This is a genomic window from Blautia sp. AF32-4BH (assembly GCF_003460565.1).
Classification (GTDB): Bacteria; Bacillota; Clostridia; order Lachnospirales; family Lachnospiraceae; genus Fusicatenibacter; species Fusicatenibacter saccharivorans.
Window position 1 is genome coordinate 86,187 of the sequence record NZ_QTVL01000007.1, and the last position, 57,671, is coordinate 143,857.

Below are 57,671 nucleotides of genomic sequence, written 5' to 3' on the forward strand. Positions count from 1 at the left end.
GCCATAGTACGTCACCCTTACTTATAGTAGTCCTTTCCTCTGATATTTTCATGGTTGGGCAGTGTTCCTGGGTAAACGGTAGAATACGAGTACCTTGACAAATAGCAGACCGCTTTTGCGGTCTGTTTATTTTCCGCTGGCTTTTTGCGGCTTTCTAATGTTTTCGGGCAACATATCTGACCATGGCAGAAGTTCTGCAAGAAAATCTGTGTTTTTGTCATCTACATGTTTGGGAATCTCCGTAAGCAGATATTCGAAATAATCGAAAGGTTTCAGGTTATTCGCCTTTGCAGTTTCTGCGATACTGTAGATGATCGCTGAACTATTGGCTCCATTGACCGTATCGATCATCTCCCAGTTTTTCTTCCCTATACAGAATCCACGGATCGCACGTTCGCTGGCATTGTTGTCTATTGGAACATCCCCATCTTCCAGAAAAACTTTCAGGTAGCTTTCCTGGTTCAGTGCATATGTAAATGCTTCCCGTATTTTACCGTTCTTTGGAATCTTAGGTTCATTCTGTTTCAGGTACACAAAGAAAGCATCCACCAGTGGTTTTACCACAAGCTGACGCTGCATGAGCCTGTCTTCCGTAGAAAAATCAGACAGTTTTCCCTCTTCCCGGTAAATGGCCTGTATCTGTTTCATGATCAGATGCAGGATTGATTCCTTTCGGTGTGCTTTTGGTATCACTTCCAGTGCATCGTTAAACCTGCGCCTGCAGTGAACCCAGCAGCCTGCAATCTTCAGATTTTCACGCTCCTTTTCCAATGTATGATATACCTGGTACCCATCCGTAACACAGATCCCAGTGTAATCCCTCAGGAATTCCCGGGGATGGGATGCATTACGCGTTTTCTGGTATTCATAAAGGATGATCTGACGATCCCGGTACATAAAGCCGGACCGGTACACCCACATGTAACTCTGGCTGCCGGCAGGACGCCCGTCCTTATTTACAAGTACAGGAGTCTCATCTGCCTGTATCACATGATAATCATACAGAAGTTTATGCAGATAATCATACATGGTTCCCAGATATTCTTCCCCAAGACGGATCATCCAGTTCGCCATGTTCTGTCTGGTAATGGCAAGCCCGTACCTTTCGAATTCTTTTTCAAGACGGTAGAGAGGTACCGCATTTACATACTTGCCATTTATGACTGCCGCAGCAAGGGACGGGGATACAAGGCTTCCATGAAGCAGATTTCTGGGATGGGGTGCCTTTATCATGTGTTCATCCAGTTTACTGGAATAAACGCCGATATGATGTTCCTCTATCACGACACTGGCCGGAATGAACTGATAACATCGGGAAATGGCATCCGGAAGCTGTTTCCATCCGTTTTCACCAAACTCAGCCGTCAGTTCTTCCTCTTTCAGATAGTGATCAATACGTTTTACTGTCAGCCCTGCTATATCAGCCGCTTTTTTCCCTGGCTGTTTTTTCTTTTTGGGTGCTTTCAATTCCAGGTCATCAGGTTCCGGTGCATCCAGGTCGCAGACTGCCTCTGCTTCATTAAAGAATACGATAGTCCCGTCTACTTCCATGAAACGTATCTGTTCAGAATCCGCCATTTTTTCGCTGGATCTGCCAAAACGGTTCTTCTGGAAAAGGACCATCTGTTCCATCATCAGCTGCATCCTGTCATTTAAGGCCTGCGTTTGCCTGGACAATTCTTCCATCTGTCCCTGCATCCCAAGAAAAAGCTCTATCAGCAGATCCTTATCAAACTTATTCAGTTGTTCTTTTGTGTACTTGATCGTCATAACCGGAACTCCTGTCTTTATACTGATTCCGATTATAACAGAATTTTTGTATTTCCGCCAATCCTTCAGATATGGGCTTTCGTCATAATGACGGTGGATAATACATCTGGAAAGCCGTTGTTTTACAGCTTTTCAGATGTATTATCCACAACAGTTTTTCTATTCACACGATAACAAATGGAATGAGAAAAGACTGTTTGTGGATAACCTTTTTCATCCGGTTGATACACATCATTTTTACAGTTTTGGTACTTTTTTATTTTCGGCATTTTGCACAGGCTACATAATGCGGGGTGTCTCTTTCAGCTCAGAGATCGGATGGCGTGCAACGATCTCCAGTCCCTGCATCAGCATACGGTACTGGTCGTCTGTGATCGCCATTGCCTCATCTGCCGAACGGGGCCACCGGAATGCACCATTATCGAGTCTCTTGTACATAAGGAGAAAACCATCGCCTTCCCAGAGCAGTGCTTTGATCCGGTCACATCTTCTTCCACAGAAAAGAAACAGTGTATTTTTGTCGTAAGGATCAAGCTTAAACTGAAAGCGTACGATCGTTGCCAGTCCATCGATCCCACGACGGAGATCCGTAAATCCCATCGCCAGATACACCTTTTTAAATCCGGAAGCATCTGCATCATTCAGCATGGGTAAAAGCCTTTATGAGATGGCAGAGCATTTCCGGTGAAGTACCGGAAAATATCTCAGCTGACAGTCCCCTGGTATTTTTAATACGGATCATTGGCAGAGTTCCTGCCGAAATGCATGTACCGGATTCTTTTGGAGTATCTGTTTTCTTTGGATCTGGTGCAGGTGCGGGCAGTTCCACAAAAGCAGTGGTTTCTGTGTCCTGCATCTGATCCAGGCATATCTGCCTGACACGCCGGAGACGGTAATAATAGTTGGCTTTTGTAAGATTATTTTGGGTACACCAGGTTTCAACATCCATCCCTTTGGGACGATTCTGACAATTCCGGATCTGTTCTGCCCATTGTCGGATTCTGACCTGCTGAGCTACAAGGCTGGTTTGCGTAGCCATAATATTCCTCCTCTGAATCATAGTCAGTTAAAAAAGTTAAGTACTAAACTTTTTTGACTATGTTATTTTGTTGAGTATGATTATGGCATAACTTGAAGTGAATAAAAAGGTACTCGTATTCTACCGTTTACTGATTTAATGACCTCTTTTGAAAAATTTTTTAAATTTTTTCGGGTATGAAAAAAGCCCGCACAAAACATATAGTCTGTACGAGCCTTTAAAGCTAAAACATAGTAATATTGTATCATTAAGAATCACAAATCACAAGTGATTTGTGATTAATCACTTGTGATTTGTGATAAGTGATTTGTGATTAATATATAAAAGCCCTCTTTAAAGGGCTTTTATGTTTTAATGGAAAAAGAGATAAAATCAATATATCCCTTTTCCCCAATTTTTACAACGGCATTGTAGGGCTTTTTCTCTTTGTTTTTGATTCCTTTTACCAGGGTTTCTTTTCCCTCCAGTAATTCTTTTACATTCGTTTTGGTTAGTTTTTTCTTTCTAAAATGTTCAGCTAAAGTAAACTTACATTCAGGATAATTTGAACAACCATAAAACGATTTTTTTAATACAATATTGTTGCCACACTTAGGACATTTTCCTACAAGGGGTCCCGAGCGCTTAGTGGGAATTTGTACCCCTTATCGATACAAATTCCCCGTAGGCGCTAGGGACCTCTTTAGCTTCTTGGAAGCTGTCAGTAGTATATCTAATAATTTATCTCCATTCCCTTTAGTAACGTGTAACTTTCCAAATTTAAAAAAGCGACTCATAGAATTATTTCCTCCCGTTAAATAATAGATAACTATTAAAAATAGACAATACTTGCTCATAAGTAATGGTACTTAAATTGTTTACTTTGGCGTGTTCCATTGCTTGATGAAACTGATTTTTAGTAAACAGTTGACGATATTCTCGATTGACCCATTTTGAAACAAAGTACGTATATAGCTTCCAATATTTATCTGGAACATCTGTGGTATGGCGGGTAAGTTTTATTAAGACACTGTTTACTTTTGGTTTAGGATGAAAGCATTCCGCTGGCAGCTTAAGCAATTGCTGAATCGAGACTTGAGTGTGCAAGAGCAACCCTAGTGTTCGGTGAATATCCAAGGTACGCTTGTAGAATCCTTCTTCAACAATCAGATAGATGTCAGACGCACGGCTTTCAAAAACCACTTTTTTAATAATTTGTGTGCTTAAATGGTAAGGAATATTCCCAACAATTTTATACCTCTGTTTGTTAGGGAATTGAAACTGTAGAATATCTTGGTGAATTAAAGTGACACGAGTATTCAGTTTTAATTTTTCTGACGATAAGTTGAATAGATGACTGTCTAATTCAATAGACGTTACCTGTTTACTTATTTTAGCCAGTTTCGTCGTTAAATGCCCTTTACCTGTTCCAATTTCGTAAACGGTATCGGTTTCTTTTAAATTCAATTGTTTTATTATTTGGTTGAGTACTTTTTCACTCGTTAAAAAGTTTTGAGAATATTTTATATTTTTGTTCATGTAATCACTCCTGAAGTGATTACATCTGTAAATAAATACAGAAGTTAAACGATTTGTTTGTAATTTTAGTTATCTGTTTAAAAAGTCATAAGATTAGTCACTGGTAGGAATTAATCTAACGTATTTATTTATCTGCGTAATCACTGTTTTTAGTCTGTTTCAAAACAGTAGATGTTTTATCTACATTACGCATTTGGAATACCAACATGACGAATCCCTCCTTCTTAATTACAAATTTTTAGCATCTAATTTAACTTCAATTCCTATTATACAAAATTTTAAGATAACAGTCAAGAACATATCTGCACAAGTTGTAGATATACCATAAATGCTGATAATCAACATGATTACGCTTACCATCAAATAAGTAAGTGTTTCTTGCTTATTAAAATTATCCATAGTACAACGTGAATTCCAGAGAAAAAGAGAAATCGCACCAAGAATAATACTTAAAACAAAAATGACATTTCTTTTTTTACTGTCACGGAACATTTTCTTTTCATTTTGTTTGTCAAAATAAAGAAAATCACGTATCGTCATTTTACTTATTCTTCTTAATAGATTAAGCAAAACCAAAACATAAATAGTTAAAAAATAAATTATCAATAGTCCAATAGAAACGAAATTCAAAGAAATAAAGAGAGTTTTTGGAATACCCAGTAAGTTTACAATTACTAACGACACAAACTGGCTGAATAAAAAGCCAATAGGAATAGCTAATACAAATGCTAAAATTCCCAACAGTATATTTTCAATTACAACTAAGTGGGCAATTTCTTTTTTCTTAATGCCAAGAAGCATATATGTTCCTAATTCTTTACTTCTTTTTTCAAACATAAATTTCGTTGTATAGTTGATCAAAAAGCATATCACAAAAATAATAAGAATATTTACAGCGAACAATGAATTCTTAAATGCATCCATACTGGAACATAACTTTACAATTTCATCAGAATTTGCCACCAAATTAAAAGCAAATATAAGAGAAAAGGATGCAGTAACGGTTATCAGATAAATCAAATAATCTTTAATATTTCTTTTTGTATTTCTATACGCTAACTTACCTAACATTTCCCACTTCACCTCCGAGCAAGGTTAATATATCCAGTATTTCATTGAAGAAATCTTTTCTGCTTTTTTCCCCTCTGAAAATTTCATTGAATATTTTACCGTCTTTCAAGAACAAAATACGTTCACAGAAAGACGCACTAAACGGGTCATGTGTTACCATTAAAATAGTAGCCTGCATTTTCTTGTTGATTTCAGACATTGTTTCCAGTAATAATCTGGAAGCTTTTGAGTCCAAAGCTCCCGTCGGTTCATCAGCTAAAATCAGTTTCGGTTCATTGATTAAGGCTCTAGCACAAGCACAACGCTGTTTTTGTCCGCCAGAAACTTCATAAGGAAATTTCGATAAAATATCACGAATACCCAATTTATCGGCGATAGCATGAACTCTTTTCTCAATATCAGTAGGGTTCTGTTTGTTGATAACCAATGATAAAGAAATGTTTTCTCCAATCGTTAAAGTATCTAAAAGGTTGAAATCTTGAAAAATGAACCCTAAATTTTCACGTCTGAAATCAGCAAAATCTTTATCCTTGATTTTGGTAATATCTTGATTATTGACTGTAATGTGTCCGCTGGTTACAGTATCAATCGTAGAGATACAGTTTAATAGGGTAGTCTTTCCAGAACCACTAGCTCCCATGATTGCGACAAATTCGCCCTTATCTACATACATAGAAATACCGTCTACTGCCTTTGTGATATTTCCAGAGTTACCCCCGTAGTATTTTTTTACTTGCTCTAAATTTAAAATGTGTTCCATTAAAAATCGCTCCTTTCTTCCTGCCACATTTATTTGTTTTGGAATACAATTAAATTATAGCAAGGGCAGTATTCAATTACACTTACAGTTTTGAAAGTAAACAGAGAGTAAAAGAGCCGTGATAATGCAGATCACAATTTTGTGAAGCATTTCCACGACCCTTTTATTATAATTTTGCCTTTGTCTTTTTCGTAATGATATAAATATATTCTTCTGGTGTAGGGCGTTTATTCCCAAAATACTTTTTGAAATTTGCCTGCACCTCTGGGTCGGTGCTATTCATAGCTTCATCAATCGTAGCTTCAATATCCGCCCGAACATCAGCCAATGATACACCGCCAGCTTTTGCACCAGCTTTCAATGCCTTTTTTATATCTCTTTTGTTCAGTCCTATCATATTCATACCTCAATTCTACTTTTTAAAGCTAATAAGTTTTCCATTGTATTTTACAATGATGAATATGATATAAAACACTCCTACAACAATCAAAATAAGACCTATGTAATAGCCTAATTCAGAATGAGAGATTAAATTGATAATCGGCATAACAAGAATACCAATACTAACCAGTAAAGTGCCTATTCCTATTTTTTTTGTAAACACCTTTTTATCTTTAGGGTCAAGTTGTGTATAATGATAACCATGTAATAAAGTAATATTCTCTTTTATACCTATTTGATAAGATGTAAAAAGTAAAAACAATCCTATAACTATTTCAACAATCAATTCCTCTAATTCCATAATCGTTCTCTCCTTTAATCAAAATAAAATAATTCTTCAAATTTTTTATCTAAAGCTATACAAAGCACTAATGCCAATTTTGCTGTTGGATTAAATTGTCCAGTTTCAATAGAACTAACTGTATTCCGAGAAACCCCGACTAGTTCAGCTAATTCTGTTTGTGATAATTTTTTTTCTTTTCGTACAGTTTTTAATCTGTTTCGCAAAATTAAATGTTCGTCCATTCTATAAACCTACCATTAAAAATTTATAAAAGTAATACCCCATAAATAGAAAAAAGAATAAAGCAATAACAAATTTGGATTTATTTTTTGAAATATGTGCTTCATAACCCATAGAGCCAAATGCCACAGACCCAATAATTGTCATTATGTCATAGTAAGGTTCTTTACAAACTGCTTTAATGAAAAGAATTAAAATGCAGATAAATAAAACAAACATTAAGCCAAAAGATTTCCCTTGAAGTTTAATATGTTTTTCGTATTCATCAAGATATAGATTCTCTTTTTTGTTTTGTGATAGTATTTTTTCTTTATCCATTATATAACGCTCCCTTCAAATAATACCAAGTACACTTGTCATTTATATTATAGCATTCGGTCATTACAAGTCAATATTTTTGCACAGTTTTCTTGTCGTTTTGTAAAAGCGTGCAAATCTGATAGGAAATGCACGCTATATCATTTATCCTACAATCTTCCAGTTACTATCCTTATGTAGCACAAGCTCATACTGCGATACCTGCGTCGCTTTTGTCTGATTATCAATGAATTTTACCGCAACCTTGACTTTCACATTGTCGCCGTCCTTTATAAAGATAGGGTTTACCAGTTCAGAATAAAGGTAGTCCCTGCCGATAGGTTCAATCACATTTCCCAATACATAGTAAGCAAGCTCTTTTTCCGTCGCTGTTGGGTACAGCTTAAAGAATGTTTCCAGAAAAGCGGTAGCGTCATTTACCGTATCAGCGTCCACGCTTGCGTCTGCTTCTGGTGTCTTAGGCTCATAGTCTGATTTTTCAACTGCTGGTGCAAGGGTAGGGTTTTGAACGATTACCATATCCCCGTCTGCGTCCACATAGACTTTTACAGTATAGGTTGCTTTCACATTGCTTGTCTGTTCTCCCTCTTTTATCTGCTGATCTACTTCGTAGGTAGCAGAAAAAGTGTCCGCTCCCGATTGCTCGATATGCCATACAATCACATCTGTAACCGTGGAGCTGGTCGGTATATCGGTTCTAATGGTGTCTACATTTAAGTCCTGCAATTCCTTTGTCAGATAACCGCTGATTGCCTGCGTCCTTGCTTCGATAGCTTCTTTGCTGTTATCCCATGTGTAATAGGACTTCGCAAAGTTTTTCACGAAATTTTCTATCCCGTTGGTGTCCTGCAAGCAAAGTTCAATGATTTCTTTTTCATGGGTGGTGTGCTGGTCGATAGCCGTAAAATTCTTATACACCCCAAAGCTCACGCTTGCGACAAGCACCACCCACAACGCAATCACGGTTTTCTTATGTGTGCCTACCTTGACAGTACGCACCTTTTTTTCTTTTGGTTCTTTGATAGTTTCTGTCTGTTTCTTATTCTTCTTAAACATATTTTTCAAGTCCTTTCTATTGTTTTACTCGTCCTGCACCGATTAAGTGCTGTTGCCAGTAACTACTACTTAGGTCTGCATATCCTATCGGGTCGCCTGCGTGGTACATCTGTGTCGGCGAAACAAGAATACCGACGTGTGTTACATACGAACCAGCGTTATAGGTGGAATGGAAAAACACCAAATCGCCTGCTTTTGCCTGCGAGAGTGGCAGATGTTGGGTTGCGTCATACTGTGCTTGTGCTGTTCTCGGTAAGGAGATACCAGCTTTTCCATAGCACCATTGCGTCAATCCCGAACAATCAAAGGAAGTATTCGGGTTACTGCCACCATACACATACTTCCAGCCTTGATATTTCAACGCTTCATTCATTACCTTTTGTGCCAGTTCTCCCGATACCTGCGGAACTGCTAAATACTGATTGACTACTTCCACATAGAACATATTTCCATAGCCATACCGCCAGCCCCCATTCTTAGCAACGGCTATCGGGTTGGTGTAGGTTACTTTCTTTCCACCCGATTTCTCACGGGCGAAGCTCTCTGCAAGATTAAAAGTGTGTTTTTTTCCTTTTCCTGCCACATATCCCACATAGCCACCGCCATAGTTATAAGACTGTATCGCTACATTCAAGTCGTCGATACCTTGATTTTTGCAGGAAGAAAGCAGGGACGCAAAATACTTACACCCCTGCTTGATTGAGCTTTCCGTATCTAAGGAATTAGGCGGTAAACCAAGACTTTCCGAACTCTGCATAACATCTTCTGCCGTACCGCCACTTTCTACTTGAATGATAGCAAGTAACACATTGACATACTCGGAGATACCGTTTTCTCTGGCGTATTTTTCTACCATAGGCTGATGTTTCAAGACTTCTGCGGATAGGTTCATACCCGTAATGCCAGAAGAAAAATTGCTGTTCTCGTCGTCGCTGTCCGCACTAATGAGGACGCCAAAGAAAAGCACCAGAGAAAAGAGGATAGGAAACAGACTGCCAATGATAGCGATATGTTTCAGTTTCATTTTTTCTTCTGTCCTTTCTTCGTTACAAGGTTACGGGTTTTCTCTATGGTCTGCTGGTTCTTCTGGACGCTCTGGGTCTGCTGAACCTTTATCCTGCGGTCTTTGGTGTCATTCTGGCGTGTTTCCTGCGATACCACTTTTTCTACATTCTGCCTATGTACTGTCTGTGTAGGCTGGGGTGCTTTCTTATCAGAAGCACCAGAAGATAACGGACGCTCTTTGATAACATTTGTCTTGACTGGCTCACTTGCTTTCGGAGTTGGAGCTGTGGCTGGGCGTTTGACTTCCTGCATTTTTTCAACACTCGGCTTTGGAATGGTTGAAGCTGTGACTGGTCGCTCATGGGGACGGGTAGCTCCCGTTGTCGCTGATCCGTCAGCCTTTCGCTGTACCTGCCTTGCTTCTTGTGCCTTTTGAAGCTCCATACGTTTGTCAGCGATATTTTTCTTACGCTGTTCCTGCTTTTCCAAGCGTCCCGTCTGTCTGGACTGCTGTTCCTGCACCATGCCACGCTTGAAGTCGGACACGCTGGACTTTGCCTTTTCCTTTGCGGAATACACCGCATAAGCGGTCTGTGTCGGCATATCCTTGATATTCTCTTTGACAGCGTTTGCCTTGTCTTTCACTTTATTTTTCGTATCTAAAACAGCACCGACTTTTGAACCTGCACGCTGTCCCATGCTGGAAGTGGTATTGCCCCGATTTTCTTTAGAAGCCGTATTTTTTCTTTCGGCTCTCTTGCCAGCAACGGCACTTCCAGCCACCGCACCAGCTACACCGCCCGAAATACCGCCAGCACTTACCGCCCTTGCAATACGGTGTTCCATACGCCTAGCCCGATGTCGCATAAACAGATACGGTCTGCGGAATATGCGTCGTCCCATGCTTTGACTGTCGCCAGCATTAAGTGAGAACATACTCATTAAGTCGCCCAGCTTCATGTAGATACCAGCGAAACATACTATCTGCAAGAACGCCACCATAAAGAATGGGTAGTCTGTGGAAATGTTGTAAAACATACTGGAAATACTAAATGCCACCGTTACAATGAGCGTTATTCCTGCCCGTGTCATTATGGTATTAAATACTCTCACGATTGCCTGCTTTGCCATGCTTTCATAGCTCGGTATCATGGAAAGTAAAAAACTGATAGGTAAAAACATTGCAAAGATAATAAAAAGTATCTGGCTGAACAACATCATGCCCGTAAGCAAGAATACAAATATCGTGATACCCAAGTTAAAGAACAAGAGGAAGAACACCATACCCAAACGGTTCACGACCTGCGGTATTGTCAGATTGTTATTGTCGTTGTCCTCGATTTCTGTTTTCACGACTTCCTCTCTGGTTTTCCCGTCCTCGTCCTCTGGACTTGCCGATACGAGAGCTTCTACACGGTCTGTCCCGATTTCTTCTGCGTTGCTGTTCCCGAATTGAAGCAAGAGCCACGGCTGTTCCACTTGAATAGAAAATAGGCTGTCCCGTATCAAGTCCACGCTGTCCTTACCCTCGCTGTCGGAGTTAGGGAGCATGATTTTTGTTCCCAAATCCAAAGAAGCGGTACTGATGTCTGATGAAAATTCATTTATCTTCTTGATATAGTCGGGAGCATAAGCAATAAATGAAGCGGACAGCACGAACACCACCACAAAGTTGATAACAGCGTGAAGTGCTTTGCTGGTTTCCCGTTTTATCAGTCCCGTATAAGCAACGTACATTCCCACCACTAAGATAATGAGAAGCAGGAAACCAACATAGAAGCCCGTAGAAGAAAAGCCGTTCTCGGTAACGCCTGCAAGGGTCTGTATGCTCTTTCCGATACTGTCTGCCATATCATTGATGAAGTCCAGCTTATAGGCTTCCTGCACCACATAGCCCGTTGCATTACTCAAATACAAACTGATAGTCCAGACAAAGTTGGTAATGCAGTACAGCCCGTATTGTACCGATTTTCCGATACCGTCGAGCCAGTTCCACGGAAGCCACGACCAGCTATTATCGACGAAAAAATCAAGCTGGTAGTTGGAAAGGGGATATTTTGAATAAAGATTTTCTGCGTTTATGGTATCGTCTACAAGCCCCGTCGCATGAGCCACCGTCCCCAAAAGTGAAAGCAGGATAAGGGAGAGTGCCACCACGAACAGAGCCATTTTGAGAAAGTGGAAAATCTTCTTTTTTGTGAACACACCTTTTATCCTTTCTTTCATCACTCCACCTCATTTCTCTGTACGGGCGGTCTGGTATCAAAGGCGTGTAGCAGTTCTTCAAAGACTGGGTGTATCTGCACCACACCGACACGCCCGTATAAGTCCTGCAATAAGCATTGTCCGTTCTCCAAATCACGCAAGCGTTTCTGGTTGTTCTCATCGTCCTTGTCGATACCGAAAAACTCTAAGGTCTGCTTTATCTCGTTTATATCCGTGCTTCTAAATGCAAACTTTAAGCCGATATTGTTTTTCAGACTTTCCTTTGACACGTCATAGGCAGACTGGGTAACGAAATAAACGCCTGCCTGCATAGCTCGCCCAGCACGAACCAGCTTATTTGATAAGGTTTCTCCTTGTGCCACATTTAAGAACGCCCACGCTTCGTCTAAATCGACAATCTTAAAAATGCTTCTGTCCGAATGGATAAAATCAAGGGCAAAGGTACTAATCACAATCAGCATAGACACAGACAACAATTCAATGGTCGTGTATTCTTCAAAAGTGGTATCTTTATCTGGCAGTACAAGGTCGGCTACTTGAATGATATTGAGCTGATTATCCAGACTGATAGCATTTTCTACCGTACCGTCTGAAAACAGCAGGTGTGCAAAGTCGTAGTCCGTGAAGCTGTCGATATGGTCTGCGATATTTCTTGATATGGGCGTATCTTCACGGCGTAGCTCGTCTATCACATGGAGCAAGCCCCGACTGTCGCTCTGGGTAACGGAGCGTACTGCCTTACGAAGTACGGGGAATTTTTCGCCGTCCCTTGAAGAAATACCCGTAAGGAATGTTAAGATGTCGATTGCCAGACTTTCAGCGTCTTTTACATTCTTCATAATCACAAACGGGTCAAGAAGCCCTGCATTGTCCTTATCGCTGGTAAGATTTACGATATTGATTTCATGTGCAATCTCTGGGAGCGTTTCTTTCCAGTTACCACGCTCACTTTTAGGGTCTAACAGAAGTGCTTGACCGCCAAACAGCACCGCATAATATACCAGAAGATTGTTACAGAACGATTTCCCACCGCCAAGCGAACCGACAAAAGCAGACGCTAAAGCGTTGGTAACTGTACCTTTTACACCTTGACTGGCAAGGGACGGTTGCAGGTACACATTTCTTCCCGTATCAACAGAATAGCCCATATAGATACCCGTAGTTTCTCCTAACTGCTGTGTCGCACCAAAGCCAAGCCCAGCTAAAAAATCTGATTTTACATACTGCACATAGTCATTGATATATCGCTTGCTGGCTGGTAAAAATTCAGAATGAAGCCCCAGCATATCCCCAGCAGGACGCACCAGCTTTACATTGAGGTCGTCGTAAAAGTCCTTGACTTCATCACAACGGCGTTTCAGCTCGTCAAGATCGGGTGCAGACACCCGTATGACGTAGCTTAACTTATACATACTTTCTTTTGTCTGGTCTAAATCAGTTTCCAGCTCGTCCACGCTGTCTAAAGCGTCCACCACATTTGAGCTGGTTTCACTTCCTGCTTGATAGGCGTGATTATCAAGGTCTTTCAGTTCCTTTTTCTTGTTGCGGACGGTCGTTAATGCTTTCCGATTTTCCACGATTTCTACATTCATGCTCGTATCAACGGGGAATGTGAATTGCTGTTGCTGGAAATAGAAGATTTCAGACGACGGAAAATCAAGCTCTCCTACAATCGCATTGACGGTAAAATAGGACACATAGCTTTCCTTGTCCTCATGTTCCAATCGTAAATACCGCTGGCTTTCCTCAATCACACACCTTGTCGGACGGATAAGGTCGTAGTATTTTATCAGCGTCTCTTTGTTCAATTTTTTCTTTGGTAGCTGGTACTCATAATCTTCATAAGCGATACCGTCCCTGCCGTAAAGATGTTCCATGAGATACCCAAAATCATGGATTTCCAAGCGACGCACCTTAAAGCGACGGGAGATTTTATTTTCCAGTAACTTTTCCATTTTTATGTAACGGTTGATTTCATCATTCGGCATGGAAACAAAATCATTCATCAGCGTGTGGTTCACTTCATGGAGAAATTCTGTGAACGTCAGCCACACCGATTTTTTGATGTTCTTCAGATTGAGCTGTTCTTCCGTAACCATGAGCTTAAAGCCAAGAAAAAAGCGGTAGTCCACTTGATTGTCCCCAATCATAGATACTAACGCTTCGGTCTGTTCGTCTATCTTCTGGCAGGCAACTTCCTTTAATTTTCCAGTTACCAGCTTCTTTGACTGTTCCTGCATACTGCGGATTGAGCTTTCTGTGGCAATCTGCAACGCATGAATTTTACCCTCACGGGACTGTGCGATAAGCTGTCGGAAACTGTCATGCACGATAAATTTCTGCTCTGCGGATAGAAAAGAATAGTTGTATGGTATCAGCTCATAGTAGGCGAACACCTCATTGTCCTTGTTCCAGACAAGGTTATTGTCAATATATTTTATCGGGAACATAGTTCACACTCCTTACTGCCGTGATTGTTTCATTCAATATCTGCTTATGCAGTTTTACGGCTTTTCCTGCATAAGTGATTTTTGGTCGCAGGGCATAGGTTATCTGTGATTTCAAAAAGCTGTACGGCTTCTTTCCGTCAAAGGTTTTCTGCGACATGAACCAAGTGAGAGCAACGGGAATACCAAAGTATTTGAGAAATGCTCCCTCAATCATGGAAAGTGGGGGAATATCCCCAAACAGAATGATGATAAATTCCGTAATCACAAACCATGTAATCTGTGTAAAAGTAACGGGAAAGGGTAAGTTAAAGTCATTGATTGCATACAAGACTTTTTCCACGTTCCAGATACCCGTGTAGCTTTTAATCTTTTTCAAGTTCTTTCAGCTCCTTTCAAAATAGAAAAGGACAGCCATTTTCAGACTGTCCCTTAAAGAGAAATACGCTGTCAGTAGCAACAATGCTTGTCGCTGATCTTCCAGCGTTAATATGGTATCTCGCACATACCTCGGCTTGTTTCAATAAAGCAACCGCCCATATCCAAATCTCGCCCGTAGGCTTCATAGTCAATGTAATTCTGTAAGCTGGGTGGAATGTCCCCAAGTGCCTGCAATTCGTCTATGTAGTAGTAGGCAACATCTGTCATGGTTTCACAGTCGGGATAATAGTAAATATCGTCCTTATGTTCCACGACTTCTTCCAGCGTCCCATAGTGGCTGATAAATTCGTCCAGACACTCTACAATATAGTCGGGAAGTTCCTCTATCATTTCATACATCTCATTGAGTTCTTCAATGGAAACATACTCGCCAATCGCAATGGGAAAGTTGTCGGTATCATGGATAGCGTATTCCTCATACTGTTCATTCAAGCCGATTTTTTCTTTCACATCTTCCTCGTCAATGGGGAACGTGAACCAAGCACCGACTAAATAGCCCTCATTGTATTTGCCAAGATTAGCAATATAAACCGCCATATCATCAATCATAAGCACCACCTCATTTCCTACTCTGGCAGTTCAAAGATACCGTGTTCTGTTACTAAAAATTTCCCGTGTTCCTGCAAGTGAGAAGCGTAGGCTTCAAAGTCAAAGTAGTATTCTTGACAGTCCTCGGATAAATGCTTGAACATCGGGTCGTTCATCAGCTTTTGCCTTGCAACATCTATCATGCTTTTACAGTCGGGATAAACAATAATCACGTTCCTGCAAATATAAAGTGCTTCTAAATTTTCAAACACCGTAAGTAGTGATACATATTCTTCCTGCATATCACTTGAAAGCTGGCGGTACATAAAATCTAATTCGTTGAGCTGGTACACGCTGGTGTGTTCGTGGACTTCATCAGCATAAGGCAACACCTTTTCGATAATACGATAATCCCCACTTTCTGCACCGATACCTAACTTTTCTTCAAACTCGGCAACATCTATCGGCAGGTCGAACCAGTATGATATTGTTTCTTCGCCAGTTGTTCCTCTCGTTTCCACCAGCACCCTTGTTTCCTGCATTGTTCCTCACGTCCTTTCTGTTGCTTCATCACATCTTTTAAGCTCTGGTACGACATACCAAACACATACTTTGAAAAATCTTCTAACTGTTTTATATCATAATTCGTAAGCGGTAATCGCTTCATTTCATGCCACACTTTACGCTTGTAAGAGGGCAGGTTAGAAATATAATCACAGCCGACGTTTGCCTGCATATCCTTAAAAATATCGCTCATTTCATCACTCCAATCTGATTTTAGGTAAGAAAAAAGCAGTCAATCCTAAGACTAACTGCTTTATGTATATGGATATAATTTGATTAAGTTTTAAAACCAGTTTGTTTTTTCATCTCTAAATTGAGGGTTATCGCTGTGTTGATATGGATTATAGTTATTCAGATTGCAACCATATTCTTTTAATGATTTGATTTTGTTATCTTCTGTCCATTCAATTAAGGAAATACCGTCAAATTCTTCAACGCTTCCCGTATTCATTTCATTTTTAAAATACCATTCTACGACAGTTTGATTTTCTTTATGAAAGAACTGTTTAATATCCCAAATAATGACTTTACCACGAGTATTCCATTCATTAAACCAATGTTTTACTGTTTTAAGATTTTCATATTTAGGACACCAGCTTTCCGTATAAACAACATCTTCTGTAAAAATTTTATCTATTCCTAAGTCTTGCTGTTTCAACCACATATCAAACCATAAACGAATAATTTTTTCTCTCTCATTCAAAATAGAACACCTCGATTACTTCTTTTTTCACATTATAGCACCCATACATCAGCCCCACAATAAAATTTTATGCACCGATAATCTTATTGAACAGCTCTAACAGTACATCTTTCACACCGCCAGCATTGAATACCAAGCCGACAGCAATCAAGGCAACTACCAAGAAACCGATAAGTTTTGAAAACTCACGCTTGAACCCTAAGTAGATACCGATAACCACAATCGACATAAGCACTAAGCTCTGTGCGTTGCTTAAAAACCATTGATACAAATTTTGCCCGAAATTCATGTTATTTGTCCTCGCTTTCTTTTAATTTCTTCATTTCATAGTCAGCTCCTTTGCCAACACTTAAAATACACATCAAGGCTACGCCGATACCCGTTCCAACAGATACCAGCAGGAAGTCTTTCAATAATTCCCACATTTTTTCATCACTCCTAACTTTCTACTAAATCTTTTGCAGGGGTCGTCTGCTGTTTGATTATCATTTCATGCTTTTCTGTGAGCTTTGCCTGCTGTTCGATAGTTTTCATGTAGTCTGTTCCGTTTCCCTTATCAATCCTTTTCAGCATTTTCAAGGTCGGTGCTACCTGCCGTTGTACCCACCGCAATGTACGGTCTAAGGTGTAAGGCTCTGGCTTTGTCGTCAGCTTCAAGCTCTGTCTGTTATCGCCGATAAACCACGCCCAGCGGTCATTGAGTTTCCAGTCATTTTTTCGCTTGTCTGCTTCTTCATCAACAAACCGCACATACTGGTTGATGATAGAAAAGGCAGTCTGCTCTGCGTCATAATAGGTCAGCAAATCTCGTACTGCATAATAGGCACGTTCATTTCTAAGCCGTATCTCAAAACGGTTGATAATGTCGGCTTCTTCCAGCGGTGTCCCTAACTTGACGTACTGCTCATAGTCCTTTTCATAGATACAGAAATACACATCTGATTTTAGCGAACCAAGATAAAGGGTGCGTCCCATATATTCTCTGTCGTCCTCTCTATGCTTGATAAGCTCGCCCGACTGATAAAACTTATAACTTCTGGACTTTCCGATATATTCCCGTTTCCTGCATTTTTCCGCAAGCTCTGGAATATCCAAAATACCCGTATGGTCGTTGATAGCAAGGTCGATACGCTTCATCACGCCACCGTCTATGAGTGCGTCCATGAGAAAGTCATACCAACTTCTTTGTTGTGCCAGCAGGTAACTTTCAAACTGTCGGCAACCACGCCCCTTTAACTCTAAAAGGACACCTTTTTCTTCGTCAGCCGACGTATAGATAAAGATGTCCCCTAAAGAATAATGCTCCGTATAACTGTAATGTCCGTAATCTTCATGGAGCATATAATTGATATTCAGTTTTAATATATCTTTGATGATGTGCTGTATATCCAGCGTGGGAAAACGAATTTTCACATAATCAAACAGCATGGTAAGCGGTACTTCTGGATTGAACCTTGCCAGTTCCTTATGCAGAGTTTCCAGAAGTTCCTTTGACGGCTTCATTTTTCCACTTTCTATCTTGTTGAAATATTCCCTTGTGATACCAGAAGCCACCGCCAGCCTGCCTTGTGAGATACCGTAAGCAATCCGTTTCTCCCGTAATTCTTTTATCCGTTGTTCTTCATTCAGAACCATACCCCCAATCTGTAAAGTGTGAAGTTTTTTAAGGCGACTTCACAGCCGATTTTTGCTAGAAAACCATGCCAGAAGCCTTATGTTTCCTATGTTTTTTGTCTATTGTCTATTTGCAAACGTACCCCTCTGTTAGATACCGAGGGGTTTTACCTGCTGGCGTGGCTGACGCCACACCAGCAACGGCTAGTCCGTGCCGTCGCCTTTCGCTTCGCACGTCGCCGTCCCGTCCTGCCTTGCTTGTGCAAGAGAGCTGATAGTCTGTAAAAAATCATGTCCTTTTGGGACTAAAGGCGTGTAAAACTCACTTATGACGCTTGTTCCCACATCACAATAGCCACGCCCCTTGATACGCTTCTGGAAAAACTGCTTTTTCACATCTGAACCAAACAGCATACCGTAACCTAATTCGCTGATACGCCCAAGTCCCACACGGAAATTGAAGTTATCTCTGATACCATCTGAAAAATACTTTGCGTCTGGACGCTGGCAGGCAACAATAAGGAAATAACCTGCTTGTCGCCCTAACATAACGATTTTCTTTAACTGGCTAAGTAAGCTCACGCTTTCTTTTGTCCCCAACATTTCAAAAAACGCTACATATTCATCAAAGATAAGAAAGCAGGGTGGAAGTCCCAGATAGGCGTAGTTTTCGCCCGTCTTATAGTTCGGGTGTTGCTTCATTTCCTCACTTCGCCGTACCATGCCCTCATAAAAGGCATTGACGCAATCAATCATTTCTTCTTTGGTGTGATAGACATTAGGCATGACTGTTCCCAAGTCTGCAAGGTCGCTGTTCTTTGGGTCTAAGATATAAAGGACAGCGTTGGTATGCAGTAAGGCTTCAATGAGCGTCAGCAGAAAATAAGTTTTACCGCCACCAGTCCCACCAGCAATCAAAGCGTGAGGGAGTGCGTCATATTCCCACACAAGATTTTTCATCAGCCTAAGACAGCCGTTTTCTGCCCATACTTCATCAATGGTAATGCGGTTTGCTATCATGTCATAAAGCAGGGTGTATTCAATATAGCCGTCATGTAAGGTCTTGTCGGTCAGCTCGCAATACAAGCCACTTTCCAATTTATCCTCTAACCGTAAAAGCTGGTCTTGATATTTTCCTAACGTGATTTCACAGCGGATATGGAGCAATCCCTTTTCCATTTGATAATAAATCTTTGGAAACCAGACGATTTTTTCCCTTGATCTGCTTTGCAGGTCAGTAAAAAAACCGCTGTCTTGTACGGTATCGGCTTCATACCACTTATTTTCCAGTATCATTCGTGCCAGCTTTTGACGGTGCAATAGCTTCTTGAAACTGTCGTAACAGAAGCGGTAATACAGAAAAGCGACCAATGCACAAACACCAGTCGCTATCAGCACAGTTATGAAGTTGTAAGGGGAAAGCGTCAAGCCGTTTTCTAACAAGCTGAAATGTTCCCAGTCGGTACGCATGAGCTGTTTGATGTTCAGTAGCAGAAGAACCGCCATGAATACAAACAGAAGCGTCCCTATGGAAAAGTGGTAGACAAGGTGCTTGTCGCTGGCTCTGATACGGTGTCCTTTGTTCCAAATCATACGCATAAATCAATCCTTTCTAGGTATGAAAAAAGCAGTCAATCCTAAGACTAACTGCTTAATCAACAATAAAGTGTAAATTTTATTGTTTCTTTTCTTCTTTTTTATCTTTTTTATTTTTTCTATCCCACCAAGTACCTGCTAATGAACAACTTCCGCCCATAACTATAAAGCCAATCATAATAAGCCAAAATTCCATGATTTCTCCTCCCTTTTAATTTGTTAAATGCTGGCAAATAAAAATTACAACAAAACATATAATAAGTGCGATTACACCTGCAATGAATGCAAATATGATTTTTTGATAATTTCTTTTTCCTATTTCTTGTTGTGTTTCATCATGCGTTAATTGCTTTCCGTCAATAAATGCCAAAATTTCTTTATAGGTTTGAATGTCATGGCTCTTTTTGAATTTTTCAATCTTACTTGCCGTATAGAGCGTTATTGCAAACAAGCATAACCAAATAATAATTCCTATATTTCCCTTAATACTAAATAAAGGATAGGCACTTATGGCTACGACTATCAATTCAATTAGGAAAACTACACTTATCACATTAAACTTTTTAATAGTTGCTTTTTCTACAATCTCCCTCATCTCCTTTATATCTTCTTTTATAAAATTATCTAAAGACACATTGAAGATATTAGATAAAGTAATTAAACTTTTAACATCTGGACAACTTTTATTTGTTTCCCAGTTAGAAATTGTTTGTCTTGAAACAAATATTTTAAGAGCCAGTTCTTCTTGAGAAATTTTTTGTTGTTCCCTAAATTTTTTGATTTGTAATCCAATATCCATCTTGAATCTTCTCCTTTATTGTATATGAATATAGCTATTTTGTCTGTCAAAAGCCTTTGACATTGCCATTTTCCCTTGTCAAAATAGTTTTACATGGCTTAAAACAGAACTTTTCAACTAATTATATCGGTTCTATATATAAGTTACAAGAAAAATATGGGCTCACATTTATTTTTTCATCTGTCCTTGCGGTACATGGTTCTGTGGATTGCCTGCGTTCTGATTGCCTTTATTCTTCAACACAATATCCTCTGCCTTTACATACCAGTCCACATCTGCACCCGTATAGGTTTTTCGTGATACCGTATCGGCTACTGGATTGACAAGCTCCACAACTGCATTGTACGGAAATTCCCTTACTGGTACTTCTGGCGGTACAGACACGGGGATAATTCCACCATGCAGACTGCACTTCAAATCATAGATACGCTTTTTAAGCTGGGTACTCGGTGTCCCGTCCTCATTCTGCAAGAATACATCACGCACTGCTGTAAATTTTAATTCTCCAAATGTTTTCTCTTTGTCAATAACAAAACCGTTTGATAATCTCATAATATTTTCACTCCTTTACTTTTCTTCAACTGCTACAATATCATCAGCAAGTAACACATAATCGGTATGTCCCATATCCCCAATTGCGTAACCTCTGCCGTATAATTTCGGATTGACAAGTTTTACTTTCTGTTCATACTTGAAATGCTTTTCGCCAGCCTGCACGGGAATTTCCACGACAACATTTTCGCCTTTCTGCACATCAGAATAAAGGTTGTAGCTTCGTCTGGCTAAGACCCTGCGGTTATTTTTATCTCTTTCAAAGATAGGCTCGCTTTCGCCTGCAAATTCAAGTGTTCCAAAAGACTGTGCCATATCTGGCACGACATATTTCATTTCCATATTGTTTTACCTCGTTTCTTTCTATATTTGATAAGTTTTTGATAGTGATTTCTTATTCTGGCGGTTAGGGAAGTACCAGCAAGTCCCCAGATAGTAAAGGGTAAAATAAATGCTTACGCACCCTTGACTATCCGTGTTCTTGCAGGTAAGTAGCAGACAAGCCAGAATAAGCGGAAGTCTGCCGACACGGTATCGGCGGAGAACGTGATTTTTCTTTTCTCATATCGTTACCGCCTTATGATTTCTTCATTTTACGGCGTTTGCAGAAGAAGATACCTGCCAGTCCAGCACCAGAAGTTAGTAATAATGCAAGCAGTCCGTAAAGGTTCGTGTTATCGCCCGTTTTTGGACTGTCTGTTTTATGCGGTGTATCTGGTGTCTGTGGTGTTTTGGGTTTCTCTGGTTCTTCTGGGACTTCGGGTTTTTCCTTAAAGGTAATCGTCTGTCCCTCGTTGTCAATGTCTTTATGCTCGGTAACTTTCTTCGGCTCGTCTGGATTGCTTAAATCGTACAATTCTTCAAAAGTTACAAGCTGTTTGCCGTCAAGAGAAGTAGCGTCAAAGGTAAAGGCAACTTCCGCTTTCATAGTTTCGCTGTCTGCGGTAAAGGTGTAATCACTTTCCACACGTTTTCCATTGATAAGAAGCTCTGCATTTTCTTCTTTCAACATCTGCCAGCCTACAAGTTTGTACTGTGTGCCGACTTCTAAGCCCTCTAAGGTTATGGTATCAATGATTGTTACCTCTTTTCCAGCTTCAAGCTCTTTGTTGCCGTCCTTATCGGTAGCAGTCGTATGAATTTTGATGATACGCTCTGTGATAAGTACCGTCTGTCCGTCGTCCTCAATGTCTTTATGTTCCGCAACTTTTACGGGTTCTTCTGGATTGCTCAAATCGTATAATTCCTCGAATGTTACCAGATTTTTACCGCCAAGCTCGGACGCATTGAATGTATAAGTAATTTCCACTTTCATAGCTTCATCATCAGCGATAAAGGTATAGTCATTTTCTACACGCTTTCCATTGATAAGAAGCTCGGTGTTTTCTTCCTTTAACATCTGCCAGCCTTTGAGCTGATATTTTGTGCCTTTTGTAAGTCCGTCTAATTTGACGGTATCAACGATTGTTACCTCTTTTCCTGCAAGGATTGTCTTTTCGCCGTCCTTACTGGTCGCTGTGGTATGGATAGAGATTTCTTTTTCGTATTCATCAGTCAAAGTACCTAAATCAATCACAAGGTTATTTCTTGATACCACGATTTCAAAAGGTGGGATAAGCTCAAAGCCTTTGTTACTATCGCAACGCATTTCTTCAATGATGTAGGTATCATAAGGCAACGCCCCTTTGCTGTCGTCTGGTTTAGAAGTTCCAAACCATACACCGTCCTCGCTGGTCTTTCCTGCGTTGGTATTATGCTTATGAGAAGCCCAGTCAGAAGAAGTGGAGAATTGCCCGTTATCATCAGTTACCACAACATGACTTTCGCCCGTTGTCTTGCTTGTGATCCTAAAGGGAACATCAGCAAGACGCTTGTGTGTGCCTGCTCCGATTTTTACGCCCTCAATATCTCCACGCTTAATCTGATTGTAGATAGAATGGGCTTCGTCGGTTAAATCAACGATTTTTCCATTCTCTGTGATTGCAAAATCAATCGGTTTTGCACCGTCTGTCAAATATCCGTTTGGAGCTTCACTCTCAACGATACGGAATTTTCCATAAGGTAAAAGGTCAGCAGACGTAGAAGCGACACCCTCAATGTCTGTATGGATTGTCTTTACCACTTCATTTTTCTTGTATAGCTTGCCCTCAACCAGTACCGCATTATCATTTAAGGAAATGATGTCAAAGGCAGTATCTTTCAAAGTGGCACTTCCTTGTGGTTTTGTATCGCCCGTTTCTAAATCTCGTTTCTGAATTTTCACACCGCCACGGATAACCTTGTCTGATACAGAAAACTGGTTACTTCCAGTCAATACGGCAAGGTCGCCGTCCTCGGTAATCTGTGTTACATATAAGCCCTTAATCTGTTCGGACTTATCGCCAGCCTGCATATATGCACCGTCCAGCAAGTAACCGTTTGGAGCTTTTGTTTCTTCTACGGTTAGTGTTCCAAGTGGAAGAACGGCTTTGCCGTCCTGCATATAGAAACTGTCGCCAGATACCTTGTATGCGTCCGCTAATTTTGTAACATAGTGGATTGTACCGTCGCTGTCTGTTTCGGCGATTGTCTTTGTAACCCATGTTCTTGTAGCTTCGGCAGGGAGATTGTCTTTATTGTAGAAGCCAGTATAATACTTCCATGTAAATTCCGCACCTGCTAAAGAAGCGTTCCCCTGCGGATTGTCTTTCTGTGTTTCCATATCAATCTTGAAGAGTTCAATCAAAGTGTCTGTTACCTTTGGTGTATCTGATACGTTCAAGGTCGCTGTCTTTCCAGCTTCAACCTTTAAGGAATATATATTTGTATCAACCTTATATCCTGCTGGTGCGGATAATTCCTTGATATAGACTGTGTCAGCCGTTACCTCTACGACATCTGTATTTCCGTTTTCATCAGTCGTAAGGGTGGCAAGCTGTTTCGTGCAGTCCTTATCAGCAAAGACACCGTATGTCGCACCAGCGATAGAGTAATTCCCGTTACCGTCTGTAATGCTGGTATTACTGGAAGTCTTTTGAAGTTTCGCATTTCCAACATTGAGTTTCGCCCAGAATTGTCCCAATTCCTGCCCCTCGCCAGAGTAGATATAACCGCCACATTCATAGCGTCCTTTATTCTCTTTGACAAAGGCTTTTGCACCAGCGAAAACTTCGTCCTGCGTTGCCTTTGGAATTTCATCATAAGAAGCTCGCACGTTATCGCATTGCCAGCCAAGATGTACGCTTAATCTCTGCCAGACAACAAGCTGTCTTAAAAGGTAGGCGTGGTTTTTGCTTATTCCGTTGTGGCTGTCTGTGTACTGTTTTACATATTCGATAGATAAGGCAACGTCGCTTATCTGGTCGGCACTCATACGGGTGCTTGCGTCAGCTCTGGTCTTGTAGCCATTCTTAAAGTCTGTGTTAATGTCGATACAGTAAGCGTCCTCGCCCTCAACGGTCAAATGTCCCTCATTAAAGGTAGAACCAATCGAACCGTCATTCATTACTTTTTCAACGATACCGACACGCTCTTTTGACTCCGTCCAGTATTGCTTACTTTCTGCATGAACGGGTGTAGTCGGCAAAGCAGTAACGACAGTTGCAAGAGCTAAGAAGCCCGTACACAATCGTTTTAACATCTTTTTCATAAATCTAATGCTCCTTTCATTTTTGGTAATAAAATAACCGTCCATAATGAACGGCTGAAAATAGAAAAGGAACGTCATTTTAGGCGTTCCATAGTCTATGAGTTATTCAATTTTTCTTGTTTCAATACTGATGTGCTGTACCATATCTTTGCATATCTAGGAAAACTTGCGTATCAAGGCTCATTCAATGGTAGTAAATAAGTAGTAAATTGATGTGTTTGTTTCCTTGAAAATGCTGATAGATACTGTGTTTTAGCGGATAATCAGATTTTTATTGTGTTTTTTTGTTAAACAGAGAATAGAAATCCTGTTCCTGCAAATCATTCAGAGTGAGAATAGCCTTATCATTCAAACCGATGTCTCCCTCCGATAAATGTTCCACCATTATCCATGATTCTAAAATCTTATTTTTTTCTATCATTTATGAACAAAACTCCTTCGTATCTGTTTGAACTCTCTATCTATCTTCCGATACGTATTCACGTTTCTTCAAATGTAAAATTATGTCCCACTAACCAAAACTAACAAAGGGACTTAAAGAACCAAGTCAAAGAAAAAGGATTCTTCTATTTCTACGATATCGTCATATCATCCGAAAATGTTCCAGTGCCTCCCTTATAGCCGCTTCTTTCCCTGGCGGACACTTCGGCTGTCTAGAGTTTTCCAATTTTGACAGGTTATAATTTGCCCTCTCAATAATGCCGCATTTCTGCTTCACCTGTGCGATATACAAGTTGCTAACTTTCAATCCGCTTTGCTTCAGAAACATAATCCTTGACTTCCGCATAGATCGCTTTACTCTCCGCCGCCATCAAATCAAGCTCATCCATCTCTAATTCCACATTGATATGCTTCAACTTATTTGATTTAAGTTTGGAAAGCAACACGATACTTTCCACATGCTCCGACCACGCGAACATATCATACCCCCATGCCTCTTCTGCCTTATATCCGTGTTTTGTCAGATACCGCAGGTCTCTCGCCAATGTCTCCGGATTGCAGGAGACGTAGACCACTTTTTTCGGTGAAAGGGTTACGACAGAGGACAGAAAGGCTTCATCACTGCCGGCTCTTGGCGGGTCCATGAAGACGATGTCGGCTTTTTCGCCTTTTTCGGCCATGGAGACCATGAAGGCGCCGGCGTCGTTCTGGTAGAAGGAGACGTTTTTGATTTGGTTTCGTTTGGCGTTTGTTACGGCATCGCGGACGGCGTCCGGGTTCAGTTCGACGCTGATGACTTCTCTGGCATCGCGGGATGCGATGAGGCCGATGGTTCCGATTCCGCAGTAGGCGTCCAGGACGCGTTCGTTTCCGGTGAGGCCGGCCAGGGAGATGGCTTTTTCGTACAGTTTTTTCGTCTGAACCGGGTTGACCTGGTAGAAGGACTGCGGGGAGATGCGGAAGGTGCAGCCGCAGAGTTCATCCTCGATGTAGCCGCGTCCGAAGAGGACAATGTCGCGTTTTCCGAGTACCATGCTGTCGGTGCGGTCGTTGACGTTCAGTACGATCGTGGTGATCTCCGGGTGGAGTTTGCGCAGGGCCTTTACGAAGTTGTTTTTTGACGGGAAGACTGGTGATACGCAGACGAGGACGACCATGATCTCGCCGGAAGCAAAGCCGGTGCGCACCATGACGTGGCGCAGGAGGCCGTAGCCGCTGTCCTCGTTGTAGATCATGATTTTGAAGCTCTTCAGCAGACTGCGGATATCGCGGATGATGGCATCGGCACGCTGATCCTCGAGCAGGCACTCATCGACCGGGACCACTTTGTGTGTGCCCTTTTCATAAATGCCGGATATGATCGTTCCGTCTTTTTTGCGTGCAAAGGCGGAATTGACTTTATTCCGGTAATGATAAGGATTTTCCATGCCAACCATGCCTTTGACCAGGACGATGCCCTTCAGAGTCTTCTTCAGGAACTGCTCTTTTTTCGCGAGCTGCTCTTCGTAGGAGAGGTTCAGATATGTGCATCCGCCGCATTTTTTCTGATAAGGACATTTCGACGATGATGAACTCTTTTTCTGCTTTCCTTTTTCCGGTGCCACGCTCTTTGTTTTCTCGGTACGAACGGCTTTCTTTTTATTTTCCCTGTCGAAATACGTCTTTTTTCTTCCGTCAGATCTTTTATTCTTCTCTCTCGTGTTTTCCACTTTCTCTTACCTTCTTCCTCTATTTCGCAAACCCGCGCAGCAGCGCGATCTCTTTTGCATATCCGTCCAGCTCATTCGGTGTTTCCAGATAGAACGGCAGTCCCGCCAGCGCCGGATGTGTCACAATCCGCTCAAATGCCGCAAGTCCCAGCGATCCCTCGCCGATCTTCTCATGGCGGTCCTTATGGCTCTCAAACGGATTCTTGCTGTCGTTCAGATGAACCGCTTTCAGCTTCGAAAGTCCTACCACGCGGTCGAACCTCTCAAGCACATCATCGAGGTGATCCACAATATCGTATCCCGCATCGTACGCATGGCACGTATCTAGGCAGACACCCATGTGGTCTTTTAATTCCACGCGCTCCAGAATCGCCGCCAGCTCCTCAAACGAGCGGCCGACTTCGGTTCCTTTTCCTGCCATCGTCTCGAGCAGCACCGTGGTCGTCTGCTCCGGTTTTAAAATTTCATTCAGCATCTCCGAAATCAGACGGATTCCCTCTTCCGCCCCCTGTCCGGTATGGCTGCCCGGGTGGAAATTGTAGCAGTTTCCCGGCGTATACTCCATCCGTTTCAGATCATCCGCCATCGTCATCCATGCAAACTCTCTCGTGTGCGCATCCTTCGAGCACGGATTCAGCGTGTACGGCGCATGTGCCAAAATGCGCTCGATTCCATGCTCCTTACTGTAAGAAAGAAACGCTGCGACATCCGCCTCGTCGATGGCTTTCGCCTTGCTTCCTCTCGGGTTTCTTGTAAAAAACTGAAAGGTATTCGCCCCGATGGACACCGCCTCTTTTCCCATGGCAAGATATCCTTTGGACGATGATAAATGACATCCTATTGTCAGCATAACTTTTATTCTCCTTTATTTCCAAACCACAACTCACCGATTCTCTGCGAGCCGCATTACTTAAAGCACAATTTTCCGGTACGGAATTCCCATCTCCGAGAGTGCTTCCTCCTCCCGCTTCTGACACGTAAAGAGCAGCACCTGCGTCCGGTTTTCCGCCAGCCATTTCAAAGTTTCTTTCAGCCGGTTTTCATCGTAAAACGCAAACGATTCATCGAGAATCACCGGCAGCTCCTCCTCGCCGCAGAGCACATCCATCGCCGCCATGCGGAGCGCAAAGTACGCCTGCTCGATCGTGCCGCGGCTGACCTGTTCAAGCGGCACATATTCGTCTGCGTTGTGAAGGCCGATCCGCAGATTCTCATCCATATTCACCTGCAGATAGCGGCCATTCGTCAGCGATGACAGCGTTTTTGACATCTGCTGTTTTAAGCGGTCGCCGATCCGGCTCTGCATCTGTACGGAGAGACTCTGGATCGTCTCCCCCGCCAGGGAAAGCGCATCGAGTTCTTCCTGCAGATGATCTTTTTCCGTCATGGAAATGCAGAGCTCTTCGTATTCACTCTGCAAGTTCGACAGCACCGTCTGTTTCTGCCCCAGCTCCTGCTTCAGGCGGTCCACATTCCACTGCTGGCGGCGGATCGCCTGCTCCTCCGGCTCCGTCACGACCTGCTCGACCTCCGTTTTCCGGTGACGGAACAGACTGTACGCCAGATACAAGAGCGCCGCAATCGCAAGCCCGAGTCCCGTTCTCGTCAGCAGCGAATCAATATGGAAGAACTGCAGAATGCATAAGAACAAGAGAAATCCAGCCAGCGCCACGCACGCGGCACCCCATTTGCGGCTCTTCCGAGATTCTTTTTTCATCTTCCGCACCCGTTCGATCGGCACATCCTTCTGATAGATATCCCGCTTCATCTGCTCTTTCGCCTGCTGCAGATTCTCCTCGCTCTGACGGCACTCCTCCGTAAAAACGGAAATTTTCGTCTCAAGTTCTTCCTTCCGTTTTTCCAGTCCCGCCAGCGTCTTTTTCTGTTCCTGCTCCAGGCGCTTTCTCTTCTGCTTCAGCAGATCCAGCGCCGCCGCCACATCGAGCTCTCCATCGCTGCTCCCCTGGTAATTTGCCATATAGTTCCGCAGCTCATCCGCAAGCCCTTCCTCGGTTCTTCCTTTTAACTGCCCGATCGAAGCCGTATTATCATACACAATCTCACTGACACCGCCGAGCAGCATGGAAAGATCGCCGTCCTCCACGGAGAGCACCTCGCCGTCCGTCAGGCACACCAGCTTTGCATTGGCGTTCTGCCGCCCGAAATTCCGTGTCAGACGGAACCGTTTGCCGCCGCTTTCAAGCACCATCTCTCCCGCATAGTATGCCGGATTTTCCCATGGCTCATAACGACTGTAGACATCATTTTTTGCCGCCCGCCCCCGGCCGCGTGTCATGCCGAACAGCATGCTGCGGATGAAGGTATGGACGGTCGATTTTCCGCTCTCATTTTCCCCGCTGATGAGCTGAATCCCATCGGAAAATTCCAGTGTGCGGTTCTGCATTTTTCCAAAATTGCGGATTTCCAGTTTTTCTATTTTCATCTTCTATATACCTCCCGCAATCTTTTTTTCAGCCGTTCCTGCGTGCCGCCAGCAGCGCCTCGAGACCATAGTCGAGCGCCTTCTGTGACTGCGCATCCGTCTTTGTTTCAAACGCTTCAATATAGGCGCTGATCAGACTAGCGCCATACGTTTTCTTCAGCTGTTCCAGATCGTACGCCGGACGTGTTTCATCCTCCACGGAGATGACTCTGCCGCAGTCCAGCAGCCGTTTCGGAGAAAATTCCAGCTCGGCGGCGCGGTGTCCCGTCAGTTTCAGACGGATGATTTTTCGGATCTTTCCATCCTCCCGCAGCGCCAGTTCCTGTTTCAGCTTTGTCTCAAGCGCATACTGCGTCAGATCCTCGGTCACATTCAATACCAGATCTTCGTATTCATACTGCGCAAACGGCACAAACTGAATCCGCGTCCCATGCTCGTCCACCGTTCCGCGGATGTACCCGTGCGGACCCATCTGTGTCTCATCCGTCGGCTCAAGCGCGCCTGCGTACGCCATTTTGTCCGGAACCAGAATCCCCGGCTTGTGGATATGCCCGCACGCGATATAATCAAATCCCGCCTGCGCCATGCGCCCCGGATTCCACGGCATGTGGCGGGCATCTCCGCCGTGTGCGAGCAGCAGATGATACTTCATCTTCCCCTTCGGCGTCACATCGTCCAGCCGGTTTTCCAGGATCTCTTTTTTATCATAGCTGCATCCGTAAACCGCCGTCTTCTTCTCCGGCACTTCGACGCACTCCGGCTCCGGCGACAGCAGCAGCACCACGTTGTCCGCCCAGTCGAAGCCGCGGTAAAAACTCTCCCGCTTCACATAATCGTGGTTTCCGGCAATCAGCACGACGATCGTCTCCGGAATGGACGCAAAAAGATCGTTGATCTCTTTCAGTTCCCGCAGAAGCGGCTGGCGCTGAAACAGATCCCCGGCGATCAGCAGAAAATCCGGCTTTTCCCGTCCGACGAGGCGGATGATCCGCCGAAAACTCTCCCAGATGGATTCCCCGCGCTCCTCGCTCCAGGGAAATCCCGCATCCGGCTGCATGCCAAGATGCACGTCCGCAATATGAATAAACCGCATAGGCGCATACCCCTTTCTGGATTCATTTTCTCCATTACTGCAATACGGACGTCAGGCGCACCAAATCCACATTGGATTCCACTGCACCCGGCATCCGTATTTTTTAAGTTTCTATATCACTTTTCGTAATTACAGCTCACAGTTGTTTACTGTTCTCGGGAACGGGATGACGTCGCGGATATTACCCATTCCGGTCAGATACATGACGCATCTTTCAAATCCCAGTCCGAATCCTGCATGGTGGGTAGAACCATATTTTCTGAGGTCCAGATAGAATCCGTAATCTTCCTCAGCAAGTCCCAGCTCTTTCATACGGCCAAGCAGTTTCTCGTAGTCGTCCTCACGCTGGCTTCCGCCGATGATCTCTCCGATGCCAGGAACCAGACAGTCCATAGCGGCAACTGTCTTGTTGTCATCGTTCAGCTTCATGTAGAACGCTTTGATCTCCTTCGGATAATCGGTAACGAAAACCGGTCTCTTGAAGATCTGCTCGGTCAGATAACGCTCATGCTCGGTCTGCAGATCGCATCCCCAGTATACTTTGTAATCGAATTTGTCGTTGTTTTTCTCCAGAAGCTCGATAGCCTCGGTGTAGGTTACACGGCCGAACTCAGAATTTACGACATGGTTCAGACGCTCGATCAGTCCCTTGTCCACGAAACTGTTGAAGAACTGCATTTCTTCCGGTGCATGCTCCATAACGTAGCGGATGACATATTTCAGCATTGCCTCAGCAAGCTCCATATCATCCTCCAAATCAGCGAAAGCGATTTCCGGCTCGATCATCCAGAACTCTGCTGCATGGCGGGTGGTGTTGGAATTCTCTGCACGGAAGGTCGGTCCGAAGGTGTAGATATTGCGGAATGCCTGTGCAAAGGTCTCGCCGTTTAACTGTCCGCTTACGGTAAGGCTTGTCTTCTTTCCGAAGAAGTCCTGTGTGAAATCAACAGCGCCGTCCTCGGTTTTCGGAATATTGTCAAGATCCATGGTGGTTACCTGGAACATCTCGCCGGCTCCCTCGCAGTCGCTTCCGGTGATCAGCGGGGTGTTGACATAAACGAAGTCTCTCTCCTGGAAGAACTGATGGATCGCATAGGCGCAGAGGGAACGAACACGGAATACTGCCTGGAAGGTGTTGGTTCTCGGACGCAGATGGGAAATGGTACGAAGGTATTCCATGGAGTGGCGTTTTTTCTGCAGCGGGTAATCCGGTGCGGAAACGCCCTCTACGGTAACTTCTGCCGCCTGAATCTCAAACGGCTGTTTTGCCTGCGGGGTAGCAACGAGGGTACCTTTTACGATGATGGCTGCGCCGACGTTCATTTTGGAAATCTCAGCGAAGTTTTCCATCTCATCGTGGTATACGATCTGCAGGGTTTCGAAATAGCTTCCGTCGTGCAGAACGATGAAACCAAAGGTTTTGGAATCACGTACGCTGCGCACCCAGCCGCCTACGGTTACTTCTTTGTCCAGGTATGCTTCCCGGTTTTTATAAATCTCTCGGATGGTTGTAAGTTTCATTGTCTTTTTTCTCCCTAAATATTCATAGTGCTTTCTTTATTCTAGCACTTTTTGCGTCATTAGAAAACCCCGCAAATCACTCGATCTTTACTTTTTTAATATAACTGATGAAGACATTGCCGTTCTGTGCGAACAATGCATCGCTGTCATCGTCAGAAAGTGCAGTTGTCTCGCCCGTTGCCGGGTTATACAGCCAGGAATTTCCGAAAATATCGTATCCGGTCAGAAGCAGACTCTCGTTCTCGCCGGTCTTTACAACAACGCCGTAGCCGCTGCTGATCATGTAGAGAATTTCTTCTCTTGTGCAGCCCGTCAGGTTCAGCAGTTCGTAATCATCACCGAGTGACTCCTTCAGCACGTTTTCGTCCAAAGATGCACTCTGGAATCCCGACGGCATCGTTGTCTCGTCGAGGCGCATGCCCTGCTGGCGGTTTCCGCGCTCCCACACATAGGACTGGCTGCTGTTCAGCACAACGCCGACATTCTCATCGGCAAGCTGTACGGCCTCGGCCGGGGAGCTTAAAATGGCGATCAGTTTTCCTTTTCCATATACATAGTAAAGATCTGCGCTGCCCGTGTCGTACGACATCGTAAGATCGGTCCGTAAGGTTGAATAGATATATTTCGGTGTCAGTGTCAGAAGCGACTGTGTTTTGCCGCTCGTCGAGAATTCCAGAAGGAACTGCTGCTCTCTTCTGTCGTCCACCGTTGCCAGGCGGCCCGTCACCAGTTCCTGGCTCTGCTGCTCGCCGTTCATGATGTGATCCTCCGGCGCATCCGCATAGCCGTTTTCCTGGCGTACCACGCGGTCCAGCTCCAGAAGGCCGTCCGAAATCGACACGCCTGTCACATAATAGCCGTTCTGGTGATACTCTTTTTTCACGGTTCCGTCGATGCTGACAATCCGCACCGTATGCATAGCGAAAACTTCATTGCCGGAAATATCTTTTAAAATATCGCTGTCGTTTGCCATACCATAAACAAAGTCTTCATTGATAAAGCCAAGTGCCCGGATCTTCTGTCCGTCATCCGCCGCAAAGCGCTGCGTTTCCCCGCTCTCCAGATTCATCACGGTGATGTTCATCGCACTGCTTGCATTGTCCGCATCCATCCACGCGATGCTCTCCTGGCTTTCCGATACTACAAAGCAGTCCTCCGGGATACTTTCCCGGACCACCGTCGTCGTGCCGGTTTCAATATCTACCTTACACAGGTTCTCATTCAGATAGAGATACATCTCTCTCTGCTTGTTGACGTAGGAGAGGCGGTCGAGCTGTTTTTTCAGCATCTCGTAGGAAATATCCGCCGGAACGAAAATCTCCTCGGTTGCCACATTCCGCTCGGCGCGATAATAGTAAACGGCTGCTCCCACTTCACCCTCGTGGTTTCCGCGGTTCATATAGCCATAAACAACAAACGTCACATCGCCCGCATCATCCACACGTACAATGTTGACATCATGCTCTCCGTGCTGTTCCCGGTCATCCATGCTGCCGTTCTCACGGAAGCTGAAAACGCGGATCGTCTTGTTGGCGCTGCGGTTGTAGCACCAGAGATCACCGTTTACTACAAATGCGACAATATCACCTGCCGTATTCGTCACATACTTGGTATCCTCGCCGGTCACACCGAGGTTAATGCCGGATTTCGTCAGAACACCAAGCTCCGGATCAAAGATCTGCTGTGCGCTCCGCTCGAAGTCCAGCAGAATAATCTCTCCGTCGGACTCTCGCATCCGGTAGAACTCGCTTACGGTATAATACTCCGTCTGTCCGTTCTCATCCTGCGCACTGATCATGTACTCCTGTTTGATGCTGGTCGTCGTCTCATTCGCTTCTTTGATCTGCTGCACCGGCTGCTGTACGATCGTCGGTGCGAGGCTTCCCCAGGAAATCTGGTCGAGGCTGGAATGAATGTTGACATTGAGGAACGAAGAATTATCCCCCGTCTCATCCGGCTCAAGCTGCGGAACGAGCGCTTCCGCCTGCGTTTTATCCAGGCATGTCTGCGCAAACATCTGCGTGTAGGCCAGATAATCGCCGACCTCCACGCCGTTGCGCTGTACAATGCGGGTGTAATACCAGGCAGACTGGCCGTTTCCGTAGGCAACCTCGAGCTTCAGCGTATATTCCTGATTCATCAGAATCGCGGTCTCTAACTGGAAGTCTGCTTTCAGATAGCTTCCGTCCTCGTCAAACGATTTCAGCACCGAGTTTTCAATCAGCGCTCCGCCGTCTGTGCTTTCCACCGTATAGGTCACGTTTATAATTTTCTGTCCCTTCGCATCAATTTCAAGCGTAAGCGAACGGTCCATCGGCAGCGGTGTCAGGTTTTCTCTTGTCGTTACGCCGTTCATCTCCTGGCGGTATCCGTACATGCGGTTCACTGTCGTGTCCGCGGTCTTCATGTACAGCACCGGAAGACTCGCTGCGTCCAGATCGGTCGCATTCTCCGTCGTCTCGTGGCTCATCAGGTGTGTGAACACACCGACTGATGCGGCAAAAACAAGAAAAAGGATCAGAATCCTTGCTGCTCTTTTATTCATCACGGCTCCTCCTTTTCTGTGAGGAGGTCTGCCAGTGTCGGCTTCACATGGTACGCTTCCATGCACACTTTCAGTTCTTCCGGCAGTTTTTTCGAGCCTTCCTGGCGTTTTACCGCGCGGATCAGAAGGTTCTTCGGCGTGTTCTCCATGTCGATGAACTCAAGAATCTGTGTCTCATAGCCTGCATTCTCCAGAAGCTTTGCCCGGATTCCGTCGGTCAGAAGCGCCGCCATGCGCTCTTTTAAGATGCCGTAATCCATGATCGGATACAGTTCTTTGTTTGCAATCTGGCGGTTCAGCTCATGCTGGCAGCACGGAACGGAAAGAATAACTTTTGCATTCCATTTGACGGCCTTTTCCAGCGCATAGTCAGTCGCCGTGTCGCACGCGTGCAGCGTCACCACCATATCGACCTCGTCGCGGCCGGTATAAGAAGCGATGTCACCCTGATAGAAATGCAGCTTTTCATAGCCGTATTTCTCCGCCAGTCCGTTGCAGATTGCGATGACATCCTCTTTCAAGTCAAGTCCGATGATATTGACATCCAGTTTTTTCAGTTCGCGGAAGTAATAATACATCGCAAACGTCAGATACGATTTTCCGCAGCCGAAATCGAGAATCGTGATCTCGCGGTCCGATGGGAGCTGCGGCAGGATATCTTCGATGAACTCCAGAAAGCGGTTGATCTGGCGGAACTTGTCGTAGCGGGTCCGCACGATTTTGCCTTCTTTTGTCATAACACCAAGATCCTGTAAAAAAGGAACCGGGATTCCTTCTTCCAGAATATACCGTTTCTTCCGGTTGTGCGCCAGATTGACGGGTTTGCCGGTTCCTTTCATATGCGGTTTCTTTTTGATCGTCATCGTTCCCTTTTTGCTGACCAGAACGGATGCTGTGCAGGTGTCGGATTCGAGCTGCATCTGCTTGAAGGTTCCGTTCATCCAGTCGCTGATCCGGGTGATCACGTCGTCTTTTGTCATATTTTTATGAAACTCCTTCGTGCCGACGGTCTCCTGGCACTGAAAGAGCAGTTTTCCTTTTATTTCAACCGGGCGTATTCTCACTTTGGACACTTCACTGTCCCCTCTTGGGCCGCTGATCGTGATACGGTACAGCCCTTCCCGGATTTCATCCTGTAATAATTTCTGTAATTCCATTTATACTCTCCAAACTTCCTGAATCGTTTGTAAACATGTGTAATAAAGCCCCTTACAACCTCGCTAATATTGTAATCTGTTTTCCGCAAAACCACAACAGAAAAATTATTAAAAATGTGTTACCCTCTTATTACTTTATGGCGCGGTTTAAAGCCACAGATTGTAATAATGTTTCCTCCTGCTCCGCCTCCGGAACATTTCATTATAAAAAAGAACGCCGATCAAATCGAGCAGTTCCTCTTCTGCCGTTTTCTCATCCTTCCCGCCGTTTTCCCTGCTGTACTGACGTGCGATATTCCGGCAGGTGTGCTCCATCATGAGCCGGTCCGGGAATTCGTCGTACATCATGCTGCCGCGGTAATCCATGCGGTCACACTCTGCCTCCACCAGCCGCTGCAGATCAGATGCCGTCCGGGAATAATACGACTGCATCCGCTGCCGTTCCCGCGCTTCCTGCTGCTCCTCCATACTTCTTCCCCATAAGGGCTGTGACGCAAAAAACGGCTCCGGCCGCTCCATCGGATTTCCCTGATAGGAATTTCTTCTATTTTCATACACTCTATCCTGATTCATGCCTGTTTTATTTCCTTTTTGCTCTTCCTTATACCATATGCACACCGCCGCCATTCTGCCGTTTTCCAGATCTCAAACACAATTTCACTTGCCAAAACCGCCGTTCCGTACTAAAATACAACCTGTATCTATTTTTCCGATACATCATATAGGAGTGAATATCATGAATCTGAATATGCAAGCTTTTAACATCAACACGCTGCTTGGCGGTCTCGATAAAGTCCGGGACGTCATGGGTGTTTACCAGCAGCAGCTTCTTCTGATTGTGATTGTTTTTGCCCTGCTGAACTGTTTCTTCGGCTATGCGCTCCGCAAACTCTGGAGCGTCATTCCCGGATTTTTTCTCGGCGCGGCCGCTGGTTATGCAGCGGGTACCTACACGAATCAGACCACGACGATCACCCTGGCGCTTGCCGTCGGCACCGGTCTTCTGACCGCAATCATTGCCTTCGTCCTCTACCGGATCGGACTTTTTCTTCTGATCTGCGGGCTCGTCGGCTTTTGCCTCTGGCATCTCGTTAATCCAAACGATATCACAGGTTATGGACTCGTCGCCCTCGTCGCTTTCGTGATCGGCCTGATCTGCGTTCCGTTCGAACGCATTTCCGTAATCCTGGTCACCTCCATCTGCGGCGCCCTCACGACGATCCGCATGGCATATTTCTTCAAGGACCTCGATCTGAACATGATGTTCTGGATTGTCTCTGCCATTCTCGCCGCAGCAGGCATGCTCTTCCAGTTTAAACCGTGGAAAGAGGCGGACTACTGGGAGGATGACGACGAAGAAGAACGCGAACACCGTGCAAAAGCGCGCGCCAGACGGAAGCGCAGATCCGGTTTCGATCCTCTTCCATCCAGAAAGAAGAAAAAGAAACGCCGCGGCTCCTCTTCCTCTTCTTCCGGCAACGCAAGAGATCCGTACCGCAGCTATCAGAAACCGTCGAACCGTACCCGTGTTTCGCAGAACACCATGTACGATTTCCGTTTTGTTCCGGAAGAACCTGACGATGACGACGATGAGAAAGATCTTCCGAAAATCATCCGCCGCCGGCCATCCGCAAAACCGGCCGCTCCGGAGGAGTTTGACGAAGAAGAAACATCCCCAAAAGCTTCCATGGGCGACACGAAGCCGTATACCTCTCCTTCCAAACCGCAGATCACCGAGGACGGCATCCCGGATGTCGATCTCTCCGCGATCCGGCAGCAGATTTCCGAAGAGGTACAGAGAATTTACGAAGACGATCAGAACTCGTAATCCGCACTGCAGCGCAGAAAACCCGGCAGGCAAAGGAACATTCCCTTGTCTGCCGGGTTCATTTTTTATCCTGATTTTCAGTTATAAAGATACTTCTGATTTGTCTCCAGATCGATCGTGTCTTTGTCGAGCCACTGATATCCCGTATCGATCTTCTGATCTACCGGAAGTCCCTGAATCGCGCGGACGGCCGCCACGATTGCCGCATAGCCAAGACCGTACGGATTCTGCGTTACGGTACCGTACTCGCGTCCCTCCTGGATCGCTTTCTGCTGTTTTTCACCGGAATCAAAACCGACAATCTGAATCTGCTCAGTATTTTCCATATCTGCCAGCGCATCCAGCGTCTGGTCTGCCATGTCTTCGTTCGTACAGAAGATGCCCTTCAGAGCCGGGTAGGTTTCAAGTGTATTTTTCAGCATGTCCGCGATGGATTCTTCTCCATCTCCGTAATTCACCTGAACCACTTTCACATCGGTATATTTTTCTTCGATCTCTTTTTTAAATGCTTCCACGCGCTCTACGCTGCTCTCGGTGTTGTACTGATGTGCAACAATCGCAACCTCTCCGCTGTTGCCGATGGCCTCGCAGAGATGATCTGCCGCAAGCTTTGCTGCCGCTGCGTGATCAGTCGCACATGTCGAGGTGATCAGATCACTCTCGATACCGGAATCCGCGATGACGACTGGAATCTGGCTGTCGGAAGCCTCTTCCATCTGTGCCTGTCCCGACTGCTGGTCAATGATGCCAAGGATCAGCGCGTCCGGATTTTCCGAAATGACAGAGTCGATGATATTGATCTGAGAGTTGGTGTCACTTTCATTTTCCGGGCCTTCAAATGTCATATAAACTTTGTCGTTTCCGGTGTAGCCAAGCGAGGCGTTCAGATCGTCAAGTGCCTGCTGCGCACCGGCTTTTACGGCTTTCCAAAAACCGGCACTTAAGTCTTTTGCAACCACGGCGATGTAAGAGCCTTTTTCAACGGTAAGTCCATCCACGGTGTCGTACAATGCTTCCATGCCGTCTTTGTGCGGAACGGTGATTTCTATTCGTTTTTTGTCTGCTTCTTTTCCTTCATCTCCAGAGCTTTCAGAAGATGTGGATGCACTGGCTGACTCTGCTGTAGAATCTGCGCTGGACGATGAGGCCTCCGGGCTTTCTTCTGCCGCCGGAGTTTCTGTCACTTCCTGAGACGACGATGCTGCGGTGCTCTTGTCTGTCACTGCTTCTTTTCCGCATCCAGCTGCCGAGCACAGCAGGATTCCGGAAAGCAGTACTGCAATCATTCTGCGTTTCATAATTCTCCCTTTCTGCTTTGCCTGATGAATCATTTTCCATTACTTTTTACAGTTTTGTTACATAACCTTTCTCTATTATACACAAACCGTAAAAATAGTCCAGTCCTGTTTTCTTATAATTTTCTGAACTTTTTTTGCAATTTCACATAGCTCTGAATAGTTACACAAAGCTGTGGAAGATTTCACCTTCTGGTTTTACGGTAAACGAAAGCCGTTTGCCTGTCCGCGGATGCTTCAGCTCGAGATGATGCGCGCACAGCGCCAGAGATCCTTTCTCTTTCGCCCCATATTTTGCATCCCCCGCCAGCGGATATCCCGCATGGGAAAACTGGACGCGGATCTGGTGGTGGCGGCCCGTTCCGAGGTGGATCTGCACCAGGGTTCGGTTCTCCTGTGTCCTTATCACTTCATATTCCAGCACCGCTTTTTTCGCTCCGGCGGTGCCTGGCTGTACGACGCGGGATGTGTTGCTCCGTCCGTCTTTTACAAGGAAATCCTCAAACTTCTGCACGCCCTGTTTTTCGATTTTTCCCTCACAGACGGCGAGATACTCTTTCTTCATCGTCCCGTCCTTCACCTGCCGTCCCAGTTTTCCTGCGGCGTCTTTGTTTTTCGCAAACACCAGCACGCCCTCAACCGGCTGATCGAGCCGGTGAACGACCGCCAGATATGGAATCTGAGTCCGCGCCTGACCCGGTGTTTCCGCCCTTGTCTGCTTCGCCAAATAATTCAGCAGCGCATGCTCCAGATCCATCTGTCCCATCCGCGCATTCTGCACTGCCATACCCGCGTGCTTGTGAACAACAAGAATATCGTTATCTTCCATTAAAATATCTTCTCTGCAAAATCCAGCCACTTTCTTCTCCTGTTCTGACTTCTTATTTTCGATACACGGATTTCTCCGCTGTTATGCTTTAAGAAGTATGCACCATTTCCGCCGCATCTGTCAAGAAAAACATGCCCGGCGGACGAATTACACAACACAGAAAGCGATCGCCATACCAATCATTTTTTCTGATACAGCGACCGCTTTTTCTTTATTTTCCATATTCAGTTTTTTCTCTACTTTCAAGGATTTTCACTGGTTTTCTTTCTTTACCGATCTGTGATCTTTGTTTTCGCTTTCGTTTGATATTTCAAAGATCGTTTCTCTTCCATTTCCCTGTTGTAGATTTTCTTTTTTTCGGGAAGATGTTCTTTTTCAGAGGCTTTTCCTTTGTGGTTAAGATTTCCACTCCGAAAATCTTTTCCTTAGGATTTCCTAAGATCTGCTCTGATCTCATGTTTATCAAAAGGTTTTCTTTCGAACTTCTTTTGTATGGATCTTTATCTCAGGTTTTCTTTCCTTTCGGAAGTCTCTCATCTTAAGAACATCTTCCTTTTCCCTTTTTTTCCATTCTTCTATAGAAGATTTCTCGTCTCTTTCTATGAAAATGGTTTGTTCTCTTGAAAAGGGGGTCCCAAGTCTTTCTCTTTGTACCTCTTGGTTAGGTTTTTGTTTTCTTGTTTCTTTGTGATTTTAATATAACAGATCCGCCAGCATTTGTCAACACATTTTTAAAATATTTTTACTGTTTTTTTATATCACTTTTCCTTTTCTTAATTATTGTGTTTATTTTCTGAATTTTATATTGTTTTCTGATATTTTATTTCAAATAAGTGCGCAGAAAAAGAGCTATGAAACAGACTTTTCTCCTGCCACACAGCTCTTTCTCAAATACTTATCCTCTATAATAGTTGATCAGGCATCCCTTGCGGATGATTTCTCTCTCATCATCGGTCAGCGCGCCTAACGTCATCTCGAACGGAACAAGTGCTCCGTCTTTTACAACGTACGCTTTGATCACATCGGCTTTCTCTTCCACTGCCTTGCGGATCTCCGGTACAAAGATGTAATCTCCGTTTGTAAATGGCAGATCTCCCTCCGGGATCAGGAATGGAAGCATGCCCCAGTTGATCAGGTTGGAGCGGTAGCGCTTCGTTGCATACTCGTTGGCGATGTTTGCCCAGCCGCCTAATACCTTCTGGCAGGAAGCTGCCTGCTCACGCGCAGAGCCGTCGCCCGGTTTTACAGCGAAGATGGTGGATCCGACACCGACGTTTGTCTTGTCGATATCCGGGTACTGGGTATGGATGGCTGCAAAGACCGGTTTCAGTTCCGGAAGTGCCTCTGCCGGGCAGTTTCCTTCCTGGATGGCTTTCTCTGCGACCTGTACTTCTTTTGCACGTCCCACGTAAGCCGGATCTTTTCTTGACAGGGTGAACTCTGCCAGTCCGAGCGGGTTGGAACGGAAGGAAGAAGTCTCGCCGGATGGAATCAGCTCGTCGGTTGTCGTAACCGGATCGTGGATCTCGGAAACAACCTTCAGAATCAGGTTCTCGGCAAGCTGCGGCATAGCCGGCCAGTCTTTGATGTTCGGTCCGAACTGGATTTCTACAGACAGATCTGCCACACCCTTGCTGTCGAAGACACGGTTCTCGTAAATCTTCTTGTCGAAATGGTATGCCGGTTTCGTGTATGTTCCGGTGAACTCGTCTGCTGCGGTCAGGAATCCCTTGTTTGCTGCGGTTGCTGCAATGGAACGTGCATCCATCAGGGCAACGGAAGAAATCTGGCCGTTCTGGATCTTGGATCCCTCGCGGTTCGGGAAGTTTCTGGTGGAGTGACGGATTGAGAACGCATTGTTTGCCGGAGTATCGCCTGCGCCGAAGCACGGTCCGCAGAATGCGGTTTTTACGATCGCACCGGTTTCCAAAAGATCTGCCAGTTTTCCGTTTCTTGCCAGCTCCATATAGATCGGGGTACTTGCCGGGTAAACACTTAAGGTGAACGCATCGTCGCCAATGCTGTGGCCTTTCAGGATATCGGCTGCGTCGCAGATGTTCTCAAATCCGCCGCCGGCGCATCCTGCGATGATTCCCTGGTCTACCAGGAGTTTTCCGTCGTGTACTTTATTTTTCAGAGTGAACGGAACTTTTCCGTCGAGGCTGATGGCTGCTTTCTTCTCTACATCGTTCAGGATGTCATCGAGGTTTGCTTTCAGCTCTTCAATGGTATAAACATTGCTCGGATGGAACGGCATCGCGATCATCGGTTTGATCTTGTCGAGTTCTACTTTTACAACGCCGTCATAGTAAGCAACCGCGCCAGGATTCAGCTCTTTGTAATCTGCGCTTCTGCCGTGGATCTGATAGAACTCGCTGATCTTCTCATCGGTTCTCCAGATGGAGGACAGACACGTTGTCTCGGTTGTCATAACGTCCACACCGATCCGGTAATCTGCGCTTAAGGAAGATACGCCAGGTCCTACGAACTCCATAACTTTGTTCTTTACGTAACCATTTGCAAAGACTGCACCGATGATGGCAAGTGCAATATCCTGCGGTCCTACGCCCGGCTGCGGTGCGCCTGTCATGTAAATTGCGATCACTCCCGGCATAGCGATATCATATGTTTTGGAGAGAAGCTGTTTTACCAGTTCCGGTCCGCCCTCGCCCATGGCCATGGTTCCGAGTGCACCGTAACGGGTGTGGGAGTCGGATCCGAGGATCATTTTTCCGCCGCCGGCAAGCATCTCGCGGGCAAACTGATGAATTACTGCCTGATGAGGCGGTACATAGACGCCGCCGTACTTTTTCGCACAGGTAAGACCAAACATGTGGTCATCTTCGTTGATGGTTCCGCCGACTGCGCAAAGGGAGTTGTGGCAGTTGGTCAGCACGTACGGTACCGGGAATTTTTCCAGTCCTGACGCGCGCGCGGTCTGAATGATTCCAACAAAAGTAATGTCATGCGATGTAAGTTTGTCAAATTTGATCTGCAGATTTTCCATGTTGCCGGAAACATTGTGGTCTTTTAAGATTCCATAGGCAATGGTTTCTTTTGCAGCATCCGCCGGACACGGCACAGCGCCGGTACGCGCTTTGAGTTCCGCGCGGCCTTCTTCTGTATCCGGGATGATGTCGATTCCGTTGACAAGGTATGCACCTGTGTTCAGTAATTCAATCATGTCGTTCCTCTCCTCTTGTTGTTGATAAAATGTTAGGGTCAAAAAGTCTTTTGACCCCTTCGATACCCGGATTGCTCCGTGCTTTGCACTCCCGCAATCCTGTACGGCTCTGAACGGTTTTACAGATTTTCGCTGTTGTTCATATACGTCATGTAGCTTACGACCATCATGGCAATTTTAAAGGTCAGCGCATCGTCAAATTTACGAATGTCGAGTCCTGTGCTCTTCTCGAGCTTCTCCAGACGGTACACCAGAGTATTTCTGTGTACATAGAGCTGACGGGATGTCTCGGACACATTCAGGTTATTTTCAAAAAATTTATTGATTGTGGTCAGTGTTTCCTCATCGAACGTATCCGGCAGATTTTCGCCGAAGACTTCGGTCATAAACATTTCGCACAGCGGAATCGGGAGCTGATAGATCAGACGGCCGATGCCGAGGTTGTTGTATGGTACCACGTTTTTGTCTGCGTAGAAAATTTTTCCTACTTCGAGTGCCATCTTCGCCTCTTTGTAAGAACGCGATACACTCTTGATCTCGTTGACCGGATTTCCGTAGGAAACGCGCACCTGGGACATGGCCTCCGCATTCAGCATATCCACCAACATTCTTGCGGTCTGGTTCATATCCTCGAAGGTGTCGGTGTCTTTCAGTTCTTTTACAATAATAATGCTCTTCTCATCGACCGCGGTGATGAAATCTCTCGGTCTTGAAGCAAAGAGGCTCTTTACTGTCTCCTGTGCGCTGATGTCTTTTTCCAGCTTCGTCTCTACCATGTAAACAACGCGGCGCACATCTGTGTCGATGCGAAGCTTTTTCGCGCGGTTGTAGACATCCACCAGAAGAAGATTGTCGAGAAGAAGGTTCTGGATAAAGTTGTTTTTGTCCAGACGCTCTTTGTATGCAATGATAAGATTCTGAATCTCACATACGGCAACCTTTCCGATCATATATGCATCGTCGCTACTTCCTTTAGAAATCAGAATATACTCCACATTCTGGTTGTCATATACTTTAAAATAATGATATTCCTGTACAATCTGGCTGTCCGCAGCGGATAATACAAAAGAACGGATGCTTTCTGCATCAATCGCGGTTTCCGGGAATGTGGTCACCAGCAGAACACCATCCGTATTCGTCACACATAAATCAATTCTTGTAATATTTCTTAATTCATCAAGGGTTTTCTGTAATACCTGACTTGATACCAAATCTGCCACTTCCTTTCTCCTGGCGTATTTTACTCCAGGGTGCGTCTTATCTATAACTATAGCTTATTTTTTTCTCATTGGCAACTATTTTTTGCTTCGCAAAAGGAGGGCGGTGCATATGCAAAAAGGACCGGTATCCGAACGGATGCCGATCCTTTTCTCTATGTTTGCGCATACGCGCTGATGTTCATATGGATTAGTTGGTAATGGTGATCTCTGTCTCTTTGTCGAACAGATGAACTTTCTCCATATCCAGAGCAAATTTAACGGTATCACCGCTTCTTGCAGTTGTACGAGGATCTACGCGGGCTGTCATTGGGAAGCCTTCGCAATCGAAGTACAGGTAAACTTCTGCACCTAACAGCTCGTATACGTTGATCTTGCACTCAACTACGCTGTCTTTGGAAGTTTCGATGAACATCTGAGAATCATGTACGTTCTCAGGACGGATACCCATAACAACGGTCTTTCCGTCATATCCGCCGTCGATAACAGCTTTTGCTTTGGAAGCCGGCAGTTTCATGTTGTATTTACCAACAGTAAGAGTAACGTCGTTTCCGTTAACTTTTACTTTTGCATCCAGGAAGTTCATCTGCGGAGATCCGATGAATCCTGCAACGAACAGGTTGCCCGGTGCGTTGTACAGGTTCTGCGGGGTATCTACCTGCTGAACAACTCCGTCTTTCATAACAACGATTCTGGTACCAAGTGTCATAGCCTCGGTCTGGTCATGTGTTACGTAGATGATGGTAGCGCCCAGTCTCTCATGCAGTTTGGAAATCTCGGTACGCATCTGTACACGAAGTTTTGCATCCAGGTTTGACAGAGGCTCGTCCATAAGGAATACTTTAGGATCACGTACGATTGCACGTCCCATAGCAACACGCTGTCTCTGACCACCGGAAAGAGCTTTCGGTTTACGGTCAAGCAGTTTCTCCAGGTCAAGGATTTTAGCTGCTTCTTTAACCTGTTTGTCGATCTGATCTTTCGGAACTTTTCTCAGTTTCAGACCGAATGCCATGTTATCATATACGGTCATGTGTGGATACAGAGCGTAGTTCTGGAATACCATTGCGATATCACGGTCTTTCGGCTCTACATCGTTTACTACTTTATCGTCAATTTTCAGAGTACCATCGGAGATCTCCTCAAGACCTGCGATCATACGAAGTGTTGTAGATTTACCACATCCAGATGGTCCTACGAAGATGATAAACTCTTTGTCAGCGATTTCCAGGTTGAAGTCTTTTACTGCTTCAAAACCGTTCGGATATCTTTTTGTAATGTGCTGTAAAGATAAACTTGCCATTTTTGAATCCTCCCTAAATGAACATCATGCGTTTTATTATGAGTTTTGCATTTGCATCTCTCTTGCTTATGGGATTAGTATACCTTTTCTACCCGCATTCGACCATGCCACAATTACACAAACTTTCCTCCGGCAGATTGGCAATTCTGCTTTCGGATTTTCTCGAACCGTTCTCTTCTGTCCACTTTGCACAAACAAAATGTTCACTCTTATACAAAATGACGAAACGAAAAGTTTATATTCTCTTCATTGCATTTTTCTGAAAAATTCGCTATACTTTTCTATGATGTCTGCCAGCCGGAACGTTAATCGGCGGCACACTTAATTCAACAGAAAAGAGGAACAAATTATGAGTTTTTTCAGCCTGGACAGTAAGTTCTCGCAGATTATGGGCCGTGTCTTCGACCTGATGATGCTGAACATTATTTTCCTTATTATGTGTATCCCGATTGTGACAATCGGCGCCAATTTCACAGCAATGTACTACGTCACGCTGAAGATGATCAAAAATGAGGAGACGTATATCTTCCGTACCTACTGGAAATCCTTCCGCGAAAACTTCAAGCAGGCAACTGCCATCTGGCTCATCCTGCTGGCGGTTCTGATTGTTCTGATTCTTGATCTTCTGCTGGTCATGAGAATGCCGGGTACCATCACCTACCTGCGTTTTGTTTTCCTGGTACTGATCTTTTTCGAGGCCATGGTACTTTCCTATGTATTTCCGGTACTGAGCCGCTTTGACAATACTGTAAAAAACACGATCAAGAACTCCATCCTGATGGCAATCCGCCACCTGCCGTGGACCATCATGATCCTGCTCGTCAATCTCTGTCCGCTGCTGATCTATGTATTCTCCACGACAAAGATTGTCAGCTATCTGATTCTTCTGATGTTCCTTCTGGGCTTTTCCACGGTAGCGCTTGGATGCTCCTGGTTCTTCGTAAACAAAATCTTCCCATTCTATATGCCTGAGGAAGAAAACGAGGTTCTGACACCGGAAGAAGAATCCTTACGGGCACTCGAAGCAATGGACAGACCAAGCCCGCTGACTGAACGTTCCGATGACGCTGCTCCGGCTGAAACTACCGATGCTGCAGAAACTGCTTCGGAAGAGGAATCTGCAAGCCCGGCTGAACAGACAGAAACAGACGAAACAAACGAATAAATAAACTGCATTTCATAAACAACTCCCCGCCGGGAACCGCATCTGCTGCGTGTTTCCCGGCGGGGAGTTGTCGTTTTCTATTCTCTTTTATTTTTCAACACTTCTCAGGCATCCTGCTGTGCTTCCTCCTGTACCGCTTCCGGTACGATCATCGGAGGCATCGGTTTTTTCTCCTTTACAGCTTCATCAAACGTAATCGTAACCTTGAACAGGTCGCCGTCCAGATAAATGTTGAAGCTTCCATGCTGCAATACCGTTAGGTTCTTTGCGATTGAAAGACCCAGGCCGCTGCCCTCGGTGCTCCGGCTGACATCGCCGCGGATAAAACGCTCCGTCAGTTCATCTGCCTGGAAGTTCAGCGGGTTCTCGGAAATGTTCTTGATCGAGAGCTGAATCTTTCCGTCTTTTTTGATGGCATCCACATAAACCCGTGTTCCCGGCATGGCATATTTGCAGACATTTACGTACAGGTTCTCAAGCACGCGCCAGATGCGGCGGCTGTCCGCACGGATCAGAAGCGGTTCCGGCTGGAAAATACAGATCAGGTCGAGATTGCGGCCTTCGAACCGCTCCGCAAATTCTCCGTTCACCTGCTGTACCAGTTCATTCAGGTTCAGGTTCATGAATTCCAGTTTAATATTTCCGGAGCTGATCTTCGATGCCTCGACAAGGTCCTCCGTCAGCTGTTTCAGGCGCTGTGATTTTTCGTCGAGTACGCGGATATAATCTTTCGCTTTCTCGTTTTCAATATTTTCCCGTTTCAGCAGATCGACATAATTAATAATAGAAGTAAGCGGTGTCTTGATATCGTGGGATACGTTGGTGATCAGATCCGCTTTTAAGCGCTCGCTCTTCATCTGCTCCTGCACTGCCTCTTTCATTCCCTCTCCGAGCGAATTGACAATTCCGGCAAGCTGAAGGTTGTCTTCCCCCTGCAGCTCCGTCAGGTCAATCTTGTAATCCAGATCGCCCGCAGCAATCTCTTTTAAGCCATGTTCAATCTGTTTTCTTCCGGATGCCTCGCGCAGCAGAAGAAGCAGCACTGCGGCATCCATCACCAGGGTAAGGAATACGCCGAACATTCCGAAGCCGCAGCAGAGAATGATCTGCACGCCGCAGAAAACGCAGAACATAAGGATCGTTCGCTCCGACTCCTGTCTGCCTTCATAGAAGGTTCTTCCGGCAGACACGATCCGGTGGCCGACGCAGTACAAAAACGACTGTTTCCAGACGTTGCGTGCTTTGATCCGGCGCACCAGTGAGCAGTACGGAATCAGTGTGATCAGAAATCCGGCGAGGATGCCCGATGCGGCCACCAGGCTTCGCCATGTATCTGCTTCATTTCCATAGGATCCGCTGTAGATGTAGTTTCCGTCAAAATTCTGGATATAATGAACGCCGCCGTAGGAAAGTTCGATGCAGACAGCAACGATTCCAACTGCTCCCATCACAATCAGGATGGCGGCTGCAGCTGCGATTTCCGTGTACCACTGATCGAAAAAGTAAAGGCGGATTTCTTTGTTTTTTCCATTTCTTCCTGCCTGCAGTGTGAACAGGACCAGGCAGACCAGCGTTCCGATTCCGCCAACTGCAATCATCAGAAGAAGGAGCTGCATTTTCGGAAGCCACTGGCTGTAGATCTCACTGTACTGGGAGAAATAGTCGCTTGCTGCCAGATCCGGATCCAGTGCAACAAAGATCTTCTGATAATTATCTGCAATCTGATTGTTCAGTAGATAGCTTCTCGCTGCTTCCACGGCCGGGCTGTTTTTTCTTGTTGCATAAGAACGGACTTTGTCGGCACCGCCGGTCCGGTCAACAGCAAAGGCGAACGGATAGGGCGATTTCTGCGCAATGGCTGTTGTGTAACCATTTTTCCAGGAATCCACATTCGTATAGATATTTCCTTCTTTATCCTCCAGACAGTACCAGAGATTGGCATCGTCCGCATCGACGCTGATGCCGCTCTCCTGGTTTTTAAAAGCAGCAACTTCTTCCGTGACCCCGGAAAGTGTCATATACAGATCGCGGATGGATACCTTTTTCAGATTTGCCGCCGCGTACTCATAGAGGTACGTTCCCGCTTTCGTTTTCTGCGTTTCCAGGCTCATTCCCTGATCGTATAGATACAAAAACTGGGAGGAAACATCAGCAGGATCAATTTTTTTCTCTTTCAGGCTTTTCACTGCATTATCGGAAGGAAAGTAGACCTCGCCGTCCGGGGAAAAGCTGTCAAACGTCTCTGCATCTGCCGCGCTCACTTCTTCGGTGAGTGCGGCTACATCCGTCTCTTCTGTTTCCTGGCTCACGTCAGTTCCATCTTCGTATGCAAGATAGGCTTCTTTGTCAATTCCGGCATCGTTCGTCGCATAATTGTCCGCAGTATACGCTGCCACCTCATTGAGGTCTGCGCTGCTGCCGTCATCGTACATCTTGACAAGCTGGTCAATGGTGTACGTTGTACTTATCCCGCCGCTTCCCTCTCCATCGGTTGCAAAGGCACGGTAATCAATCTCTTTTGTTCCGTCGTATCGACCGTTTGTGCCGAATTTACTCATATCATTATAGTAGCTCATGACGTTATGAAGCTGCCGCTGCACCAGTGTGCCGCATGCGGTGGTTTCTTCAAACGCATACTTTTTTGCTGCCGCATTCGGCGTCAGGCCGACGCTGGAAAGCATCAGTGTCTGAATGCCCCCGAACAGCGCACTGGCGGCAAAAACGATCAGCAGAAGAAAAACGATCAGCTTCCCCGTCAGGCTGTAGAGTTTTCGTTCTTTCACAATTATTCACTCCTTATTATTGTTTCTCAATCTTATACCCAATTCCCCATACAACTTTCAGATAGCGCGGCTCCTTCGGGTTGATTTCGATTTTCTCACGGATGTGACGAATGTGGACCGCAACGGTGTTGTCCGCACCGATCGCCTCCTCGTTCCAGATGCTCTCGTAGATCTGTTCAATCGAAAATACCTTGCCTGGATTTTTTACCAGCAGCAGGAGAATGTTATATTCGATCGGGGTCAGTTTGACTGGTTCACCCTCGACGCTGACTTCTTTTAAATCGTCATTGACGAGAAGCCCGCCGACCTGATACACATTTTCTCCGTCGTCCGCCGGAAGATTTCCAAGTTTCGTGTAGCGCCGCAGCTGAGATTTCACCCTCGCCACCAGCTCGAGCGGGTTAAACGGCTTCGTCACGTAATCATCCGCGCCGATGTTCAGTCCCAGAATTTTGTCCACATCCTCTGATTTTGCGGACAGAATAATGATCGGAATACTGCTCTTTTCCCTGATTTTCAGCGTCGCACGGATGCCGTCCAGTTTCGGCATCATGACGTCGATAATCAGCAGCTGAATCTCCTCCCTCTCGAGCATCTGGATGGCCTGCATGCCGTCATATGCTTTCAGCACATGATAGCCCTCCTGGGTCAGATAAATCTCAATGGCGTCTACAATCTCTCTATCATCATCACATACTAAAATGTTGTACATTTCTTCTTTCTCCACCTTTCATTTTTTCTTTTCCGGCACTTTTTTTCCGCGCCGGACCTCCCACATGATTCAAAGATGATTGTACCGCAAATTCCCTCAAGTTGCCAGATGTCTTTTGTTTTCATCCTTACTGTACCAAAGGAATCTTTAGGTCCGCAAAGGAAAACCTTAAGTTTCTATAAAGTTTTGTCTGTGAATTCAGAGCTCAAACATTTTTTAGACAATTGCAATTATTTTCTTAGCACATCCTGCTTGCCGTCTATGCGGATCTCAATAATTTAAAGATCATCAACGACCGATACGGGCATGAAGAAAGGGACTTCTCCATCCGCCTTGTCGGACAGTTTCTGCAGGATTCCATCGGCAAACGCGGTGTCTGCGGACGCATCGGCGGCGATGAATTCGCATATCTTGTTCCGTGTTCCGACGAAACAATGTCCAGGGATCTGTACCGGACGCTGCACTCCGCATTCGACATTTTTAATAGAACGAACGAAAAAGCATATAATATTACCGTTTCCACCGGCTTTTATCTGCTTCCGAAAGACATGGATTCCACACTTCCGGAGATGCTCGCGCATGCGGATGCAATGCTTTACGAGGAGAAACAGAAACGAGATAAGAATGTTGCGAAAATTTTACCAAAATAGGAATTGATTTTTTTCTGGAAAGCAGTTAGAATACTTGAGGGATGATTTTTGAATCCCGTATTTCAAGCGAAACAGACCGGCAAAAACGGCTGTTTGATCAAAAAATTTCTAAAAAAAGGCAGGTGAACAGAATGGATAGTTGTGATTCTCATGGGCGAAGTACCAGCATAGGACGGGAACCGGAAAATATGCAGGATGACGGCCATCCTTCTGTCCTGCTTTAATCTTAAATATTTTCCCTTCTTATCCTATGAAAACCCGAAGTAAGACACATGATCCAAACCAGTTTTGAAACGTAATTCTCTGGTTCTTTTTTCGTGTGCTTTTACTGCCCTGTGAGGGTTCCAACATGCTTTTTCGCACCGACAGCACGCATGTTTTTTTCTGCTGTCAAAAAAAAGAATGGAGGATAACGAAAAAATGGAAAAACGAGTACAGGATTATACCCAGGAGATCCTGGATACAATCCGCAGTAACTCTTCTCCGGCTGTCATGGGCAGCCGCCTGGAAGATTACCACGAAAATGACCTGGCAGATGTTCTGCCGCTTTTAACGGTTCCGGAGCGATGCAAACTGTACCGCATTCTGGACACGGACATGCTGTCCGATATTTTTGAGTATGCTGAATCCGACAACGTAGCCGAGTACCTCGAAGAGATGGATGTCAAAAAAGCCGCTTCCATCCTCTCCAAAATGGAGACCGATGCACTGGCCGAGGTTCTGCAGAAACTCGACAAAGCAAAGAAAAAACTTCTGATCGAACTGCTCGATCCGGAAGTACGCCACGATATTGAGATGATCGCCTCCTTCGATGAAGATGAAATCGGTAGCCGCATGACGACAAACTGCATCATCATCCGCGAGGATCTGAATGTCAAACAGGCGATGAGCAGCCTGATCGATCAGGCCGCAAAGAACGACAACATCTCTACCATCTTTGTTGTCAATGCGCAGCAGAAATTTTACGGAGCGATCGATCTGAAAAACCTGATCATCGCAAGACGCGACGAGACGCTCGAGGATCTGACCGTAACTTCTTACCCGTACGTATATGCAGAGGAGCCGATCAACGAGTGTATCGAAGAACTGAAGGATTATTCCGAGGATTCTATTCCGGTCCTCGACAATGACAACCGCCTGCTCGGTGTCATCACATCATCAAACATCATCGACCTGGTTGATGATGAGATGGGTGAGGACTACGCGATGTTCGCAGGTCTGACCGCAGAGGAGGATTTAAAAGAGCCGTTAAAAGACAGTATGAAAAAACGTCTTCCATGGCTGATCATCCTGCTCGGTCTTGGCATGCTGGTTTCTTCTGTAGTCGGTATTTTCGAACAGGTTGTCACAACCCTTCCGATCATCATGACCTTCCAGTCCCTGATCCTTGACATGGCCGGAAACGTTGGTACCCAGTCCCTGGCTGTTACCATCCGTGTCCTGATGGATGAGTCCCTGACCGGAAAACAGAAATTACAGCTTGTTTTCAAGGAAATGCGCATCGGTTTCTGCAATGGTCTTCTGCTTGGTGTTCTGTCCTTTGCTGTCATCGGACTTTTCATCTTCTTATTCAAGGGAAAGACCATGATGTTCGCATTTTCCGTTTCCGCCTGCATCGGCATCGCACTGCTGCTGGCAATGCTGATTTCCAGTGCCGTCGGCACCTGCATTCCGCTGTTCTTCAAAAAGATCCACATCGATCCGGCGGTTGCTTCCGGTCCGCTCATCACGACGGTCAACGACCTTGTCGCTGTCGTTACATTCTATGGCCTGAGCTGGCTGTTCCTGATCGAGATGCTGCATCTCGCAGGCTGATCTTTTGATACGACTGAAAAATTTTTAAGAGGCAGATATCAACTTTTTCTGGTTTCGGAAAAAGCTGATATTTGCCTCTTATCTTTTCTCTTCCCTTCTTTACATTCCAAACAGAAACCGATATAATAGCAGGTAACGGTGCTTTTATGCTTTGACGTTTCACAGTGCCGCAAATATTTTGAAATGAGGGTTTTTGAAAACATGATTGTCAATCTCATCACCACAGTCTACAACTTTCTCTGGGGCGATCTTTTTACGATTCCGCTCCCGGGCGGCGGCAGTCTCGGAATCTCCCTTTTGATTCTTCTGCTGATCCCAACCGGCATCTATTTTACGATCCGGACACGTTTTCTTCCTATCCGTCTGTTCCCGGACATGATCCGTGCCCTGTCGGAAAAGAAAAATGAAAAAAGCAGCCTTTCTTCTTTTCAGACACTGATCGTTTCCACCGCAACGCGTGTCGGTATGGGAAATCTGGTCGGCGTTGTCGCTGCAGTCTCCGCCGGAGGCGCAGGTGCTGTGTTCTGGATGTGGGTGACGGCTATCATCGGCTCGTCTACCGCGTTTATCGAAGCTACGCTCGCACAGCTTCACAAAGAAGAAGATCCTCTGTACGGCGGCTACCGCGGCGGTCCTGCCTACTACATTCACGATCTGGTTGAAGACCACCTCAAGAAGAAAAAACGATACGTTCTGCCGGCTGTTCTGTTTGCCATTGCCGGTCTGATCTGCTGGTGCGGTATCAGTCAGGTAATCAGCAACTCCGTGGCTTCTTCTTTTAAAAATGCATTTTCCATTCCGCCGCTTTACACCAGTATCATGCTGGTGATTCTTTCTGCAATCATCGTACTGCGGAAAAATGCAACCGTAAAGGTGCTGGATTTTATAGTTCCTGTCATGGCAGTCTGCTATTTCTTTATCACACTGTTTATCATCGCAGTCAACCTCCGTCAGATTCCTTCTGTGTTTGCACGCATTTTTGAGGAAGCCTTCGGACTTCGTCAGATGGCAGCCGGCGGTTTTGGTGCTGTTCTGATGAACGGTGTAAAGCGTGGTCTGTTTTCGAATGAAGCCGGTTCCGGCTCCGCTCCATGCGCCGCTGCCGCCGCAGAATGTGACCGCCCGGCCAAAGCAGGCCTTGTACAGGCGCTCGGCGTTTTTGTTGACACAATCGTCATCTGCAGCTGCACCGCAATGATTATGCTGCTTGCACCAAAGGATCTGATTAATGGCCTTTCCGGCATGGATCTCTTGCAGACCGCCATGCAGTATCATCTGGGAAAATTCGGTGTGATTTTCATTGCACTTACGCTGTTTTTGTTCAGCTTTTCCACGTTCCTCGGCATTTTGTTCTATGCCAGAAGCAACGTTGCCTACCTGTTCGGTGACAAGTGGTGTTTCCAGACCGCTTACAAGGTTCTTGCACTTGTAATGCTGTTTATCGGCGGTATTGCCGCATACACTTTTGTGTGGGATCTTGGTGATGTCGGCATCGGGCTGATGACAATTTTCAACATTATTGCACTGTATCCACTTGCAGGTGAGGCGCTTTCCGAGTTAAAATCATATGAGGAGTCGAAGAAATCGTAAATCCTGTGGATTGCTGTTTCGGACCGAAAAATGGGTTTTTGAAAAAGGAGGTTTTTACACATGATCATTGAACCATCAAACTACACGTATGAGACAATGCCGGACTACACAGACGCGGTAGACGGCGCCGTGGAAATTCCGGTGACCGGAGAGGAAATTGAGATCCGCTATGCGCATGAAGTTGTCTACGACGAGGCGCACAATCTTCATCTGGAAATTTTCACACCATTCCAGATGGCGCACCCGGAGCGCACTTGGCCGTGCATCACATTTATTCAGGGATCCGCCTGGATGAAACAGTATGTCTACCAGAAGGTCGGCATGATCGCCCGTCTGGCGCAGCGCGGCTACGTTGTTGCAATCGTCGAATACCGTCACAGCGGAATCGCACATTTCCCAGCGCAGATCATCGACGCAAAAAATGCGGTACGTTTTCTGCGTGCGCATGCGGAGGAATACAAGCTGAATCCATCGCAGATGTTCCTGATGGGAGATTCTTCCGGCGGACAGGTTTCTTCCGTTGCCGGCATGACCGCAAAGAGCGGAAAACTTGACGAGCCGATCAATGAGGAAAGCTGCGAGGTATGCGGTATTATCGATCTGTACGGAGCTGTTGATGTGACACTGCCGTACGGCTATCCGATAACGCTGAACCATCAGAAACCAGACAGCCCGGAGGGCATGCTGATGGGCTATGACATTACCGAGCATCTTGAGGAGGCTAAGGCAGCCTGCTCCAAAACATACGTGAACGAGGATTTCCCGCCGATGCTGATCGCACACGGCACCAAGGACACGATGGTGTTCTGCCAGCAGAGTGTCGATCTCTACCACGCATTAAAGGATGCCGGAAAAGATGTACAGCTGTATCTTCTTCGCGGCGCAGACCACGGCGGTGCCGCATTCTGGACCGAGGAAATGATTACCGTTTACGATAACTTCTTCAAAAAATGTTTGGGTGAATAACATGAGAATTGCTTACTGCGAAGATGAACCGGCGCAGCGTTCCCGGATGGAACTGCTGCTCCGCACCTTTGCGGAGCGAAAAAGGCTTCCTCTGACCGTGGAAGCCTTTTCAGACTCCGCCGCTTTTCTGTTCCAGTATCCCGGCTCGTATCCGTTTGATCTCATCTTTCTCGATATTGATCTCGGCGGAATGGACGGCATGGCGCTGGCGCGGAAAATCCGTGAAACGGACAGTGAGGTGCCGATTCTCTTTCTGACGAATCATAAAGAATATGTTTTCGAAGGATATGAGGTGCAGGCGTTCCGGTATCTCTTAAAGCCGGTGACAGAGGATACACTGTTTCCGCTGCTCGAGGAGCTGCAGGCGATGCGCGGACAGGAAAAGCCGCATCTGCTGCTTTCACTTGGCGGGGAGACGCAGAAGCTGTTTCTCTCCGACCTGCTTTTTGTGGAATCCGATAATCATTATCTGACGCTGCATACAGCCGCCGGAATGGAAACTTTTAAGAAAAATCTGTCGGAGTTCCGCGAAGAACTTTCTGCCGCATGGCAGGCTTCTGGTGAGACGGGGGAATGTTTTGCGGCCGCACACCGGAGTTATCTTGTGAATCTCGCTCATGTGGAGCGGATCACGCGGACGGAATGTCTCTTGTCGGACGGAACAAAAATTCCGGTCAGCCGCGGATGCTATGCATCACTCAACCATGCGTTCCTGCAGTTTTACCGGCCGAATGCGTTTTAAAGGTTTTGCATTTTTTAATTTCCAATTCCGAACGAACCGAGGTGATGTTTCATGGCGCACATTCCATTTTTATCCCATTATCTGGAACGCAAAAATATCGAATACCAGAACCAGCTTCTCGCCCGCCAGGTCGAGGAAGTGCAGAATATCTATCTGACAATGCGCGGCTGGCGCCATGATTACCACAATCATCTGCAGTCAATGAAGGCATATGTTGAGATGGGACAGTATGATAAGCTGCAGGAATATCTCGGGCTGCTCGAAAATGATCTCGATCAGGTCAACCAGCTCTGCGACTCGGGGAATGTGAATCTCGATGCGATTTTAAATTCCAAAATTTCACTCGCCGAAAAGAACGGCATCCGCGTGGATTACAAGGCAGCCTGCCCGGCCAATCTTACGGTGAGTGATATTGATCTCTGCGCGCTGATCGGAAATCTGATTGACAATGCGGTGGAAGCATGCGAGGGCCTTGCGGATCCCTATATCCGGCTTTATATTGGTGTGCTGAAAAACCAGCTGTATATTTCCGTTACGAATGCAACAAAGGATACTGTGCGGAAGCTGGACAGCGAGTATATCACCACGAAGCGCGGAAATCACGGGCATGGGCTGAAACGGATCAATCTTGTTGTGGAAAAGTACGAAGGATATATCAACCGGCAGAACGAGCCCGGCGTTTTCGTGACGGAGATTATGCTGCCGCTGTAAAAAGCTCTTTCCAGAATTTTTTGATTTTGTCCGATGATTCTACAGAAAAATTTTGCAGAACGTGAACACTTTTTTTGCTGTTCGCGTTCTTTTTTGTTCCATTTACGTACTTTTCCCCCGTGTTTTGCATGAATATGGTAGGATAACTACAGTTCACGAAAGACATGTGACAGAGGAGGTCTTTATGTATTCATTATGGTCTAACTACATTTATATTCATCGGGAGCTGTGGCATTACAGCAAAAAGCCGTTTCTCTTTCAGGCACTCGAAATCGTCTCACAGGTGCTCACCGGCTTTTTCGGGATTCTGCTTCCTGCCGGGATTCTCCTGTTTCTGGAACAGAGCAGCGGCTTTTCCGGATTTGCACTTGGAACGCTCGTTCTCTTTCTTTGCTATGCCGTTGTTTTTGTCAGCCACACCTTTCTGCAATCGCGGAACGCCTGGCAGTATACCGAATTCCGGACCGGCTTTTTTACGCGCCGCCTTCTCTGTCATTTCATGCAGATAGATTATGCGGTTCTGACAGAACCAAAAACGCTGCAGCTCGCCGAAAAAGCCGTCGGAGCCACCTGCAGCAACTGGGTCGGCGTGGAAGGCATGTTCCGATACGATGTCACAATTTATTCTTCGTTTCTTGGGCTGATTCTCTACGCAGGACTGATCGGAACCGTCCATCCGGCTATCATTCTTCTGCTGCTTGTGCTCTCGGTTCTGCAGTTTCTCAGCTACCGCCGCGCGGCTTCTTACGAAGTCCGCCGCAGAGACGATCTGTCTGAAATTGAAGTATCGCAGCGCTATTTCCAGAAACAGTCGTACAACACATCCGCCGGAAAGGATATCCGTCTGTATCAGCTGAACGGATGGCTCGATGGTGTTTATCGCCAGCTCAACAAGCGGTATCAGAAAATTCTGTTCCGCATCCGCAGCGCCTACTTTGCAAATGATCTGCTGACACTTACACTACAGCTTCTGCGCGACGGAATCTGCTATGGCTTTCTGATTTACCGTCTATCCCACGGCACGATGACCGTATCCGGCTTTGTGCTTGCGCTCGGTGCCGTCTCCGGTTTTTCTTCATATTTTAACGAGATCACCGCCGCGCTCTCCAAATCCGTGCTCTGTCTCGAGCAGATCCGCTGGCTGCGGGAATTCTTCGATCTCCCGTTCCCTGCAGGCCACACGCTGCCGTTCCGGCCGGAACTTGCGGAAGAAAAACCGCTGGAAATCTGCTTTTCCCACGTCTCGTTTTCCCATCCGGGCGGCGATAAAAGGATCCTCGATGATGTCAGTTTTACACTCCATGCGGGCGAGCATACGGCACTTGTCGGCATCAACGGCGCCGGAAAATCCACCATTGTCAAGCTGATCTGCG

The 57,671-nt window shown here is 45.5% G+C and carries 54 protein-coding genes (1 of these 54 only partly in view); 9 read left to right on the forward strand and 45 right to left on the reverse strand.

Annotation, left to right across the window (positions count from 1 at the left end; all coding sequences use genetic code 11):
• Nucleotides 1–126 precede the first annotated feature (126 nt).
• The 38 genes from tnpC to DWZ44_RS10535 all read right to left on the reverse strand — a co-directional run bounded on the left by tnpC (nucleotide 127) and on the right by DWZ44_RS10535 (nucleotide 36,081).
• Nucleotides 127–1,770: an IS66 family transposase gene (gene tnpC / locus DWZ44_RS10325; protein ID WP_117804822.1), complete on the reverse strand. Its 1,644-nt coding sequence runs from the start codon at nucleotides 1,768–1,770 to the stop codon at nucleotides 127–129.
• A gap of 279 nt (nucleotides 1,771–2,049) precedes the next feature.
• The gene (gene tnpB, locus DWZ44_RS10330) at nucleotides 2,050–2,418 is read right to left on the reverse strand and encodes an IS66 family insertion sequence element accessory protein TnpB (protein WP_009243734.1); all 369 of its coding nucleotides are present in this window, start codon (nucleotides 2,416–2,418) and stop codon (nucleotides 2,050–2,052) included.
• Nucleotides 2,408–2,809, reverse strand: a complete 402-nt coding sequence (locus DWZ44_RS10335) for a hypothetical protein (protein ID WP_009243735.1) — start codon at nucleotides 2,807–2,809, stop codon at nucleotides 2,408–2,410. The genes tnpB and DWZ44_RS10335 overlap by 11 nt, the downstream gene beginning before the upstream one ends.
• Before the next feature lie 344 nt (nucleotides 2,810–3,153).
• The gene (locus DWZ44_RS10345; RefSeq protein ID WP_117804865.1) at nucleotides 3,154–3,444 is read right to left on the reverse strand and encodes a topoisomerase C-terminal repeat-containing protein; all 291 of its coding nucleotides are present in this window, start codon (nucleotides 3,442–3,444) and stop codon (nucleotides 3,154–3,156) included.
• Between the two features lie 145 nt (nucleotides 3,445–3,589).
• Nucleotides 3,590–4,327: a 23S rRNA (adenine(2058)-N(6))-methyltransferase Erm(B) gene (erm(B), locus tag DWZ44_RS10355; protein ID WP_008687088.1), complete on the reverse strand. Its 738-nt coding sequence runs from the start codon at nucleotides 4,325–4,327 to the stop codon at nucleotides 3,590–3,592.
• A gap of 124 nt (nucleotides 4,328–4,451) precedes the next feature.
• Nucleotides 4,452–4,535, reverse strand: a complete 84-nt coding sequence (locus DWZ44_RS10360) for a 23S rRNA methyltransferase attenuation leader peptide (RefSeq protein WP_001814874.1) — start codon at nucleotides 4,533–4,535, stop codon at nucleotides 4,452–4,454.
• 20 nt (nucleotides 4,536–4,555) lie between these two features.
• Nucleotides 4,556–5,398 (reverse strand): FtsX-like permease family protein, encoded by an 843-nt coding sequence (locus tag DWZ44_RS10365; RefSeq protein WP_003060411.1) that lies wholly within the window; start codon nucleotides 5,396–5,398, stop codon nucleotides 4,556–4,558.
• Nucleotides 5,388–6,158, reverse strand: a complete 771-nt coding sequence (locus tag DWZ44_RS10370) for an ABC transporter ATP-binding protein (protein WP_003061398.1) — start codon at nucleotides 6,156–6,158, stop codon at nucleotides 5,388–5,390. Before DWZ44_RS10370 ends, DWZ44_RS10365 begins: the two co-directional genes overlap by 11 nt.
• Before the next feature lie 166 nt (nucleotides 6,159–6,324).
• Entirely contained in the window at nucleotides 6,325–6,555 is a 231-nt protein-coding gene (locus tag DWZ44_RS10380) for a hypothetical protein (protein WP_003060191.1), read from the reverse strand.
• Nucleotides 6,556–6,570: 15 nt separating this feature from the next.
• Nucleotides 6,571–6,900, reverse strand: coding sequence for a DUF3784 domain-containing protein (locus tag DWZ44_RS10385; RefSeq protein WP_003061243.1), 330 nt, complete (start codon nucleotides 6,898–6,900; stop codon nucleotides 6,571–6,573).
• 14 nt (nucleotides 6,901–6,914) lie between these two features.
• Nucleotides 6,915–7,124, reverse strand: a complete 210-nt coding sequence (locus tag DWZ44_RS10390) for a helix-turn-helix transcriptional regulator (protein WP_007286202.1) — start codon at nucleotides 7,122–7,124, stop codon at nucleotides 6,915–6,917.
• Nucleotide 7,125: 1 nt separating this feature from the next.
• Nucleotides 7,126–7,440: a DUF6442 family protein gene (locus tag DWZ44_RS10395; protein ID WP_003061887.1), complete on the reverse strand. Its 315-nt coding sequence runs from the start codon at nucleotides 7,438–7,440 to the stop codon at nucleotides 7,126–7,128.
• A gap of 144 nt (nucleotides 7,441–7,584) precedes the next feature.
• Complete coding sequence (locus tag DWZ44_RS10400) at nucleotides 7,585–8,496, reverse strand: conjugal transfer protein (RefSeq protein WP_003062215.1); 912 nt, start codon at nucleotides 8,494–8,496, stop codon at nucleotides 7,585–7,587.
• A 16-nt stretch (nucleotides 8,497–8,512) separates the two neighbouring features.
• Nucleotides 8,513–9,520: a bifunctional lytic transglycosylase/C40 family peptidase gene (locus DWZ44_RS10405; RefSeq protein WP_003059774.1), complete on the reverse strand. Its 1,008-nt coding sequence runs from the start codon at nucleotides 9,518–9,520 to the stop codon at nucleotides 8,513–8,515.
• Entirely contained in the window at nucleotides 9,517–11,727 is a 2,211-nt protein-coding gene (locus DWZ44_RS10410) for a CD3337/EF1877 family mobilome membrane protein (protein ID WP_003060083.1), read from the reverse strand. Before DWZ44_RS10410 ends, DWZ44_RS10405 begins: the two co-directional genes overlap by 4 nt.
• Nucleotides 11,727–14,177 carry an ATP-binding protein gene (locus DWZ44_RS10415; RefSeq protein ID WP_003060327.1) on the reverse strand — a complete coding sequence of 817 codons (2,451 nt, stop codon included), beginning with the start codon at nucleotides 14,175–14,177 and terminating at the stop codon, nucleotides 11,727–11,729. The genes DWZ44_RS10410 and DWZ44_RS10415 overlap by 1 nt, the downstream gene beginning before the upstream one ends.
• Nucleotides 14,155–14,553, reverse strand: coding sequence for a conjugal transfer protein (locus tag DWZ44_RS10420; protein WP_003061368.1), 399 nt, complete (start codon nucleotides 14,551–14,553; stop codon nucleotides 14,155–14,157). The genes DWZ44_RS10415 and DWZ44_RS10420 overlap by 23 nt, the downstream gene beginning before the upstream one ends.
• 107 nt (nucleotides 14,554–14,660) lie before the next feature.
• Nucleotides 14,661–15,164 (reverse strand): antirestriction protein ArdA, encoded by a 504-nt coding sequence (locus tag DWZ44_RS10425; RefSeq protein ID WP_002323345.1) that lies wholly within the window; start codon nucleotides 15,162–15,164, stop codon nucleotides 14,661–14,663.
• Nucleotides 15,165–15,181: 17 nt separating this feature from the next.
• A complete protein-coding gene (locus DWZ44_RS10430) occupies nucleotides 15,182–15,685 on the reverse strand; it encodes an antirestriction protein ArdA (RefSeq protein WP_003062492.1) in 504 nt (167 codons plus the stop codon).
• Nucleotides 15,604–15,900 carry a hypothetical protein gene (locus DWZ44_RS10435; RefSeq protein WP_008687105.1) on the reverse strand — a complete coding sequence of 99 codons (297 nt, stop codon included), beginning with the start codon at nucleotides 15,898–15,900 and terminating at the stop codon, nucleotides 15,604–15,606. The genes DWZ44_RS10430 and DWZ44_RS10435 overlap by 82 nt, the downstream gene beginning before the upstream one ends.
• Nucleotides 15,901–15,990: 90 nt before the next feature.
• The gene (locus DWZ44_RS10440; protein WP_003060053.1) at nucleotides 15,991–16,410 is read right to left on the reverse strand and encodes a nuclear transport factor 2 family protein; all 420 of its coding nucleotides are present in this window, start codon (nucleotides 16,408–16,410) and stop codon (nucleotides 15,991–15,993) included.
• Nucleotides 16,411–16,477: 67 nt separating this feature from the next.
• Complete coding sequence (locus DWZ44_RS10445) at nucleotides 16,478–16,699, reverse strand: hypothetical protein (protein ID WP_003060793.1); 222 nt, start codon at nucleotides 16,697–16,699, stop codon at nucleotides 16,478–16,480.
• Nucleotide 16,700: 1 nt separating this feature from the next.
• On the reverse strand, nucleotides 16,701–16,835 hold the full coding sequence (locus DWZ44_RS10450) for a DUF3789 domain-containing protein (protein ID WP_003061156.1): 135 nt from the start codon (nucleotides 16,833–16,835) through the stop codon (nucleotides 16,701–16,703).
• Nucleotides 16,836–16,848: 13 nt separating this feature from the next.
• Entirely contained in the window at nucleotides 16,849–18,045 is a 1,197-nt protein-coding gene (gene mobT, locus DWZ44_RS10455; protein ID WP_003062030.1) for a MobT family relaxase, read from the reverse strand.
• Nucleotides 18,046–18,228: 183 nt separating this feature from the next.
• Nucleotides 18,229–19,623 carry an FtsK/SpoIIIE domain-containing protein gene (locus DWZ44_RS10465; protein ID WP_003062524.1) on the reverse strand — a complete coding sequence of 465 codons (1,395 nt, stop codon included), beginning with the start codon at nucleotides 19,621–19,623 and terminating at the stop codon, nucleotides 18,229–18,231.
• A 208-nt stretch (nucleotides 19,624–19,831) separates the two neighbouring features.
• Nucleotides 19,832–20,419: a helix-turn-helix domain-containing protein gene (locus tag DWZ44_RS10470; RefSeq protein WP_003061262.1), complete on the reverse strand. Its 588-nt coding sequence runs from the start codon at nucleotides 20,417–20,419 to the stop codon at nucleotides 19,832–19,834.
• 168 nt (nucleotides 20,420–20,587) lie between these two features.
• Nucleotides 20,588–20,971, reverse strand: a complete 384-nt coding sequence (locus DWZ44_RS10475; protein ID WP_003062614.1) for a YdcP family protein — start codon at nucleotides 20,969–20,971, stop codon at nucleotides 20,588–20,590.
• Between the two features lie 15 nt (nucleotides 20,972–20,986).
• Nucleotides 20,987–21,313 carry a YdcP family protein gene (locus DWZ44_RS10480; RefSeq protein WP_003059926.1) on the reverse strand — a complete coding sequence of 109 codons (327 nt, stop codon included), beginning with the start codon at nucleotides 21,311–21,313 and terminating at the stop codon, nucleotides 20,987–20,989.
• A 235-nt stretch (nucleotides 21,314–21,548) separates the two neighbouring features.
• Nucleotides 21,549–24,599, reverse strand: coding sequence for an SrtB-anchored collagen-binding adhesin (locus tag DWZ44_RS10490; RefSeq protein ID WP_003060618.1), 3,051 nt, complete (start codon nucleotides 24,597–24,599; stop codon nucleotides 21,549–21,551).
• Between the two features lie 271 nt (nucleotides 24,600–24,870).
• Nucleotides 24,871–25,020 (reverse strand): hypothetical protein, encoded by a 150-nt coding sequence (locus tag DWZ44_RS18205; RefSeq protein ID WP_158565874.1) that lies wholly within the window; start codon nucleotides 25,018–25,020, stop codon nucleotides 24,871–24,873.
• 316 nt (nucleotides 25,021–25,336) lie between these two features.
• Complete coding sequence (gene rlmD, locus DWZ44_RS10500; protein ID WP_117804823.1) at nucleotides 25,337–26,749, reverse strand: 23S rRNA (uracil(1939)-C(5))-methyltransferase RlmD; 1,413 nt, start codon at nucleotides 26,747–26,749, stop codon at nucleotides 25,337–25,339.
• 19 nt (nucleotides 26,750–26,768) lie between these two features.
• On the reverse strand, nucleotides 26,769–27,599 hold the full coding sequence (locus DWZ44_RS10505; RefSeq protein WP_117804824.1) for a deoxyribonuclease IV: 831 nt from the start codon (nucleotides 27,597–27,599) through the stop codon (nucleotides 26,769–26,771).
• 60 nt (nucleotides 27,600–27,659) lie between these two features.
• Complete coding sequence (locus tag DWZ44_RS10510; protein ID WP_117804825.1) at nucleotides 27,660–29,192, reverse strand: ATP-binding protein; 1,533 nt, start codon at nucleotides 29,190–29,192, stop codon at nucleotides 27,660–27,662.
• A gap of 28 nt (nucleotides 29,193–29,220) precedes the next feature.
• A complete protein-coding gene (locus tag DWZ44_RS10515; RefSeq protein WP_117804826.1) occupies nucleotides 29,221–30,285 on the reverse strand; it encodes a metallophosphoesterase family protein in 1,065 nt (354 codons plus the stop codon).
• 129 nt (nucleotides 30,286–30,414) lie between these two features.
• Complete coding sequence (asnS, locus tag DWZ44_RS10520; RefSeq protein ID WP_117762055.1) at nucleotides 30,415–31,806, reverse strand: asparagine--tRNA ligase; 1,392 nt, start codon at nucleotides 31,804–31,806, stop codon at nucleotides 30,415–30,417.
• A gap of 76 nt (nucleotides 31,807–31,882) precedes the next feature.
• A complete protein-coding gene (locus DWZ44_RS10525) occupies nucleotides 31,883–34,351 on the reverse strand; it encodes a hypothetical protein (RefSeq protein ID WP_117804827.1) in 2,469 nt (822 codons plus the stop codon).
• Nucleotides 34,351–35,508 (reverse strand): class I SAM-dependent methyltransferase, encoded by a 1,158-nt coding sequence (locus DWZ44_RS10530; RefSeq protein ID WP_117804828.1) that lies wholly within the window; start codon nucleotides 35,506–35,508, stop codon nucleotides 34,351–34,353. The genes DWZ44_RS10525 and DWZ44_RS10530 overlap by 1 nt, the downstream gene beginning before the upstream one ends.
• A gap of 147 nt (nucleotides 35,509–35,655) precedes the next feature.
• Entirely contained in the window at nucleotides 35,656–36,081 is a 426-nt protein-coding gene (locus DWZ44_RS10535; RefSeq protein ID WP_022461539.1) for a hypothetical protein, read from the reverse strand.
• A gap of 163 nt (nucleotides 36,082–36,244) precedes the next feature.
• Between DWZ44_RS10535 and DWZ44_RS10540 the strand changes: the two genes are divergently transcribed.
• Nucleotides 36,245–37,336: a TM7S3/TM198-like domain-containing protein gene (locus DWZ44_RS10540; protein WP_158555001.1), complete on the forward strand. Its 1,092-nt coding sequence runs from the start codon at nucleotides 36,245–36,247 to the stop codon at nucleotides 37,334–37,336.
• Nucleotides 37,337–37,413: 77 nt separating this feature from the next.
• On the opposite strand, the gene DWZ44_RS10545 is transcribed toward DWZ44_RS10540, so the two are convergent.
• The 5 genes from DWZ44_RS10545 to DWZ44_RS10565 form a co-directional block, all read right to left on the reverse strand.
• Nucleotides 37,414–38,634 carry an ABC transporter substrate-binding protein gene (locus DWZ44_RS10545; RefSeq protein ID WP_158565876.1) on the reverse strand — a complete coding sequence of 407 codons (1,221 nt, stop codon included), beginning with the start codon at nucleotides 38,632–38,634 and terminating at the stop codon, nucleotides 37,414–37,416.
• 160 nt (nucleotides 38,635–38,794) lie between these two features.
• Entirely contained in the window at nucleotides 38,795–39,460 is a 666-nt protein-coding gene (locus tag DWZ44_RS10550) for an RluA family pseudouridine synthase (protein ID WP_117802482.1), read from the reverse strand.
• An 895-nt stretch (nucleotides 39,461–40,355) separates the two neighbouring features.
• On the reverse strand, nucleotides 40,356–42,644 hold the full coding sequence (locus DWZ44_RS10555; RefSeq protein WP_199608692.1) for a hydratase: 2,289 nt from the start codon (nucleotides 42,642–42,644) through the stop codon (nucleotides 40,356–40,358).
• A gap of 119 nt (nucleotides 42,645–42,763) precedes the next feature.
• On the reverse strand, nucleotides 42,764–43,855 hold the full coding sequence (locus DWZ44_RS10560) for a PucR family transcriptional regulator (protein WP_117762063.1): 1,092 nt from the start codon (nucleotides 43,853–43,855) through the stop codon (nucleotides 42,764–42,766).
• Between the two features lie 196 nt (nucleotides 43,856–44,051).
• Nucleotides 44,052–45,164 carry an ABC transporter ATP-binding protein gene (locus DWZ44_RS10565; protein WP_055219170.1) on the reverse strand — a complete coding sequence of 371 codons (1,113 nt, stop codon included), beginning with the start codon at nucleotides 45,162–45,164 and terminating at the stop codon, nucleotides 44,052–44,054.
• A gap of 349 nt (nucleotides 45,165–45,513) precedes the next feature.
• Between DWZ44_RS10565 and DWZ44_RS10570 the strand changes: the two genes are divergently transcribed.
• Nucleotides 45,514–46,329, forward strand: coding sequence for a YesL family protein (locus tag DWZ44_RS10570; protein WP_070100805.1), 816 nt, complete (start codon nucleotides 45,514–45,516; stop codon nucleotides 46,327–46,329).
• 104 nt (nucleotides 46,330–46,433) lie between these two features.
• Here the strand turns inward: DWZ44_RS10570 and DWZ44_RS10575 are convergent, their stop codons facing one another.
• A complete protein-coding gene (locus DWZ44_RS10575) occupies nucleotides 46,434–49,112 on the reverse strand; it encodes a sensor histidine kinase (protein WP_117804830.1) in 2,679 nt (892 codons plus the stop codon).
• A 16-nt stretch (nucleotides 49,113–49,128) separates the two neighbouring features.
• Nucleotides 49,129–49,824, reverse strand: a complete 696-nt coding sequence (locus DWZ44_RS10580) for a response regulator transcription factor (protein WP_022461396.1) — start codon at nucleotides 49,822–49,824, stop codon at nucleotides 49,129–49,131.
• Nucleotides 49,825–50,072: 248 nt separating this feature from the next.
• Between DWZ44_RS10580 and DWZ44_RS10585 the strand changes: the two genes are divergently transcribed.
• The 7 genes from DWZ44_RS10585 to DWZ44_RS10615 all read left to right on the forward strand — a co-directional run.
• Complete coding sequence (locus tag DWZ44_RS10585) at nucleotides 50,073–50,474, forward strand: GGDEF domain-containing protein (protein WP_179973075.1); 402 nt, start codon at nucleotides 50,073–50,075, stop codon at nucleotides 50,472–50,474.
• Nucleotides 50,475–50,894: 420 nt separating this feature from the next.
• The gene (mgtE, locus tag DWZ44_RS10590; RefSeq protein WP_022461398.1) at nucleotides 50,895–52,289 is read left to right on the forward strand and encodes a magnesium transporter; all 1,395 of its coding nucleotides are present in this window, start codon (nucleotides 50,895–50,897) and stop codon (nucleotides 52,287–52,289) included.
• Between the two features lie 201 nt (nucleotides 52,290–52,490).
• Complete coding sequence (locus DWZ44_RS10595) at nucleotides 52,491–53,879, forward strand: alanine/glycine:cation symporter family protein (protein WP_055219316.1); 1,389 nt, start codon at nucleotides 52,491–52,493, stop codon at nucleotides 53,877–53,879.
• A 60-nt stretch (nucleotides 53,880–53,939) separates the two neighbouring features.
• Nucleotides 53,940–54,845, forward strand: coding sequence for an alpha/beta hydrolase (locus DWZ44_RS10600; protein ID WP_055219163.1), 906 nt, complete (start codon nucleotides 53,940–53,942; stop codon nucleotides 54,843–54,845).
• Nucleotide 54,846: 1 nt separating this feature from the next.
• A complete protein-coding gene (locus DWZ44_RS10605; RefSeq protein WP_055219161.1) occupies nucleotides 54,847–55,587 on the forward strand; it encodes a LytR/AlgR family response regulator transcription factor in 741 nt (246 codons plus the stop codon).
• A gap of 51 nt (nucleotides 55,588–55,638) precedes the next feature.
• Entirely contained in the window at nucleotides 55,639–56,298 is a 660-nt protein-coding gene (locus DWZ44_RS10610) for a sensor histidine kinase (RefSeq protein WP_055219159.1), read from the forward strand.
• A gap of 184 nt (nucleotides 56,299–56,482) precedes the next feature.
• Nucleotides 56,483–57,671, forward strand: partial view of an ABC transporter ATP-binding protein gene (locus DWZ44_RS10615; RefSeq protein ID WP_055219157.1) — the 5' portion only. It continues 614 nt past the right edge of the window; the window shows 1,189 of its 1,803 coding nt (coding positions 1–1,189); its start codon is at nucleotides 56,483–56,485; the stop codon falls past the right edge of the window.

What these genes read in the sequence shown, in the direction of transcription:
- tnpC (WP_117804822.1), bottom strand. Translation starts at nt 1,770, where the DNA reads ATGACGATCAAGTACACAAAAGAACAACTGAATAAGTTTGATAAGGAT.
- tnpB (WP_009243734.1), bottom strand. Translation starts at nt 2,418, where the DNA reads ATGCTGAATGATGCAGATGCTTCCGGATTTAAAAAGGTGTATCTGGCG.
- DWZ44_RS10335 (WP_009243735.1), bottom strand. Translation starts at nt 2,809, where the DNA reads ATGGCTACGCAAACCAGCCTTGTAGCTCAGCAGGTCAGAATCCGACAA.
- DWZ44_RS10360 (WP_001814874.1), bottom strand. Translation starts at nt 4,535, where the DNA reads ATGTTGGTATTCCAAATGCGTAATGTAGATAAAACATCTACTGTTTTG.
- DWZ44_RS10365 (WP_003060411.1), bottom strand. Translation starts at nt 5,398, where the DNA reads ATGTTAGGTAAGTTAGCGTATAGAAATACAAAAAGAAATATTAAAGAT.
- DWZ44_RS10370 (WP_003061398.1), bottom strand. Translation starts at nt 6,158, where the DNA reads ATGGAACACATTTTAAATTTAGAGCAAGTAAAAAAATACTACGGGGGT.
- DWZ44_RS10380 (WP_003060191.1), bottom strand. Translation starts at nt 6,555, where the DNA reads ATGATAGGACTGAACAAAAGAGATATAAAAAAGGCATTGAAAGCTGGT.
- DWZ44_RS10385 (WP_003061243.1), bottom strand. Translation starts at nt 6,900, where the DNA reads ATGGAATTAGAGGAATTGATTGTTGAAATAGTTATAGGATTGTTTTTA.
- DWZ44_RS10390 (WP_007286202.1), bottom strand. Translation starts at nt 7,124, where the DNA reads ATGGACGAACATTTAATTTTGCGAAACAGATTAAAAACTGTACGAAAA.
- DWZ44_RS10395 (WP_003061887.1), bottom strand. Translation starts at nt 7,440, where the DNA reads ATGGATAAAGAAAAAATACTATCACAAAACAAAAAAGAGAATCTATAT.
- DWZ44_RS10400 (WP_003062215.1), bottom strand. Translation starts at nt 8,496, where the DNA reads ATGTTTAAGAAGAATAAGAAACAGACAGAAACTATCAAAGAACCAAAA.
- DWZ44_RS10405 (WP_003059774.1), bottom strand. Translation starts at nt 9,520, where the DNA reads ATGAAACTGAAACATATCGCTATCATTGGCAGTCTGTTTCCTATCCTC.
- DWZ44_RS10410 (WP_003060083.1), bottom strand. Translation starts at nt 11,727, where the DNA reads ATGAAAGAAAGGATAAAAGGTGTGTTCACAAAAAAGAAGATTTTCCAC.
- DWZ44_RS10415 (WP_003060327.1), bottom strand. Translation starts at nt 14,177, where the DNA reads ATGTTCCCGATAAAATATATTGACAATAACCTTGTCTGGAACAAGGAC.
- DWZ44_RS10425 (WP_002323345.1), bottom strand. Translation starts at nt 15,164, where the DNA reads ATGATTGATGATATGGCGGTTTATATTGCTAATCTTGGCAAATACAAT.
- DWZ44_RS10430 (WP_003062492.1), bottom strand. Translation starts at nt 15,685, where the DNA reads ATGCAGGAAACAAGGGTGCTGGTGGAAACGAGAGGAACAACTGGCGAA.
- DWZ44_RS10435 (WP_008687105.1), bottom strand. Translation starts at nt 15,900, where the DNA reads ATGAGCGATATTTTTAAGGATATGCAGGCAAACGTCGGCTGTGATTAT.
- DWZ44_RS10445 (WP_003060793.1), bottom strand. Translation starts at nt 16,699, where the DNA reads ATGAATTTCGGGCAAAATTTGTATCAATGGTTTTTAAGCAACGCACAG.
- DWZ44_RS10450 (WP_003061156.1), bottom strand. Translation starts at nt 16,835, where the DNA reads ATGTGGGAATTATTGAAAGACTTCCTGCTGGTATCTGTTGGAACGGGT.
- mobT (WP_003062030.1), bottom strand. Translation starts at nt 18,045, where the DNA reads ATGGTTCTGAATGAAGAACAACGGATAAAAGAATTACGGGAGAAACGG.
- DWZ44_RS10465 (WP_003062524.1), bottom strand. Translation starts at nt 19,623, where the DNA reads ATGCGTATGATTTGGAACAAAGGACACCGTATCAGAGCCAGCGACAAG.
- DWZ44_RS10470 (WP_003061262.1), bottom strand. Translation starts at nt 20,419, where the DNA reads ATGGATATTGGATTACAAATCAAAAAATTTAGGGAACAACAAAAAATT.
- DWZ44_RS10475 (WP_003062614.1), bottom strand. Translation starts at nt 20,971, where the DNA reads ATGAGATTATCAAACGGTTTTGTTATTGACAAAGAGAAAACATTTGGA.
- DWZ44_RS10480 (WP_003059926.1), bottom strand. Translation starts at nt 21,313, where the DNA reads ATGGAAATGAAATATGTCGTGCCAGATATGGCACAGTCTTTTGGAACA.
- DWZ44_RS10490 (WP_003060618.1), bottom strand. Translation starts at nt 24,599, where the DNA reads ATGAAAAAGATGTTAAAACGATTGTGTACGGGCTTCTTAGCTCTTGCA.
- DWZ44_RS18205 (WP_158565874.1), bottom strand. Translation starts at nt 25,020, where the DNA reads ATGATAGAAAAAAATAAGATTTTAGAATCATGGATAATGGTGGAACAT.
- DWZ44_RS10505 (WP_117804824.1), bottom strand. Translation starts at nt 27,599, where the DNA reads ATGCTGACAATAGGATGTCATTTATCATCGTCCAAAGGATATCTTGCC.
- DWZ44_RS10510 (WP_117804825.1), bottom strand. Translation starts at nt 29,192, where the DNA reads ATGAAAATAGAAAAACTGGAAATCCGCAATTTTGGAAAAATGCAGAAC.
- DWZ44_RS10515 (WP_117804826.1), bottom strand. Translation starts at nt 30,285, where the DNA reads ATGCGGTTTATTCATATTGCGGACGTGCATCTTGGCATGCAGCCGGAT.
- asnS (WP_117762055.1), bottom strand. Translation starts at nt 31,806, where the DNA reads ATGAAACTTACAACCATCCGAGAGATTTATAAAAACCGGGAAGCATAC.
- DWZ44_RS10525 (WP_117804827.1), bottom strand. Translation starts at nt 34,351, where the DNA reads ATGAATAAAAGAGCAGCAAGGATTCTGATCCTTTTTCTTGTTTTTGCC.
- DWZ44_RS10530 (WP_117804828.1), bottom strand. Translation starts at nt 35,508, where the DNA reads ATGGAATTACAGAAATTATTACAGGATGAAATCCGGGAAGGGCTGTAC.
- DWZ44_RS10535 (WP_022461539.1), bottom strand. Translation starts at nt 36,081, where the DNA reads ATGAATCAGGATAGAGTGTATGAAAATAGAAGAAATTCCTATCAGGGA.
- DWZ44_RS10540 (WP_158555001.1), top strand. Translation starts at nt 36,245, where the DNA reads ATGAATCTGAATATGCAAGCTTTTAACATCAACACGCTGCTTGGCGGT.
- DWZ44_RS10545 (WP_158565876.1), bottom strand. Translation starts at nt 38,634, where the DNA reads ATGAAACGCAGAATGATTGCAGTACTGCTTTCCGGAATCCTGCTGTGC.
- DWZ44_RS10550 (WP_117802482.1), bottom strand. Translation starts at nt 39,460, where the DNA reads ATGGAAGATAACGATATTCTTGTTGTTCACAAGCACGCGGGTATGGCA.
- DWZ44_RS10555 (WP_199608692.1), bottom strand. Translation starts at nt 42,644, where the DNA reads ATGATTGAATTACTGAACACAGGTGCATACCTTGTCAACGGAATCGAC.
- DWZ44_RS10565 (WP_055219170.1), bottom strand. Translation starts at nt 45,164, where the DNA reads ATGGCAAGTTTATCTTTACAGCACATTACAAAAAGATATCCGAACGGT.
- DWZ44_RS10570 (WP_070100805.1), top strand. Translation starts at nt 45,514, where the DNA reads ATGAGTTTTTTCAGCCTGGACAGTAAGTTCTCGCAGATTATGGGCCGT.
- DWZ44_RS10580 (WP_022461396.1), bottom strand. Translation starts at nt 49,824, where the DNA reads ATGTACAACATTTTAGTATGTGATGATGATAGAGAGATTGTAGACGCC.
- mgtE (WP_022461398.1), top strand. Translation starts at nt 50,895, where the DNA reads ATGGAAAAACGAGTACAGGATTATACCCAGGAGATCCTGGATACAATC.
- DWZ44_RS10595 (WP_055219316.1), top strand. Translation starts at nt 52,491, where the DNA reads ATGATTGTCAATCTCATCACCACAGTCTACAACTTTCTCTGGGGCGAT.
- DWZ44_RS10600 (WP_055219163.1), top strand. Translation starts at nt 53,940, where the DNA reads ATGATCATTGAACCATCAAACTACACGTATGAGACAATGCCGGACTAC.
- DWZ44_RS10605 (WP_055219161.1), top strand. Translation starts at nt 54,847, where the DNA reads ATGAGAATTGCTTACTGCGAAGATGAACCGGCGCAGCGTTCCCGGATG.
- DWZ44_RS10610 (WP_055219159.1), top strand. Translation starts at nt 55,639, where the DNA reads ATGGCGCACATTCCATTTTTATCCCATTATCTGGAACGCAAAAATATC.